General features: G+C 43.3%; 60 protein-coding genes, 1 tRNA gene, 1 other RNA gene and 1 riboswitch (2 of these 63 only partly in view). Of the genes, 23 read left to right on the top strand and 39 right to left on the bottom strand.

What is annotated here, in order from left to right:
• The 4 genes from MKY99_RS10395 to MKY99_RS10380 form a co-directional block, all read right to left on the bottom strand.
• On the bottom strand, positions 1-280 hold the 5' portion of the coding sequence (locus tag MKY99_RS10395; RefSeq protein WP_339270309.1) for an ABC transporter substrate-binding protein. 758 nt of this gene lie to the left of the window's left edge; the window shows 280 of its 1038 coding nt (coding positions 1-280); it begins with the start codon at positions 278-280; its stop codon lies beyond the left edge, outside the window.
• A 312-nt stretch (positions 281-592) separates the two neighbouring features.
• A complete protein-coding gene (locus MKY99_RS10390; RefSeq protein ID WP_339270307.1) occupies positions 593-1267 on the bottom strand; it encodes a DUF6320 domain-containing protein in 675 nt (224 codons plus the stop codon).
• A complete protein-coding gene (locus MKY99_RS10385) occupies positions 1264-2535 on the bottom strand; it encodes an alcohol acetyltransferase (protein WP_076283126.1) in 1272 nt (423 codons plus the stop codon). Before MKY99_RS10385 ends, MKY99_RS10390 begins: the two co-directional genes overlap by 4 nt.
• 26 nt (positions 2536-2561) lie before the next feature.
• Entirely contained in the window at positions 2562-3899 is a 1338-nt protein-coding gene (locus tag MKY99_RS10380) for an MATE family efflux transporter (protein ID WP_339270305.1), read from the bottom strand.
• A gap of 102 nt (positions 3900-4001) precedes the next feature.
• On the opposite strand from MKY99_RS10380, the gene MKY99_RS10375 reads away from it, so the two are divergent.
• Entirely contained in the window at positions 4002-4811 is an 810-nt protein-coding gene (locus MKY99_RS10375; protein WP_339270303.1) for a helix-turn-helix domain-containing protein, read from the top strand.
• Positions 4812-4897: 86 nt separating this feature from the next.
• Here the strand turns inward: MKY99_RS10375 and MKY99_RS10370 are convergent, their stop codons facing one another.
• On the bottom strand, positions 4898-5269 hold the full coding sequence (locus MKY99_RS10370; RefSeq protein WP_339270301.1) for a hypothetical protein: 372 nt from the start codon (positions 5267-5269) through the stop codon (positions 4898-4900).
• Positions 5270-5675: 406 nt separating this feature from the next.
• Here MKY99_RS10370 and MKY99_RS10365 point away from each other — a divergent pair, with 406 nt between their 5' ends.
• Positions 5676-6686 (top strand): S8 family peptidase, encoded by a 1011-nt coding sequence (locus tag MKY99_RS10365; RefSeq protein WP_339270299.1) that lies wholly within the window; start codon positions 5676-5678, stop codon positions 6684-6686.
• Here the strand turns inward: MKY99_RS10365 and MKY99_RS10360 are convergent.
• On the bottom strand, positions 6678-7487 hold the full coding sequence (locus MKY99_RS10360; RefSeq protein ID WP_339270297.1) for a class I SAM-dependent methyltransferase: 810 nt from the start codon (positions 7485-7487) through the stop codon (positions 6678-6680). The genes MKY99_RS10365 and MKY99_RS10360 overlap by 9 nt on opposite strands.
• Before the next feature lie 231 nt (positions 7488-7718).
• Here MKY99_RS10360 and MKY99_RS10355 point away from each other — a divergent pair, with 231 nt between their 5' ends.
• The 4 genes from MKY99_RS10355 to MKY99_RS10340 are packed head-to-tail and all read left to right on the top strand — an operon-like array spanning position 7719 to position 10233.
• The gene (locus MKY99_RS10355; RefSeq protein ID WP_042186911.1) at positions 7719-8090 is read left to right on the top strand and encodes a GntR family transcriptional regulator; all 372 of its coding nucleotides are present in this window, start codon (positions 7719-7721) and stop codon (positions 8088-8090) included.
• The gene (locus MKY99_RS10350) at positions 8087-8980 is read left to right on the top strand and encodes an ABC transporter ATP-binding protein (protein WP_339270295.1); all 894 of its coding nucleotides are present in this window, start codon (positions 8087-8089) and stop codon (positions 8978-8980) included. Before MKY99_RS10355 ends, MKY99_RS10350 begins: the two co-directional genes overlap by 4 nt.
• On the top strand, positions 8977-9660 hold the full coding sequence (locus MKY99_RS10345; protein WP_339270294.1) for a hypothetical protein: 684 nt from the start codon (positions 8977-8979) through the stop codon (positions 9658-9660). Before MKY99_RS10350 ends, MKY99_RS10345 begins: the two co-directional genes overlap by 4 nt.
• Before the next feature lie 42 nt (positions 9661-9702).
• Positions 9703-10233: a hypothetical protein gene (locus MKY99_RS10340; protein ID WP_339270293.1), complete on the top strand. Its 531-nt coding sequence runs from the start codon at positions 9703-9705 to the stop codon at positions 10231-10233.
• A gap of 84 nt (positions 10234-10317) precedes the next feature.
• Here the strand turns inward: MKY99_RS10340 and MKY99_RS10335 are convergent.
• Positions 10318-10401 (bottom strand) — tRNA-Leu (locus MKY99_RS10335).
• 187 nt (positions 10402-10588) lie between these two features.
• Here MKY99_RS10335 and MKY99_RS10330 point away from each other — a divergent pair.
• Positions 10589-11035, top strand: a complete 447-nt coding sequence (locus MKY99_RS10330) for a hypothetical protein (RefSeq protein WP_042186902.1) — start codon at positions 10589-10591, stop codon at positions 11033-11035.
• A 74-nt stretch (positions 11036-11109) separates the two neighbouring features.
• On the opposite strand, the gene MKY99_RS10325 is transcribed toward MKY99_RS10330, so the two are convergent.
• The 3 genes from MKY99_RS10325 to MKY99_RS10315 all read right to left on the bottom strand — a co-directional run bounded on the left by MKY99_RS10325 (position 11110) and on the right by MKY99_RS10315 (position 12570).
• Entirely contained in the window at positions 11110-11328 is a 219-nt protein-coding gene (locus tag MKY99_RS10325; protein WP_042186900.1) for a hypothetical protein, read from the bottom strand.
• A 250-nt stretch (positions 11329-11578) separates the two neighbouring features.
• Entirely contained in the window at positions 11579-11896 is a 318-nt protein-coding gene (locus tag MKY99_RS10320) for a hypothetical protein (RefSeq protein ID WP_036689410.1), read from the bottom strand.
• A 101-nt stretch (positions 11897-11997) separates the two neighbouring features.
• Positions 11998-12570: a xanthine phosphoribosyltransferase gene (locus tag MKY99_RS10315; protein WP_076283133.1), complete on the bottom strand. Its 573-nt coding sequence runs from the start codon at positions 12568-12570 to the stop codon at positions 11998-12000.
• A gap of 174 nt (positions 12571-12744) precedes the next feature.
• Here MKY99_RS10315 and MKY99_RS10310 point away from each other — a divergent pair, with 174 nt between their 5' ends.
• A complete protein-coding gene (locus MKY99_RS10310) occupies positions 12745-13857 on the top strand; it encodes a membrane protein (RefSeq protein ID WP_042186895.1) in 1113 nt (370 codons plus the stop codon).
• Here the strand turns inward: MKY99_RS10310 and MKY99_RS10305 are convergent.
• The 3 genes from MKY99_RS10305 to MKY99_RS10295 are packed head-to-tail and all read right to left on the bottom strand — an operon-like array spanning position 13844 to position 19532.
• Positions 13844-17089 (bottom strand): AAA family ATPase, encoded by a 3246-nt coding sequence (locus MKY99_RS10305; RefSeq protein WP_339270290.1) that lies wholly within the window; start codon positions 17087-17089, stop codon positions 13844-13846. The genes MKY99_RS10310 and MKY99_RS10305 overlap by 14 nt on opposite strands.
• Positions 17079-18389 (bottom strand): DNA repair exonuclease, encoded by a 1311-nt coding sequence (locus MKY99_RS10300; RefSeq protein WP_339270288.1) that lies wholly within the window; start codon positions 18387-18389, stop codon positions 17079-17081. Before MKY99_RS10300 ends, MKY99_RS10305 begins: the two co-directional genes overlap by 11 nt.
• 6 nt (positions 18390-18395) lie before the next feature.
• The gene (locus MKY99_RS10295; RefSeq protein WP_042186889.1) at positions 18396-19532 is read right to left on the bottom strand and encodes a glycosyltransferase family 4 protein; all 1137 of its coding nucleotides are present in this window, start codon (positions 19530-19532) and stop codon (positions 18396-18398) included.
• A 157-nt stretch (positions 19533-19689) separates the two neighbouring features.
• On the opposite strand from MKY99_RS10295, the gene MKY99_RS10290 reads away from it, so the two are divergent.
• Both MKY99_RS10290 and MKY99_RS10285 read left to right on the top strand, forming a co-directional pair.
• Positions 19690-21093 (top strand): RsmB/NOP family class I SAM-dependent RNA methyltransferase, encoded by a 1404-nt coding sequence (locus tag MKY99_RS10290; RefSeq protein ID WP_339270286.1) that lies wholly within the window; start codon positions 19690-19692, stop codon positions 21091-21093.
• 112 nt (positions 21094-21205) lie between these two features.
• On the top strand, positions 21206-21301 hold the full coding sequence (locus MKY99_RS10285; RefSeq protein ID WP_197069771.1) for a sporulation protein YjcZ: 96 nt from the start codon (positions 21206-21208) through the stop codon (positions 21299-21301).
• 144 nt (positions 21302-21445) lie between these two features.
• Here MKY99_RS10285 and MKY99_RS10280 read toward each other — a convergent pair whose 3' ends face one another.
• Together MKY99_RS10280 and MKY99_RS10275 are read right to left on the bottom strand one after the other, a co-directional pair.
• Entirely contained in the window at positions 21446-22087 is a 642-nt protein-coding gene (locus tag MKY99_RS10280; RefSeq protein WP_339270284.1) for a histidine phosphatase family protein, read from the bottom strand.
• A 27-nt stretch (positions 22088-22114) separates the two neighbouring features.
• Positions 22115-23053, bottom strand: coding sequence for a 2-dehydropantoate 2-reductase N-terminal domain-containing protein (locus tag MKY99_RS10275; RefSeq protein ID WP_339270282.1), 939 nt, complete (start codon positions 23051-23053; stop codon positions 22115-22117).
• A gap of 163 nt (positions 23054-23216) precedes the next feature.
• Between MKY99_RS10275 and MKY99_RS10270 the strand changes: the two genes are divergently transcribed.
• Positions 23217-23786: a TetR/AcrR family transcriptional regulator gene (locus tag MKY99_RS10270; RefSeq protein ID WP_339270280.1), complete on the top strand. Its 570-nt coding sequence runs from the start codon at positions 23217-23219 to the stop codon at positions 23784-23786.
• Between the two features lie 5 nt (positions 23787-23791).
• On the opposite strand, the gene MKY99_RS10265 is transcribed toward MKY99_RS10270, so the two are convergent.
• The 5 genes from MKY99_RS10265 to MKY99_RS10245 all read right to left on the bottom strand — a co-directional run bounded on the left by MKY99_RS10265 (position 23792) and on the right by MKY99_RS10245 (position 28769).
• A complete protein-coding gene (locus MKY99_RS10265; protein ID WP_231573419.1) occupies positions 23792-24775 on the bottom strand; it encodes an ATP-binding cassette domain-containing protein in 984 nt (327 codons plus the stop codon).
• A 22-nt stretch (positions 24776-24797) separates the two neighbouring features.
• Complete coding sequence (locus MKY99_RS10260) at positions 24798-25580, bottom strand: ABC-2 family transporter protein (RefSeq protein ID WP_339270278.1); 783 nt, start codon at positions 25578-25580, stop codon at positions 24798-24800.
• Positions 25577-26398, bottom strand: a complete 822-nt coding sequence (locus MKY99_RS10255) for an ABC-2 family transporter protein (RefSeq protein WP_339270276.1) — start codon at positions 26396-26398, stop codon at positions 25577-25579. Before MKY99_RS10255 ends, MKY99_RS10260 begins: the two co-directional genes overlap by 4 nt.
• A 49-nt stretch (positions 26399-26447) precedes the next feature.
• Positions 26448-27620, bottom strand: coding sequence for a serine hydrolase domain-containing protein (locus MKY99_RS10250; protein WP_339270275.1), 1173 nt, complete (start codon positions 27618-27620; stop codon positions 26448-26450).
• A 300-nt stretch (positions 27621-27920) separates the two neighbouring features.
• Positions 27921-28769 (bottom strand): DUF6612 family protein, encoded by an 849-nt coding sequence (locus MKY99_RS10245; protein ID WP_339270273.1) that lies wholly within the window; start codon positions 28767-28769, stop codon positions 27921-27923.
• A 117-nt stretch (positions 28770-28886) separates the two neighbouring features.
• Positions 28887-28978, bottom strand: a riboswitch (cyclic di-GMP riboswitch).
• A gap of 204 nt (positions 28979-29182) precedes the next feature.
• Between MKY99_RS10245 and MKY99_RS10240 the strand changes: the two genes are divergently transcribed.
• Together MKY99_RS10240 and MKY99_RS10235 are read left to right on the top strand one after the other, a co-directional pair.
• Complete coding sequence (locus MKY99_RS10240) at positions 29183-29701, top strand: RNA polymerase sigma factor (protein ID WP_339270271.1); 519 nt, start codon at positions 29183-29185, stop codon at positions 29699-29701.
• Positions 29685-31298, top strand: coding sequence for a DUF4179 domain-containing protein (locus tag MKY99_RS10235; protein WP_339270270.1), 1614 nt, complete (start codon positions 29685-29687; stop codon positions 31296-31298). The genes MKY99_RS10240 and MKY99_RS10235 overlap by 17 nt, the downstream gene beginning before the upstream one ends.
• Before the next feature lie 153 nt (positions 31299-31451).
• On the opposite strand, the gene MKY99_RS10230 is transcribed toward MKY99_RS10235, so the two are convergent.
• The 6 genes from MKY99_RS10230 to MKY99_RS10205 all read right to left on the bottom strand — a co-directional run bounded on the left by MKY99_RS10230 (position 31452) and on the right by MKY99_RS10205 (position 37298).
• Positions 31452-32252 (bottom strand): Cof-type HAD-IIB family hydrolase, encoded by an 801-nt coding sequence (locus tag MKY99_RS10230; RefSeq protein ID WP_042186870.1) that lies wholly within the window; start codon positions 32250-32252, stop codon positions 31452-31454.
• Between the two features lie 270 nt (positions 32253-32522).
• Positions 32523-33287, bottom strand: a complete 765-nt coding sequence (locus MKY99_RS10225) for a pseudouridine synthase (protein ID WP_339270268.1) — start codon at positions 33285-33287, stop codon at positions 32523-32525.
• 2 nt (positions 33288-33289) lie between these two features.
• Positions 33290-34816, bottom strand: a complete 1527-nt coding sequence (locus MKY99_RS10220) for an RsmB/NOP family class I SAM-dependent RNA methyltransferase (RefSeq protein ID WP_339270266.1) — start codon at positions 34814-34816, stop codon at positions 33290-33292.
• A 102-nt stretch (positions 34817-34918) separates the two neighbouring features.
• Positions 34919-35371, bottom strand: coding sequence for a DUF309 domain-containing protein (locus tag MKY99_RS10215; RefSeq protein WP_339270265.1), 453 nt, complete (start codon positions 35369-35371; stop codon positions 34919-34921).
• Positions 35361-36173, bottom strand: coding sequence for a GTP pyrophosphokinase family protein (locus tag MKY99_RS10210; RefSeq protein ID WP_042126350.1), 813 nt, complete (start codon positions 36171-36173; stop codon positions 35361-35363). Before MKY99_RS10210 ends, MKY99_RS10215 begins: the two co-directional genes overlap by 11 nt.
• A gap of 30 nt (positions 36174-36203) precedes the next feature.
• The gene (locus MKY99_RS10205) at positions 36204-37298 is read right to left on the bottom strand and encodes a quinone-dependent dihydroorotate dehydrogenase (protein ID WP_042186861.1); all 1095 of its coding nucleotides are present in this window, start codon (positions 37296-37298) and stop codon (positions 36204-36206) included.
• Positions 37299-37509: 211 nt separating this feature from the next.
• Between MKY99_RS10205 and MKY99_RS10200 the strand changes: the two genes are divergently transcribed.
• On the top strand, positions 37510-37647 hold the full coding sequence (locus MKY99_RS10200) for a hypothetical protein (protein WP_167348489.1): 138 nt from the start codon (positions 37510-37512) through the stop codon (positions 37645-37647).
• Here the strand turns inward: MKY99_RS10200 and MKY99_RS10195 are convergent.
• The 3 genes from MKY99_RS10195 to MKY99_RS10185 form a co-directional block, all read right to left on the bottom strand.
• Complete coding sequence (locus MKY99_RS10195; RefSeq protein WP_339270262.1) at positions 37644-39077, bottom strand: L,D-transpeptidase; 1434 nt, start codon at positions 39075-39077, stop codon at positions 37644-37646. The genes MKY99_RS10200 and MKY99_RS10195 overlap by 4 nt on opposite strands.
• A 134-nt stretch (positions 39078-39211) precedes the next feature.
• Positions 39212-39454 (bottom strand): ferredoxin, encoded by a 243-nt coding sequence (locus MKY99_RS10190; RefSeq protein ID WP_042186857.1) that lies wholly within the window; start codon positions 39452-39454, stop codon positions 39212-39214.
• Positions 39455-39604: 150 nt separating this feature from the next.
• Positions 39605-40897: a DNA polymerase IV gene (locus MKY99_RS10185; protein WP_339271587.1), complete on the bottom strand. Its 1293-nt coding sequence runs from the start codon at positions 40895-40897 to the stop codon at positions 39605-39607.
• A 218-nt stretch (positions 40898-41115) separates the two neighbouring features.
• On the opposite strand from MKY99_RS10185, the gene cimA reads away from it, so the two are divergent.
• The gene (gene cimA / locus MKY99_RS10180) at positions 41116-42735 is read left to right on the top strand and encodes a citramalate synthase (protein WP_042186855.1); all 1620 of its coding nucleotides are present in this window, start codon (positions 41116-41118) and stop codon (positions 42733-42735) included.
• A 96-nt stretch (positions 42736-42831) separates the two neighbouring features.
• Here the strand turns inward: cimA and MKY99_RS10175 are convergent, their stop codons facing one another.
• Positions 42832-43377, bottom strand: a complete 546-nt coding sequence (locus tag MKY99_RS10175; RefSeq protein ID WP_339270261.1) for a TlpA disulfide reductase family protein — start codon at positions 43375-43377, stop codon at positions 42832-42834.
• Between the two features lie 169 nt (positions 43378-43546).
• Here MKY99_RS10175 and MKY99_RS10170 point away from each other — a divergent pair, with 169 nt between their 5' ends.
• Positions 43547-44023, top strand: a complete 477-nt coding sequence (locus MKY99_RS10170; protein WP_339270259.1) for a M67 family metallopeptidase — start codon at positions 43547-43549, stop codon at positions 44021-44023.
• Here MKY99_RS10170 and MKY99_RS10165 read toward each other — a convergent pair.
• The 3 genes from MKY99_RS10165 to MKY99_RS10155 are packed head-to-tail and all read right to left on the bottom strand — an operon-like array spanning position 44005 to position 47258.
• Positions 44005-44754: an exonuclease domain-containing protein gene (locus MKY99_RS10165; protein WP_042186851.1), complete on the bottom strand. Its 750-nt coding sequence runs from the start codon at positions 44752-44754 to the stop codon at positions 44005-44007. The two genes, MKY99_RS10170 and MKY99_RS10165, sit on opposite strands and share 19 nt — an antisense overlap.
• Positions 44751-45824, bottom strand: a complete 1074-nt coding sequence (locus MKY99_RS10160; protein WP_339271586.1) for a DUF294 nucleotidyltransferase-like domain-containing protein — start codon at positions 45822-45824, stop codon at positions 44751-44753. The genes MKY99_RS10165 and MKY99_RS10160 overlap by 4 nt, the downstream gene beginning before the upstream one ends.
• Positions 45825-45863: 39 nt before the next feature.
• Positions 45864-47258: an ammonium transporter gene (locus tag MKY99_RS10155; RefSeq protein ID WP_042186849.1), complete on the bottom strand. Its 1395-nt coding sequence runs from the start codon at positions 47256-47258 to the stop codon at positions 45864-45866.
• Between the two features lie 546 nt (positions 47259-47804).
• On the opposite strand from MKY99_RS10155, the gene MKY99_RS10150 reads away from it, so the two are divergent.
• Entirely contained in the window at positions 47805-48239 is a 435-nt protein-coding gene (locus tag MKY99_RS10150) for a MerR family transcriptional regulator (RefSeq protein WP_042186848.1), read from the top strand.
• A gap of 35 nt (positions 48240-48274) precedes the next feature.
• On the top strand, positions 48275-48946 hold the full coding sequence (locus MKY99_RS10145) for a zinc metallopeptidase (protein ID WP_042186846.1): 672 nt from the start codon (positions 48275-48277) through the stop codon (positions 48944-48946).
• Between the two features lie 35 nt (positions 48947-48981).
• Here the strand turns inward: MKY99_RS10145 and MKY99_RS10140 are convergent, their stop codons facing one another.
• Both MKY99_RS10140 and MKY99_RS10135 read right to left on the bottom strand, forming a co-directional pair.
• Positions 48982-49896 carry a LysR family transcriptional regulator gene (locus tag MKY99_RS10140; RefSeq protein WP_042186843.1) on the bottom strand — a complete coding sequence of 305 codons (915 nt, stop codon included), beginning with the start codon at positions 49894-49896 and terminating at the stop codon, positions 48982-48984.
• Positions 49897-49900: 4 nt separating this feature from the next.
• Positions 49901-50536, bottom strand: coding sequence for a rhomboid family intramembrane serine protease (locus tag MKY99_RS10135; protein WP_339246907.1), 636 nt, complete (start codon positions 50534-50536; stop codon positions 49901-49903).
• 116 nt (positions 50537-50652) lie between these two features.
• Between MKY99_RS10135 and tpx the strand changes: the two genes are divergently transcribed.
• Positions 50653-51171, top strand: coding sequence for a thiol peroxidase (tpx, locus tag MKY99_RS10130; protein WP_339270256.1), 519 nt, complete (start codon positions 50653-50655; stop codon positions 51169-51171).
• Positions 51172-51470: 299 nt separating this feature from the next.
• Here the strand turns inward: tpx and MKY99_RS10125 are convergent, their stop codons facing one another.
• From MKY99_RS10125 to MKY99_RS10115, 3 genes are all read right to left on the bottom strand, one after another.
• Complete coding sequence (locus MKY99_RS10125; protein ID WP_042186839.1) at positions 51471-51860, bottom strand: DUF1499 domain-containing protein; 390 nt, start codon at positions 51858-51860, stop codon at positions 51471-51473.
• Between the two features lie 159 nt (positions 51861-52019).
• A non-coding RNA gene (gene ssrS / locus MKY99_RS10120) (6S RNA) lies at positions 52020-52211 on the bottom strand.
• 104 nt (positions 52212-52315) lie between these two features.
• Positions 52316-53140, bottom strand: a complete 825-nt coding sequence (locus tag MKY99_RS10115) for a DUF624 domain-containing protein (protein ID WP_042186837.1) — start codon at positions 53138-53140, stop codon at positions 52316-52318.
• A gap of 186 nt (positions 53141-53326) precedes the next feature.
• Here MKY99_RS10115 and MKY99_RS10110 point away from each other — a divergent pair, with 186 nt between their 5' ends.
• Complete coding sequence (locus tag MKY99_RS10110; RefSeq protein WP_042186834.1) at positions 53327-53422, top strand: hypothetical protein; 96 nt, start codon at positions 53327-53329, stop codon at positions 53420-53422.
• 119 nt (positions 53423-53541) lie between these two features.
• On the opposite strand, the gene MKY99_RS10105 is transcribed toward MKY99_RS10110, so the two are convergent.
• Positions 53542-55188: a DEAD/DEAH box helicase gene (locus MKY99_RS10105; RefSeq protein ID WP_076283171.1), complete on the bottom strand. Its 1647-nt coding sequence runs from the start codon at positions 55186-55188 to the stop codon at positions 53542-53544.
• 332 nt (positions 55189-55520) lie between these two features.
• On the opposite strand from MKY99_RS10105, the gene MKY99_RS10100 reads away from it, so the two are divergent.
• The 3 genes from MKY99_RS10100 to MKY99_RS10090 all read left to right on the top strand — a co-directional run.
• Positions 55521-56342, top strand: coding sequence for a YitT family protein (locus MKY99_RS10100; protein WP_076283172.1), 822 nt, complete (start codon positions 55521-55523; stop codon positions 56340-56342).
• A gap of 192 nt (positions 56343-56534) precedes the next feature.
• Positions 56535-56723 (top strand): hypothetical protein, encoded by a 189-nt coding sequence (locus MKY99_RS10095; RefSeq protein ID WP_036689649.1) that lies wholly within the window; start codon positions 56535-56537, stop codon positions 56721-56723.
• Between the two features lie 230 nt (positions 56724-56953).
• On the top strand, positions 56954-57114 hold the 5' end (the start) of the coding sequence (locus tag MKY99_RS10090; RefSeq protein WP_339270254.1) for a putative glycoside hydrolase. 1048 nt of this gene lie beyond the right edge of the window; the window shows 161 of its 1209 coding nt (coding positions 1-161); the start codon lies at positions 56954-56956; its stop codon lies off the right edge, out of view.

Below are 57114 nucleotides of genomic sequence, written 5' to 3'. Positions count from 1 at the left end.
ATGTAGTTACAATTCGCTGTGGAACTGTGGCTGGAAACTGGCTTAATGCTTCATTGAACAATGCTTCATCTACACCATCATGCTCCAGACTGTATTCCTTTCCAGCATCCGCTGTTTTCGCTGCTTCTGTTGTATTCGCTGCATTTGCTTCTTTCGTTTCATTAGCAGCTGTATTCGTTACGGCTTCATTCTTGGTTTGATTGTCCGCTGTATTGGTGGACGAACATGCAGTCATTGCAGTAAGCGCTGCAACAACCAGAAGTACTAATAATTTCTTCAAAATCTATCCCTCCGAGTATGTATAATTATACGTTCCAAGTAGTGATAATGATTTTCATTTTCATCTACGATTTCTATGATAATGGTTATCATTGGGAAGTGTCAAGAATTTTATTTTAATTTTAAACTAGCAAAAACACCTTAAACATCCCATTAAAAAGGACAACCTTTCTTGTAGAAAAATAGGAATTCGGTGTCGTATGAACCCTTCACTTTCTTAAATCCACAAAAAAACCACATCCAAAGGACGTGGTCAATATGCATAATAAACCTAAATATTTAATTATAGATTGGAATAAATCTATCTCGATTATTAATAATGGAATCTTCTTCTGATTTCGCTTATAAATTTCCGGTCAGAAAAAATTATCATCCCAATAATGGTTAGGAGTGAGTATACGATAGAGAAAACACTGGTCCAAATGACATGAGATAAATTAAATACAAACAGAAGCATAGGACATAAATTAATAAAGAACATCGCTAAAATATAGCCTATATCATGACGCCATAATGATTTTTGAACAATTGCGAGCATAGTCATAATAAATGTAGCTGCCACTCCAAACAGTGGAATTGCATAGTTGGTAGACCATCCCCTAAAACCAACAAATATATCGATCACCAATAGGAAAATGGACAACATGACATAGTGATATAAAATTTTCCTGCCAATATGTTTATTAGATAAAATGGTATCTTTAACAACGATCCACGCATAGATAAGACCTGTACTTACGATAATTGACCATATTCTTGGATTGATATGATAGGTCAACGCATTAATTGTAATCGAAAGCACGATCGCAGATATAGTCAAAAAGAGGAACAATTTAGCTACCGTAAATGGTTTGGTTTCCTGATAGATCTCTTTATAGGACGGGTATTCTGTCGTGCTCTCTCCCCTGATCTTAAGTGGCTTGGAGCATAGTGGACAACGATAATGTTGATTATCAACCGTCACGTTGCAACGAATACATTTGGTCATTCGCTAATCCCCCAATCGTTTGAGTAGATTTTAACTTCAAGTCCAGCCTCACCCGCTAAGGTCGAAAAGAAATATTGCAATATATCGGACTCCACTATATTTCTGGTAAACGTGATCACCAGCTTATCATTGACTGAGCTGATCCCACAGTTCATAGGGCTTTTATTGGATGGATAGACTAATGCCTCAATTAGCTCTACGTGCTTGTACATTTGCTGTGGCAACATAATATTGCCGATATTGGACAAGGTCAGTGTTCTTTTACTTTCCCCAAGCATATGAAACCCTAAATTCACGAACCAGTTCTTCAAAAATAACGGGACAAACAACGTAGCTTTGTTCCGTTCAAGCGCCACATTATTGTAAATGATATTTTGCAAATTTTCTTTCCCCGTTTTATACTTCAGCATCTCATTCATTCTAAAAATTAATTCATCCAGTGTGGTATCTTCCGTAATTCGCGCACCAAGATTAACTACGCCAAAGAAGTTACGAAGAGTACGTGAAGGGAATGCTTTGCGCAAATTGACAGGCACTGCGATAACCACGGGAGCGTTACTTTTGCTATATTTGATTCTTGTTTGATAAATAGAATAACTCAGTAATGCGGATAAATAAGCAGTGATCGTACTTCCTTTTTGCTTAGCGAGGGCATTTAATTGGGAGGCACTTATGACCCCGTGTACCACGTTATTTCCGAACTGTTCGAAAGCGGTACCTTTAATGTGGTACGCTCGGCTGTTTCTAACCGATTCAACATAACAATCCTTGTAGTATCTGCGAAAAGCATCCTCCATATCATGGATATCCACTCCTGAATCAGCGAGTAAAATCCGGTCCTCAGTGTCAATTTCATGTCCCATATACATTAGATAATAGTACAGCAGTGATTTTAAAAACTCGACAGCCCCATTACCATCCGTAAGCGCATGGAACACTTCAACAGAGACTCTATTTTTGTAGTATAAAACCTTAAATAAATATCCATTGTTTGTAGTTGGATCAATGTTGCGACAAGGATACTGCTGATCCTCAGCGATCACAATTTTATCCGTGCTAGACTCTAAATAATTCCAAAACACACCCCTGCGAAGCTTCACAGTGAACATCGGAAATCTGTCGAATACCGTATCGGCGGCTTGCTGTAACGCATCCACATCTACAGGATTTGTCAGAACCGCTGAGATCCGATAAACAGAAGTGTTTTTTGTGTTTGTAACGGATGGAAATAGTTTTGCTGCGTTATCAAGTTTGTACCACTTTTTCACTTCAAAACTCCTCTTTTATTCTGCTGTTACTGGTTGATACTCCACTTTTGCATTGTCTTCCTCAAACAAACATAGCTTACCACGACACAGATTATCTCTGCCACTACAAAGGAAAGCCATAAGCCGATGTTACCAAACATTAAAGGAAGGATAAAGAAATTCCCCATCAACAAGGCATACCGTAAAATCGCCAAAATCGCGGATGTTCTTGGATTGTTAATGGCTGTGTACAAAGCGTTAATTATAATATTGGCCCCTACAAAGATAAAATTAAAGCTATAAAATGTGATGATTTCACTTGATGTAGTCATGACCTGAAGATTGTCTTTTACAAAAAGAGAAATTAAGGGAGATTTAAAAATAATCAATATCGCTGTACAAACCACACCAACTAATGTCACTATTTTAATCGCCATGGTAATCAATTCCGTTATACGGCTATATTCCTTCGCTCCGTAATTCACACTGCTAATGGCTCCTAACCCTCTCGACATGCCCATGATAACTGCATTAACTACAAGTGAGATATACTGAACTACCGCAAATGAAGATACCCCTATTTCACCAAATTTAGAGATCAAAATCCAGTTGAAGATCATAGAAGAAAAACCCGCACTGAATTGCGTAATCGCTTCTGAAGAACCGTTATAGATCATCCTTCCGATTGCTTTAAAATCCACTTTCCATCTACCCACTTTTAAAAAGCTATCCTTTGAGATAAAATTCGAGAAAAATAATATAAAAACAATCGTTGCACTGATCCCAGATGCCAAAGCAGCACCGGTAATCCCCATATCGAAAACGCAGATAAAAATTAAATCCAAGATGATATTTAAAACTACACTCAGTAAATTACCAACCATATAAAGCTGAGGTTTCCCCATAGATTGCAATGAAATACCAAGTAAAATATTAAAAATTACAGGCACGACAAATACACCAAAAGTCTGTATGTAATCAACAACCATAGGAAAAAGCACTGAATTTGCTCCAACTATTCTAGCCAGTACATGAGGAAAAAAAACTACTATTATGAAAATAACTACGGCTATCATGAGCAATGTGTAAAAAGCATTATTGAAGTAGTGGTTGGCTTTCCCCTTGTTCTGCTCTCCCAGACTAATAGCGGTTAATGTATTTCCTCCAATAGCAATTAAGATCCCTATACAGGAAATAATATTAAAAATCGGTGAAGCCATATTCACTGCAGCTAGCGCATTAGGTCCTACAAAACGCCCCAAAATGATTCCGTTAATAATTCCGTACAGACACATAGAAAGTGAAGCTACGATCCCAGGGATTGCATAACCGCGAAATAGTTTGGAAATTGGATCTTTTAATACATTGAGTTCTGTTGTCTTCATCTTGTCATTCTCCATTCACTGTTTTGAAATTTTAGATAAAAATCAGTACAATGAACACTATAATCTCTTGTGTAACACAAGAGTCAACGGGAGAACGATGCAATGAACAACTATTATTCTATTGGTGAAACAGCAAAACTAGCAGACACAACTATCGAAACCTTGCGGCATTATGACCGAATTCACTTGCTGAAGCCTGCTAAAGTAGATCCCTCCTCCGGTTATCGCTATTATTCAGATAAAGAGCTTATTTATCTTGATGTCATCAACTTCTGCAAAAAAAAGAATATGCCACTTCATAAGATTAAAGATGTTTTTACGAATGATAATCTTGATTATATTATTAATTTTCTTAAAACAAAGGACGATGAAATCGAACAAGAAATCAAGCAGCTGAATAAGACAAAATCACAGCTTAAAGCTTTACAAAAACAATATGAAAATCAAGCTTATTTATCCGATGTGCCTCTATCCCCCACCCATTTTTCAACTAAGGCTTTGGGAGAAAGAGCGATCGTAAAAATCCACTCCCTACAGAAACCCAGCCTCGAAAGTTTCCATCAACTGCAGAATGCGCTAAATCAACAGCTTGAAGATGAGTCAAGAGATGCATTCGCCTTTGATCTTCGTGCAAATATTATGACTACGTTGGAGCCTAGTGAGAATCCATCTGTCTTTTTTGTAGTTTGTGAGAAGTACCCTGAACAGGCCGGCTGTATTTCAATATTACCTAAAGGAATTTATCTCTATGGTTATTGCTCGGAGGAGCAGAGATTGAAAACGATGCAGAATATCGCTGCATATGCTAAAGCCGAATATAATACGGAGATTCCATTTGTCATCCAGACAGTCATTTTCACCGGAATGTTTCAGTGGGTTTATGAGATTCAAGTATGGTTAAAATCTGCATGATCTAAAATAAGACAAATAAAACAGCACGCGGCGATATAGGATCGACACGTGCTGTTTACTACAGAATTAAAGCTGATTTGTCCAAACTAAAATCTAGCGACAAAAAATTCACGGTCTGCTGGGACGTTAAAACTCTTCAAAACTACTCCATTCTCGTCTCTTATTGTCAGCAGGTAAGGTACTGAAGTTAATGTGCTAATCGTAGGAAATCTGACCACACCGAAATCATCGAACTCAGCATTCACAGTTGTGGTACCATTTTTTAATGTAGCGGTCCAGCCCGAAGAATCTTTAGGTGTGCTATTCGTACCTAAACTTGTAGCGAGAACCACAAATCTGTCCAATGTCTGTCTGATTCTCCGTTTCTTCCGGGTTGCAGCTGCTTTCACTCTTTTTGCCGCGAGGGCTTTGGCCGCCATAACGGCTTGCTTATTGACTGGCTTCTTAATCATTGCCATTTTCCTTCACCACTTTCTTTTTAGGATACGATAGTAAATGCAAGAATTGGAATGCTTGACCTCACTTTTACCTACTATTCTAGAAATGTACTTTATTCCTAGATTCATAGATTCGTACCCACTGGATCAGTGGTGCATATAATGCACTTGTGAGGTGATCCATTAATAAATGAGCCGACAATTGTGGCTAGAGCAAAATAGTTCAAGAATCCATACGGCGCTAAGAAAAAGAATTCAACACTCCCAAGTCCGTCGCGGTACATCCGCTAAAATTCCTATCATTATCAAATTCAAACAAAAAATGACCCCAGCACAGCTGAAGTCATTAAAAAAACATTTAGAATCACACGACTTTCCTATCAAACATCATCTCCCCATACTAAATTCTGTATCATCACGAGTTTCGATGAACTGTCTGAAACAGATGTGCAGTTGGCATGGAATCGATAAAATCTATGTTGACGGAATTAAAAAAACATCACTTTATATAGCGACACCATCCATCGGTTCTACATCCGTCCAAAAGAAACAGGGACTTACCGGAAAAGGAATCAACATTGCCATTCTTGACACAGGAGTGTATAGGCACCCTGATCTGATTCAGCCCTGTAACCGTATCGTAGCTTTTAAAGATTTTATCAATCACAGAAAACTTCCCTACGACGATAACGGCCATGGGACTCATATCGCAGGGGACGCGGCAGGCAACGGATGGATGAGTAAAGGAAAATACAAAAGCCCTGCTCCAAAGGCAGGGATCGTTGGTGTTAAAGTACTTGATAAAAATGGTGACGGATATGACTCCACGATCATTAAAGGAATTGAGTGGTGTATTGCGAATCGAAAGCGACTAAAACTACGTATCCTTTCGATGTCATTAGGGGGTACGGTAAATTCACCTTGTTCTGACGACCCGTTGTGCCAAGCCGTAGAAAAAGCAATAAAGGCTGGACTCACTGTTGTGATAGCAGCTGGAAATAGCGGCCCTGGGCGCAGGACGATCGAATCTCCTGGGATTAGTCCTTCTGCAATTACTGTAGGTGCAGTGGATGACCGTCGTACACTCACACAAAAGGACGACCGGATTACCTCGTATTCAAGCCGCGGACCTGCACCGGGAGGGCGAAAGAAACCAGACCTCGTAGCTCCTGGCGAAACCATTATCTCTCTTCGTGCGCCACATTCCAAGCTAGATCGCGAGCTTCCTTACTTGCGGATCGCTAAAAATTACTTTGTGCTGTCCGGTACCAGTGTCTCAACACCTATTGTCTCTGGTGTTATTGCTCAATTGCTGCAGAGAAATCCCTCACTAACTCCTAAGCAAGTGAAATCCATACTAAAAAAGAACACATTCTCTCTGAAACTCCCCCCTAACACAGCGGGCTCTGGTGAGATCAATGCAAGATTCTTATTGTGATTTTGCTTCCTTCTTTAAAGCTGTGATAACAGAAACTGATAACACTTCAGTAAATTTACCCGTAGGCTCAATTTCTAATAAAGAAGATTTCAAATCCGCTTCAAATCGTTCCAAGTGATCTCCAAATAAGCGCTTTGAAGCATAGGATGTGGAATACAAATTGCCAAGAATCGAATCCACCGTCCATGTCACTGAATAACTCGGTAAAATCAATCTTTCCACATCCTTAAAGCTAGATCGCGCAACAATATCCTCATGTCTTTCTTTAGGATGAGTATAGATGCTATCTCCTGCGATTCTTTCGTTACCTAACCAGCGTTTCACTACTTCATTTACCTTAAGCTGCCAAGATAATGGCTCTTGCCCTACATTAAAAGTATCAATAATTACTAGACCGCCATTATTGTCCGAACTGTGGTATAGGATTTCAAGAATAGACGATCTATCCATCCAGTGAAACGCTTTGGCTAGGATAGTAAGACGGAAGGAACCCCAGACGTTCTGCAACTCTTCTGCTCTACCAAGCATCCAACTAACGTTATCAATCCTATGGATTTTTGATAGACGATTAGCCTCTTCCAACATTCCACTTTCCGTATCTACACCTATCATTTCTTCAAACCAATCACTAAATCTTAGTCCCAGCTGACCCGTACCACACCCTAAATCAAGCAGACGGCCTTCTCCGTTAAGCGAAAACTTCTGAATTAAGAACCGAATAAGGGATGAAGGATACTGCGGTCGATATTTTGAATAGTACACTGCCGTACCTTTAAATAAATCCGGACCATATTCATTCATAGTTTCACCCTTCTCTTGTTTTCTAATAGGACAAAATCATAGCAGACATCCAACTAAAATAAAAGGCAGTTCGGTTTGACCGAACTGCCTTTTTATTTATGCTGATACGTCAATTCGCTGGATTTGGGCTCAAAGGATCAAAAAATCCACATAGAAATGATTGACAAATAAGTTCGTTGCATATATGGTTAATTACATAACTAACTAACCAATGAACATGGCGGTGAATACATGGGAAGCTTAATGGATGATACTCGACCAATATTTATGCAGATCGCCGAACGCATAGAAAATGACATCATCGAAGAAACACTCTTGGAGGAATCACAGGTTCCTTCAACAAATCAATTTGCTGTTTTTTACCAGATCAATCCGGCGACGGCTGCGAAAGGTGTGAATTTGCTTGTCGACCAAGGAATTTTATACAAAAAGCGAGGTATCGGCATGTTTGTAGCTTCTGGAGCGCGCACAGTATTGATGGAGAAGAGAAAAGAGCAATTTTATGAGCAATATGTTGTAACTATGATCCGTGAAGCAGAGAAATTAGGAATTACGTTGGATCAATTAACGAAGATGATTCAGAGGGGAGATAATCGGTCATGAATGAAGTCGTTGAGATCAAGGGACTGACCAAGTCGTATGGAAAGGTAACTGTCATCCAAGACATTAGTTTTTCTTTAGAAAAGAACAAAATCTATGGTCTGCTTGGCAGAAATGGTGCAGGAAAAACAACGATCATGCACATGATTACAGCACAGTTATTTGCTACAAGTGGTGATTTGAAGGTGTTCGGGGAACATCCCTATGAGAATAACCGCGTACTCAATCAGATTTGCTTTATTAAGGAAAGCCAAAAATATCCGGATACGTACCGCATTATCGATGTTCTAGAGGTATCCGAGTTATTCTTCCCTAACTTTGATAGGGAGTACGCCCACTCCTTAATCAAGGACTTTAATCTCCCCTTAAAAAGAAGAATAAAGAAGCTGTCCAGAGGAATGCTCTCGGCGGTGGGCATTGTAGTAGGCCTGGCGAGCCGCGCTCCGCTGACTATTTTTGACGAACCTTATTTAGGTCTCGATGCTGTAGCAAGAAGCCTGTTTTACGATCGACTAATTGAGGATTATTCAGAATATCCGCGAACAGTTGTCTTGTCTACACACTTAATTGACGAGGTAAGCCAGCTATTAGAGCATGTCATTGTTATCGACAACGGTAAGCTGATTATCAATGAGGATGCTGAAGCTCTTCGCGGGCGGGCTGCTAAAGTTATCGGTGCGGCTGCGAAGGTCGAAGATTTAATCACCGGTAAAGAGATCATCTCTCGTGAATCCTTTGGCGGATTACTTTCTGCCACTGTTATTGGCTTAAACTCAACAGATCTATCACGTGCTGAGATGCTTGGTCTGGAGATCTCCCCGATATCTTTACAACAGTTAATTGTTCATCTTACAAACAGAAAATCCCAAGAGAAGGGAGTTGCAGTGCAATGAACCAAATGACAGGAATATTAAAAATGCACTACAAGGATAAATGGTTTTGGTTGTTTATGCCTTGGATTATATTATTGTCCAGCTTTTTGGTTAATCTTGTCATAGCTTTTTTCCTGCAAGAACCAATGTATACCGGCGGCCTAGTCTCAATCTTTATTTATATGTTTATCATAGGTATCATCATTTTAGTACAGACTTTCCCCTTTGCCTTGGGCTTAAGCCTACGGAGGATAGATTATTTCTTCGGCACATCCTTGATGGCCGTTATAACAAGTGCCGGCTTCTCACTACTTCTGTTCCTGCTATCTATTATAGAAACCAAATTAACATCTGGATGGGGTGTGCAGCTACATTATTTTCACCTACCATACTTGAATGATGGTACCGTCCTAGAGCAGCTGTGGATCTATTTCATGATCTTGTTGCATATGTTTTATTGGGGATTTGTTATATCCAGCATCTTCCGTAGATTTGGTAGAAGCGGCCTATTCATTTTCGCGGCAGTCATGTTTATTCTGTACAGTGTCGCTGGATTGTTAATGACATATTATCAGTGGTGGGTAGATGTATTTAATTGGTTGGCTAGCCATACCGCATTTGAACTTGCCTTGTGGAGTATGCCCTTGACGGTCTTGTATGCACTCTTATCGTTCTGGATGCTTCGGAAGTCTACAGTATAAGACTCTGCCTGGAATATTGTTAATATTTATAGGGGGTACTGTATGGATTATGTGAGGGATTACGCCATGTATGCTTCTATATTCGGTATGTTTAGTTTTAGTTGGTTTGGTTGGGCACAAGAAAACCCCAGATCCAGCTGGCGAAAATATATTGGCATAGCTTCTGGTGTATCCCTTCTCGTCTGCTTGATTGGTGTCTATTTAAGTATGACGAACTGGGATGCTCCCTCCGTATTAAATGACAAGACCTCTTTTGATAATTATCTAATTTCTGTCTATATTGAATTATTGTTGGCTGGTGCTGGAGCTTCTATATTGATGAAATGTAAGTATAATGATTATGTTGCTCCTTGGATTGCCTTTATAGTAGGGATTCATTTTATTGGCTTAAAAAGTGTGTTTAACGATTTCAGTTTATACCTTTTAGCAGCACTTCTGGTTGCAATCTCTATCGTATCACTGTTCATATCTAAAAAACTTAAGGTCGCAAACAGTGCAATTACAGGCATTGGTGCTGGGACAGTTTTGTTCGCCTTCGCTCTATTAGGGTTAATTCGATATTTATCGATCTAAATACGAGTATGCTAAAGTTACCTTCGATTGATTATATTCACAAAAAAAGAAACTCCCTTGATTTCTCAAGGGAGTTTCTTGTGATGCGGTCGAGAGGACTCGAACCTCCACGATATTGCTACCACACGGACCTGAACCGTGCGCGTCTGCCAATTCCGCCACGACCGCACATCATAATGACTACATATCAAACTTGCGGTCACAAGATAGATCATACCATGCTGAGATTAAAGCGTCAATATATTTTCCAGCTTTTCTTATCGATCATTATTTTATGGATAATTATTGCTTTTAATTCCGAATATAAGGTATAATGAGAACAAAAGTTCGCATAATATAAATGAGGTGATTTATAATGGCGACTACGAAGTTGAAGACATCCATTGTTGATGAAGATGTTACTAAAGAAGAACTGTCCCTTGTCAGAAGCTATTTGCTGCTAACGTTTATTCATAAAGTTTTCGAGCGTGACTGCCGTGTAATCAGCAAAAGTGGTCTATTTAAGACCCCTCAGCTTTATATGGAGCTCTTGTCTGGTGCCACTAAGAAAACCTCACTAATGCTTCAAGAGGTTACGCGTGAATTGAGCTCACATGATCTGAAGATCACAACCGTTCGCCAAGATCAACGAGGAGTCGAGGCCTTGTACTCCTGTAGAGGATATCAAGGTGAGATGAATATATTATGGCCAGGATTCCGTAGAGAGATGATGCTGCGAATGCGTGCGTATCTCGGACTGTCCACAGAGCTCTCCATACTCTCCAGAGAAGAAAGTGACTCCCAGCTAGCTTTAAGTATTTAATTCGTCAGAGGCTTATATGTAAGCAGAACAACTCCCCACCCAATTTGGGTAAGGAGCTGTTTTTGCTGCGGAAACTATATATTATCAGGTTCTTTCCTTGGTTCACTGAAGGGTTGGAATAAATAATTCCGATCCAGCTTTACTACTCGTCTATTCTGACGACGTATCATCACCTGCGAATCATCCCAAGCCAGAACAATCCCTTTTACATCATTACTTTCTATGCCGTCCCGCACCACACGAATTTTCTCGCCAGAAATTCGGTATGCATCCAATTGTTCATCGCTAATCATCATGAATCCCTCCCTCTGTATAGCTTATCCTATTTTCATTAAGCAGAAACGGATACGCCCCCCTTTTAGGGGATAGTTCCGATGCAGTGATACTACGTATCGCTCGCAAAGATCCGTTCTGCGAAAAATATAAGGATAAAGGATAGCTTAAAATATATACTTTCTTATATTTCCAGAAAAAAGACCCAAATGAAAAATCATCTGGGTCTCGTATAAGTAATTGACCAATTGCATGTCTACTAAAGCATTCTTATATCAGCGCTTCATTCTTCTCGAACCAGAAATCAAGAACTTTAGCGGACATCACACGTTGCTCCAGATACTCCACTTGGTTTGTTGTGAATTTCTCCCTCCAAGGGAAGGAAAGTTCCTCACATAAACCTTTGATTGTCAGAAGTTCTGACCAAGCTACATAGCGTTTGTACCAAAAAAACTGAGGATGTTCAATCATATAGGGATACAGATCGTCGAATTCCGTGTGTTTGCAATCCAGCGCACGCTCGAAGTGATCCTTGGCCTCGGTTAATTTATCAATAAAAAATTGCTCAGTCACCGGTTCTTTCCCCATTGTGACGCCTCCTCCCTATGTCTGATTTTATTATAAAGGAAAATCTATAGGGTGAAAAGCAGTTGTTTGAAAAATAGGCCTGTTCTTATCTCAAAAACGGGTTATTCCCCAAATTCAATGGTGCCTCCGCTAAGAGAAGTAATTCTTACGAGTGACTCCAGTCGGATGCCTTGTTCTTTGATTGTCCGGGCTCCAGCCTGAAAGCTTTTTTCCACTACAACGCCAAGACCTACCAGCTCAGCGCCAGAGCGCTCGATGATCTTAATCAATCCACGTGCTGCATCACCATTAGCAATAATATCATCAATAAAGAGGATTTTATCCTCTGGAGAGATGAATTGGCGAGACAACATAATGTCGGTAACAATACCTTTCGTAAAAGAAGGAACTCTTTCACAAAGTGCGTCCGGATCTGCTAACAGTGTTTTTTTGCGACGTGCAAAAACTAACGGCACCTTTAACTCATATGCGGTGGCAAATGCCACGGCAATGCCCGAGGATTCCACGGTCACAATACGTGTAATTCCGCAGTCCGCAAACCTCCCGGCAAACTCCCGTCCCATTTCCATCGTAAGCTGCGGATCTACCTGATGATTCAACAGTGCATCCAGCTTCAGCACTTCATCCGAAACGACGACACCTTCCTCCAAAATCCGCTGTTTCAACACTTCCATGACTTTGAACCTCCAATACCCTTTATAATCGCAGACTTTCCGTACAAATGAATCACGGAAGTCATGTCCTACTGATCCTCATCATAACCTGTACTATACAGAGTGCACAAGGCAATCCTGCATAGCACACATTATGATTATTCTTTTGTTCTTAAAACTATTAGGAGGGGAGCCATGAAATCACATGTCCGAACATTACAGATCGCATTCACTTACATTGGCACCATTGTAGGAGCCGGATTCGCCACCGGACAAGAAATATTAAAATTCTTCACTCGTTACGGACACTGGGCAGTCCTGACCATCCTGCTCTCTACTATACTGTTTATATGGCTGGGTACGAAAATGATGGTCATCGCTCGGCGCATAGAAGCAGAGTCTTATGAAGACTTTAACCGACACCTCTTCGGCGACCAAGTCGGAAGCACCATCAGTTTGTTCACGATGGTCATCTTAATCGGTGTCAACAGTATTATGCTTGCAGGCGCGGGCGCTATTTTTCAAGAGCATCTTGGATTTCATTATCAAACAGGGCTAATACTCACGCTGGTTGGTTCTTATTTTCTGCTTAAACGGGGAATTTCCGGTATTCTGCAAATGAACAGTCTGATCGTCCCATTAATGCTTACGCTGTCACTCATCATTATTTTTAATACCTTTCAAATTCCAGGAGCTCAGCGGTTCTTATTCCTAGAAACGGATCGGACAATCTTTGGCGCTTGGATGTCGCCGCTGCTCTACACCGCCTTTAATCTAGGTATGGCTCAAGCCGTATTAGTTCCCATGGCTCGACATACGGATGAAGAAAAATCTCTTGTCTGGGGCGGTATTATTGGTGGTGCCGGAATTGGCTTTATGTTGATCGCCGCACATTTCGCGATGAGCTCCCAGATGCCTGATATTCTCCAATTTGAAATCCCTATGGGCAACATCGCCATCCGGTTGGGTACTGTAGTACAAACTATATATTTGCTGCTGATCTTTTTGGAGATCTTTAGCACTTTTGTCGCCGACATTTATGGTGTCACCATGCAGCTTAAACAACGAATTCCAGTTAAACCCGCATTGATTACGCCGATTCTGATGTTGGTCTGTTATTTACTGAGCCAATTTGGCTTTAGCTCTCTACTCTCCGTGTTCTACCCGATCTTCGGAGCTTTATCGATGGTCTGGGCTGTCATGCTACTACGTACGCCATGGTCTACTCCACCACGTAGCGATTCTTCATCGGGTTCGAGTGGAAAAGGGAACAGCCTTGTATCCATAAAACCAGTTACACGGAAATAACTGCTGCTGTTGGAATGATTCGTGCTGCCGCTTCCGCCACATGCTTGTGACAGGTCATCATCACAATCTGGCGGGAGACCGACAGTTCACCAAGCAGTGAAAGCGCAGCATGAAGACGAGCCTCGTCAAAATTGACGAATAGATCATCGAACAGCAGTGGCAGCGATACTTGCCGAGACATCGTCTCTGCAAGTGCCAAACGGATGGAAAGGTACAACTGTTCTGCCGTCCCACGGCTGAGCAGACCGCTGTCCAGCAGTCCAGCATCTTTGTGTTCCGCTTTTAGTTCTTTATGACCTAGAGTCATAACTACTCTTTTGTATTCCCCTTCGGTCAGCTTGGAGAAATAGTCAGATGCAAGCAAAAGTACCTGCGGTTGCTTCTCCTGTTCATAAATACGGCGGGTTCTTCCGATTAATTCAGCAGTTAATGCTGCTACCGCATACTTATCAGCCACGATTCGCAGAGCAGCTCTCTGCTCTTCCAATTGCTGAATAACAGAGTCCTCCATACAACGCTCTTTCAAATACTCCCTTTCCTGAAGCAGCTTTCCTCGTTGCTCCAGCAGGGTGTTCCACAGTTCTTCTTCCCGTTCAGCTAGCTCTTCAGCTGCCGTACGTTCCTTCTGGAGTGCTGAAGCATCATGATGATCTAATAATAACTGCAAGGCGTTAACTCGCTCATCCTCCCAGCCTCCAAACATGGCTAGCTCCCACTGGCGAATGGATTTATTCAGCTCACTACGCCGCTGTACAGCAGCCGATCTCCTTAAGAAATCCTCCCCGCCTGTTGCTCCGCCTTCGTCCAACAGGTGGTCACGCTGTTCTCTTAACTCACCTAATACCCTATGGCTCTCCTTAAGCTCTTCCAGAAGCTCTTGTAACCGTGACTGAATGCCTTCCCGGCGAACCAGGTCCTTTTTCAGTTCATCCCAAGCTCTTTTTCGAAGTTCCAGCCAGCTTAGTAAAGTTAGTGCAGATCGTCGCTGTCCATCGTGCGGATCCATATCAAAGCTAGTTGCCGCTACACCAGACTCGTCTAAAGGATCAGTACCTGATTCATGAATGAGAGCAAGCAGCTCCTCCTCGAACACGTTACACTCATCTTCCAGCTCTTTCAGACGTAAAGATAGCTTATTCTCTTGGCGCAGCAGTTCGTTCCCCTGCTCCACCATAGCGAAGATATCCGGCAACCCTTCCGGAGACAACCCTTCGGGCAATCTGCGCCCACGCAGCCATTCTTCATAGTGCTCAGCAGTTTGCGTAAAAGCCGTCTCTGCCAGGCTCATTTCTTCCGCGAGCAGCTTCTCTTGGCCTGCCAGCGTCTCCAGCTCCGTGCGGCAGGCATCCCGCTCGGCGGCATAGCGTTCAATGCGCTGCCGCCAAGCGGACCAAGCCTCCATGAGCCTGCGAAGCTCCCTCATGGAGGCTTCCAGCCCGCCTGCGTCAGGGCTGGACCCCGGGGCGGCCGATCGCCGCCCCGGCATGGCGCTCTCCGGCTCCGCCCCGGAGAGCAGCTGCCCCCGCAGCCGCAGCATCTCGGCTGCGGCTGTGCCCACGTCCCCGCCACTCCCTGGCGGGGACGCTTCCGGCCGGCGCGCTCCGCTGAGGCCGGCCCAAAGGGCCAGATCGGCCGCGCCAAGCAGGCCGATCGCGAGCACTGCACTGACCGGCGGAGCACCGGTCAGCCACAGCGCTGTGGGCAGCAGCACGGTTAGTGCTGCCCCAGCCCACAGCAGGCGCCGGTAGAGCGCGGCCATGCGCTGCGCGCTAGGCCCGTCACTTCCGGCGCCAGGGCCGTGCTGCGGCCCTTCGCTGAGCTGTGCTTCGCGCCAGCGCTCGGCCGCCTGCTGCAGCTCGTCCCACAGCTGCAGCACTTCTCGGGCGCTGCGCGGAGCCAGCTGCGCAAAAGATTCGGCGCCGGTTGCGTGTTCACGCGCCAGCGCCCGTTCTGCTGCCTGCAGCGAAGCTGAGGCAGCGGCCAAGCGGGAACGCAGCGTCTGCCGCGCTGCGCCCTCCGCTTCCATGCGGCGATCATAACTTGCGAACGCCGCCGCAAACCTCCGTGCAGCTTCACGATCCGCCGCTGCACCCGAAAATGCAGTCAGCTCTGCCGCGCTCCAGCTGACATCAATGCCTCGCAGAATTCGCTGCAAATGCTCATTCAGCGCGGTCAATTCACCTTCTAGCCGCTGTCTTTCCGCTCGCAGGTTTTCATAGCTGCTCCGATGGCGATCCAGCCGCTCCAGGGCAGGCCCCTGCGCTGTTAATAATGCATCCGGCGGATTCTGCTCCAGCTCAGCCGTAAGCTCACTTTGCAGACGTTCATAACGAGTTACTGCTCCCTGAGCATTCCGAATTTCACCTTCAAGTGCCTGATAGCGAATCGCTCCATCTTCAGGAAAGGTTGTAATCGCTGGCAGGTCCTGCAGCTCGAGCTGCGCATCACTCCATTTTAACCACAATTCACGAACATCCTGAGCTTTGCGAAGCATCACGAGCTTGTCTCCAGTAAGCTTACGTTGTTGTTCCAGTTGATCTAGCTCAGATTCCGTAACCTTTAATGCTGCTATATTACCGTTATAACGTGGAAGATAAGAGCGGCTCTCCGCCATCTGACGCTCTAGTTTCTCAATAGCCTGAACGATTTTAGCAGCTTCCTGTAGCTTGCCCCGAGGTTTATACAGCTTCTCAGCTTCCTGTACCAATCGGCGTTCCGCACGCATGATCGTTCCACCGCCGCCCATACCCGCGTGAAAGAGAAAGCTGCCCATCTCTTCTGATTGAAGCGCAGCAAGCTCCTGCAGTTCATCGAGAGAGACCGCGAACAATTGATGGAACATGCTCCTAGAGATACCACCAAGCAAAAGACGCTCCATTTCAGCTTGTCCTAGCTCTTGCGTTGTTCCATTCGGATGGTTAACCGCGATGTTCAGTTTCTCATTTCTTCCTGAGCCTTCACCACCAGTTGTATGGCGACGAATGGTCCACAGGGCACCATTACTATCACGTGCCTTCAGTATTCCCCCATGTAATCCGCCTTGCATAGGTTCATACCTCTCCGTAGGGTTACCACGACTTGGAATTCCAAACAGCATGGAGCGAATAAACTGTAACGTCGTGCTTTTTCCTGCTTCATTACGTCCATAGAGTATAGTAACTCCTTCCGATAGTTCAATCTCTCGGTTATGCAAACGTCCGAAGCCATGGATCTGCAAATGTTCAATTCTCATCTTCTGGAGCACCCTCCATTCCACCGAGCATGGTGATTCCCTGTTCTGCTGCACTACGAAGCCAACTTAGCTTCTCCTCTTGACTTGTAACCGAGAGCAGCTGTCGCAGCTCCTGATTCTCCATGAGCGGCTTAAGCGCACTGTTTATTAATTCTTCAAGCGCTTCTGCTGAATGTTCCGTACGCTCTGTAATTCGCAGCATTTCTCCAAGAAAGCTATCCTCCTCTAATAACCGTTCACGGTCAATAGCTAACCCGGATTCTACAGCGAATCCTTCCACCCATACAAGTCCCTTATAATCTTTACGCTCAGCACGTACCGCCTCACGGCGCTGGAGTTCAGACAGCAGATCCTCTACCGCTCCTTTTTCAGCTAATACTTTATGTACGTCCCCGCGTCCGATCAGACGAAATCTGACCACTGACATCAGCTCCGGGAGTTCCTCCCTGATATCGTCAATCACCTGCTCTACACTTTGTATCCATTCTGCTTCATTACTCAATCCCTCAATGGACAGATCCCGTACCTGCCAGCGAACATAATCAAGCTCATGAAAATGGGGCGTAGCACTTCCAGCCTCATCAACATCCACAACATAACAACCTTTTGGTCCGGTTTCCTTAATGCTACGTCCTTGTATATTGCCCGGGTATATAATTGCCGGTTTTTCATGCAATACACTACGTTTATGGATATGTCCAAGTGCCCAATAATCAAAACCCCGTTCGATAAGGTCCCTACGACTGCAAGGAGAATACGTCTCGTGCAGTAAATCACCGTCTACATTCCCATGCAGCATAGCAATATGAAACAGACGGCTGCCAGCCTTTCGAGAAAAGGTTACTGCAGTGTTGTCCGTAACTTTCGCAGTCGGATAGGAGATTCCACTAACAATAGCTACTTCTTGACCATCTTTGCGACGGTAAGCCGTGGCGAGATCTGGCTTCTCTCCTCCAAACACGGTAACATGCCTGGGCATTTCTGTAGTCAGACGCAATCCGTCTAGTGGATCATGGTTGCCATGGATCAGAAACACGTGTATTCCTTGCTGACCCAGTTCCTTGAGTGCTTCCTGAAATCGCAGTTGACCCTGTAAGGAAGCGTCAGAAACATCGTATACATCTCCACTGATAACGATAAAATCAACATTCTCTTGGATGGCAACGCGGACAAGCCGCCCAAGGGCGGCGAAGGTCGACTCACGTAAATAAGAACGAATGGCTGGCGAAATATGCGCCAGCCCAGCAAATCGGCTATCCAGATGTAAGTCAGCAGCATGTAGAAATCGAAATGGAATCATAGCTGCTCACCCCTTTGTTCCTGAGGGATACTGTAAGTATGTCTTTTTAAGTTCATTAGCGACACGAGTCAGCGAATACAAGCTTTTCGCTTTATCCCAAGCCGAACGAGAAAGCTCATAACGATAAGCCGGATCAGATATCACCTTCTCTAAAGCGTCAGCAAGAGCAATCTCATCATCAGGACTGACGAGCAGGCCATTCACACCATCTTCAATCTGCTCCGGTATCCCGCCTACATTCGTCCCAACTAAAGCCAAGCAGCTAAGCGCTGCTTCTGCAAACACCGATCCGAAGGCCTCCGCCCGAGAAGGCAGCACGAAAATATCAAAGAAAGGCATGAATTCTTCTGGATGGAGCGTATATCCATAAAAAATCGTTTCATTATAAATCCCTAATTGTTTAGCCATGTTTTCCAAATCCGCACGGGAAGGTCCATCTCCAATAATATGCAGTACATATTCATGGCCGCGATTTTTAAGCTCAGCACAGGCCTTGAGTAAAGTATCAATTCCTTTGGCTGGAACTAGACGAGTCACAGTCACTAGTTGTGGTACAGCGTTGTCATGCGGGACTGGCTTAAACCTTTTCTCATCAAAACCATTCGGTATTACTCCTATATTAGAAGGATCTAGAATATAAGGCGCCACATACTCTGCAAAAGCTTGCGACACAGTCATTAACCGATCACTAACATGCTCAAGTTCGCGGTATAGCGAAACTAGAAACTGATGTTCCAGCCCACCTTCAGAAATAGCTCCATTCAGAATCAGCTCTCGCTCATAACTGGAATGTAAGGTTTGAATTAACGGAGTATTTGGAAATACTTTTTTCATTGCTAAACCAGCAATTGGATGATGGGAATGGATAAGATCATATGTCTTACTCATTCGTAGTTTAGTCCACCATAGATAATCACGGTAGGTCTGAATATATTTCTGAACGATCTGACTTTCCCCAAACTGGGTCCAATCAAAGGTCTCGAATATGACTTCTTCATGTCCTTTGTTGCGAATCCGCTTAGGTAACCAAAACAAATCCATCTCCCAGCGGCTTGAACGGAACCTTTCCTGAAGATAAGGGATCATGGATGATACACCACCGGGTTGCTCCGGCGGGAAGAAGAGCGCTTGCAGCAAATTCATATGGTACATCCCCTTTACAATTGCCTTACGTACAGTAAGACTTGGCAATTATGATATAGTTGTGTATATGTAGAATTTCAGGTACGATTACGTTCCCCATACCTTGATTTTATCGGTATAAACATGAAACAGCAACTAAGAAAAAGGAGAATGATCTATGAAGGAAGAACAGCTGCCTGCCTCTTACACCGCATATATACAAGAAATGCTGGGGCAAGAGGCAAATGCTTTTCTAGAAAGTTATTCAGCACCACGAACGCAAGGGCTTCGCTTTAATCCATTGAAAAGTATCTCGGATTCAGGTCAAGTCGCAGTAGAACGCACAGTCTCACAGTTTGATCTGAAACCTATCCCATGGTGCCCTGATGGTTATTATTATGAAGAGCCCGCTCGACCAGGCAGGCACTCTTACCATGCTGCTGGACTATATTATATTCAGGAGCCTTCCGCAATGTCCGCAGCTGAACTGCTGGCACCGAAACCCGGTGAAACCGTCCTCGACCTTGCAGCAGCTCCAGGGGGTAAAACTACGCATATTGCTGGTTTAATGCAAGGACAAGGCCTCTTAATTTCTAATGAAATCCATCCAGAGCGCGCAAAAATCCTTGCAGAGAACGTAGAACGTTTAGGCATTAAGAATACCCTCGTAACCTGTGCAACGCCAGAGCAGCTGTCTTCGCGCTTTCCACTTGCCTTTGACCGAATTATGCTAGATGCTCCTTGCTCAGGAGAAGGCATGTTTCGAAAAGATCCAAATGTCGTTCAAGAATGGTCTCCTGACCATGTGGTTATGTGTGCGGCGAGACAATGGGACATCCTGCAGGACGCCTACCTTATGCTTAAGCCTGGGGGTACTCTGGCCTATTCTACTTGCACCTTTAACCGTCAAGAGAATGAGGAGACCATTGCCCGATTGACGGATCGGTACCCCGATATGGAACTACTTACCTGCAAGCGCCTTTGGCCACATTTAGAAAAAGGCGAAGGCCACTTTGTTGCACTCCTACGTAAGCAAAGTGTCACCGAAAACGACGTTAACGATGACGCCAAACGCAGCACCAAAAAGCGTCGAAGCAAAAACAACCCAAAAATTAATTCTTCCGTACGCGATGCGTACCAGTTATTCCAAGACTGGGCTTCGTTAGAGCTTCCTGGTTTCTCATATCAAGGCGTCCCTCTGCTGTTCGGAGAATCCCTATATTTACTGCCTGAATCCTTTAATGGCAACCTCCATACTGGGCTGCTGGATGGTTTGCGTATTCCTCGTGCCGGGCTACATATTGCCCATTTGAAGAAAAATCGGATTGAACCCGCTCACGCCCTAGCGATGGCGATTCAGCACACACAAGTAACACGTAGTTTTGATCTCAGTAGTGGGGGGCTGGAAATACATGCTTGGCTCCGGGGAGAAAGCTTACCAGTGCCGGTTGAATTACATGGATGGACACTTGTAACTTTAGATGGATTGCCGATAAGTTGGGGCAAAGCAAGTGCAGGCCAACTTAAGAATCATCTTCCTAAAGGACTTCGCATCTTAAAAGCCCATATTGACGAGCAATAGGCCATAGACCAGTACATCCAGTCCACTTTGGCATATGATGTCATTATCTCAGAAAGCTGCGACACCCGCCGCGGCACTTGAGAACAAAGACATATGGTAAGGAGGAATTAACATGGGTGAATTTCATGGAGGAGCCTTCACTTCGACTGGAGCGATCTTGGTACTTTTTATCTTGCTCGTAATCATTTCCCGTTCGTTGTTCGTTTAATACCAATCCGGCTAATTAGACGGTGAAATTAAAGCGGCTGTGTCGTCCTTTGTAGGGCGGTGCGGCCGCTTTATTTCTTTCCAGTCTCGGGTTCTTGGCTTGCTCAATCAGCGCATTCAATAAACCCATATTTGTACCTCCCAATCAATTGGCCATACCAGCAGCCTGATCACTTGATATATGTTCCGTAAGATTTTCTGCTGTAACTGCCCACTTATCTGCTTGATACTCTATTTTATGAATACTAGTATATGAAGTCGGGAAATGAGCACTCTTATTCGTCCACTTTAGCCCTTTTAAAACATGGTATATAACATTGATTACACCACCATGAGTGACCACAATTACATTTTCATTTGGATCAGTACTCTCCAGTTCATTACATAGTTTTGAGAAACTTGCATTGATTCGCGTAAAAAAATCCTGTGGGCTCTCTCCTCCTGGAAATCTCTCATCCATTCTTAATTCCGAGAAATAGAGACCCGGGTATCGTTCATTTGCAATTTCATGGGGCATTCCAGCGATTACACCATTGTTCGTTTCTCTCCAATACTGGCTGCTTTCAACAGGCAAATTAAGCTCTCTGGCGATCTCATTTGCTGTATCTAACGCACGTTGCAAATCACTACAAAGAATACGGGCTATGTTAAAGCTAGATTGATTTTCCTTAAGATAATATCCAAGACGTTCGGCTTGTCTATATCCCTCTACTACAAGTCCACGTTGACTCCAACCCCCACGAAAGCCTTCTTCATCTATTCCATGCCTTATAAAATATATAGCCATCGATTGTATACCTCCTGAACAAGATTGTTATACATTTGCATTAAACTTCGAAAACGCTTGTTTTTTAAGTTGATCCCAATGGGGCGTTGCAATGTTTGCTTGTTGCTTCAAAATATCAAATGAATTAAACAAAGCCGCTATTTCGCTGAAAGAACCGTCCACTAATTTCATAAACGGTAATTTATGAATTATTGTCAGACTATAATATACAGCCTGCTTGTGCTTTCGAACAAAGTTAACTTGCCCTGCCGGAGTGACAGTATAACCTAATTGCTCCATGATTTGAAACCCCTCGTCCATTACTGAAATGGCTTGTTTTAATAGCTTCTTATCTTTGGATACCTTTTTCAAATCCCCGTCATGAAGATAACTAAGGGAGTTCAAAGCCACTATTGGCACGATATGACTTTTGAGCCAAGCATCCATATCCTCACGATAAGTTAGCTTATATTTAGCGTTCTCAAACGCTCTTTCCAGTAAGTGTTTTATTGGGATCTCACCGTCAAGACTGCCAAGTACCATTTGCCCTCCTGCATGTATTTTGATAACACGACCGCTCGTTTCACGAATTCCTGCACTCAGCTGAAATCCGAAGAGTATATTTTTCCTCACATTGCTCATTTCCTGTAAATCTTTTTGCATTCCATGTGCATCGCCATTGTTCCCCACAAGAATTATATTCTGACTATGATTATTAGCTAGAATAGGTAACACGGCTGGAAAATCATTATATTTCATTACAACAAAAATAAGATCATAGAGATCATCCGGTTGAAGCTCTGAGATGACTTTTACAGAATCCATAGTGTTTTTACATTGAAAATAATGGCGAAGTACAAGACCGTCTTTCGTCAATTGCTCTGCACGCTTCCCTCTGGCAAGCACTGTGACATCGTTTCCCCCACGCACCAGGACATGTGTAAGATAGCTGCCTAAAACTCCCGCTCCGAAAACTAATATTCTCATATTTAACTCCTCTATCCCTTTTTAGACATTTGTTGAATTTCGATCATCTGTTCGATAAAATCAGATTATCACATCTCCGGTAGGGTTCAATCGTTAGTTTGATCGGTTTTGTTGATTTTTCAACAAAATACAATACATTGTTTAATAAAAAGGGAGTATTACCATGGATAGAAGAATTAAAAAAAACCAAACAGCCATCATGAATGCATTAATTCAACTAATGGCTGAAAAAGATTTTGAAAAAATAACGATTAACGAAATCGCAGAGCGCGCTGATGTAAACCGCGGAACGATTTATTCCCATTATGCGGATAAATATGATCTGATGGATAAATGCCTGGCGGCTCAGCTCCAGCAACTAATCGAAAGCTGCTCCGCAGTGGAGGATGAAACCGAACCCAATCCCTCTAAGGCATCATTACTCCGCACGCTGGAACAATTGGAGGAGAATGCTCTCTTTTATAAGACTTTATTAAGAAACAAAGCTTTGCTCTCCTTTAGAAACCAATTACAAGATATGATAAATAATCAAATCAAAACACAATTCTTAGAAAACAATTTAAACCTAGATAAGTTAAGTAAGGATATATCCGTACAATTTTTGAGTTCGGCAACTGTCGGAGTGATTGAATGGTGGTTTACCCATAGTAATCCTTGTTCTGCAAAAGAAATTACTGATAAGTTATGGTCAATGCTAGATCTGAATCTGCAAATGATCCATTCTCAAGCTTGAAAATATTATCCCATATCCATCTCATAAATGGAGCTGATGATCTTTTCAATTTGGATCTCCTTAATGGATATATCAAGAATCTCTACCTTTTCGCTAAGAATATGAAGAAACTCACCCATTTTACATTGCTCGGTATCGATCTCTAATTCCACTTCGTAATCCGATATTCTTTCCGATATCAGAGTCCCAGGCAGGTCAATATCTCCAATCGTTGTAGCTGCAGAAAGCCTGACCACTTTTTTAGCGCCTAAATGAAGTCGAAGTTCGGAGAACTTATCGTCATAAACTTTTTTACCTTGATGAATAATTAGTACTCTTTGTACCAAACGCTCCACATCTTCCAAGTCATGTGTCGTTAGAATAAATGTGGTGCCTTCCTGATTCATTTGCTTAATGAATTCTCTGATTCTTTGTTTAGCTATAACATCCAGCCCGATCGTCGGCTCATCCAAAAAAACCACTGGCGGAGAATGAAGCATTGCCATAATAAACTCGCATTTCATTCGTTCTCCCAGTGATAGGGTGCGCGTAGGCTTAGTGATAATATCACCAATCTCAAACATACTTACAAATCGATCTAGTCTTGTACGAAAGTCATTCGTAGGAATATCATAAATTTCCTTGTTCATATAAAAGCTATCCAAAGGAGGAATGTCCCATATTAACTGCGATTTCTGTCCGAACAACACTCCGATTTGCTTTACATATTGATTTTTCTGCTTATGAGGGTTGTATCCTAGAACATTTATTTCTCCTGATGTAGGATAGAGAACGCCTGTCAGCATTTTAATAGTCGTAGATTTACCTGCACCGTTTGGCCCCAGAATGCCAATGATCTCTCCTTTTCCAACACTGAACGAAAGATCTTCTACAGAGGTGATAATCGATTTTTCACGGTGAAACAGACTTTTAAATACGCTTTTTGCATCTTGTCCACGGTGATACGTTTCATATTGCTTAGTTAAATTCTTGACGGTAATAATGTCCAATGTAATTCTCCTTCATACAAATTCATCCTCCGGCACTTTTGTAACTACGAAGCATGTACGTATAGAGCCAAATTCCGAAGGCCGCAAATAACACACAAGGGATAATCGCTATAAAAAAATACGCTTCCCATCGTCCAAGCAGTGTAGATGCAGGAAAGTAAGCAATCATGGAAACCGGAAAAAGAAAAGAACTCACGGCTACGACTGCTTTAGGGAAAATCGTCCCTGGATAGCGTCCAAAAGACTTAATGCTCTCAAACATCTCCGGCAAGCGGGAATTCGCCACCCATTTGAAGGAAATCGCTGCAACAATGAGCGCCACGCCAAACATGACAAGCAGCCCTGCTCCAAACAATAACAGGAACAATAACCAAGAGCTGAAGGTCATCCCATCGATTCCGCTAAGTGCGTAAACGAACATGACTACTCCTCCACCTAAAAGCCCGATACTTTCGAACTCAAAAGATCTGGCCAACAGCAGAAAAAGGCTCGAGGTTGGTTTAATTAATACCACTTCCAGCGTTCCTTCCACTACATGGGACATCGTATTCCACATGATTCCGTTAAAAAAAATCCCGGCACAAGCCGTAGACAAAATGAAAACGGATTGAATTAATAGTGCCTCTTTAAAGGTCCATCCTTCAAATGAAGCATTCGAATTATAGATGAACACCGTTACTAGGGGAAACAATACATTCCCTATGAGCATGATAAGGCTATTAAGAATAAAATTAACGCGATAGGTGATCGCAGAAGCAATATTCGCCTTCATACAAGTTTTGTATATTAGATACATACGTTTCATGCGCCCACCCCCGTAAAATGCTTAAGCGATAACGCATACAGCACCCGGCAGACTATTCCGGCAATAATAACGGCTACAAGCTGCAACAACAAAACTTGGGGAATAGGTAAGGTTATATCAGCTAAAGTATAGCTACCTGTATAGACCATTGCAGGCAGAAAGGTCGTATATTGAAACGGTAAGAAAAAGGAAGCCATCTGTAAGGACTTTGGAAAAAAGACTAATGGAATCAGTGATCCTGAGAATATCCCCTCGCAAAGACTGAAAAAGTTACGAATACTGGAGGATTGCACCATCCAAAAGGCCACCATTCCAATACTATAGTGGATGAAAAAATTCATCATGAACGCCATAGCTATCGATAGCATTGCGTATAGTAAATTTGCGGGTAAAACATCAATATGAAAAATAAACAAGAAGATCATAAAGCAGGGTATAAATTCAAATAGAAGCCCAAGTACCCTATGCCCTGCCTTCTGTGACAATGCATAGAACATATGATTCATTGGTCTTAAAGAGAACGTAATGAATTTCCCTGTGCGAATGAGCATTTGTAAATTCCAATCGGCAAAATCCATGGTCAAGTAGTTGATCAACATCGTGGCGCAAAAATAAGAGAGCATCTGAGAGAGCGACATCCCGTTAATAGAGGATTCCCCGCTATAAACAGCGCTCCATATATAATACTGCACTAAAAAATATACCGGGCCTACAAAAATAGAAACCATCGAATGCGTTCTGTACGCACTCCATTCCTTATAAGTAACAAAAGCAACCGCTCTCATCACGCGAAAGCGGTGCTTTATCTTCTCAAACATAAGTCACATCCTGCCTATCTTTGATATCTCACTACAACTAACCTTTTTCTTATTCGAGTCCAGACCAGATCACATTGTTTGTGCCGAAAATAGCTCTACCGTCCCATATATGGTTATGAAAAGGGATATACCAAACGGCAACCAGCTTTTCTACCGGGTCAATGACCAAAGAACAAGATCCCCATCCTTCGTGAAAAAAAGTGCCTTCAGAATAAGATGTACTTTCATTATATCGAAGGTCTGGCCCAAGACCGTATGGTCTATCCGCTCCTCCATCTCCCCATGCGTAGTTTGGAAGTTTTTCAGAATTGAACCGCTTGGTCATTCTCTGAACAGCCATCCGACTTAAGATATGACCACCTTCGTATTCCCCATGGTTAAGCAGCATAATTCCGAACTTTTGTAGATCATTAACGGTTGAATACATTCCCCCACCCGTTCCGGGAGTCTTGATTTCTTCCTCAGGCCTTTGTTCTTCATCCGTAATTTCCCCGTTTTGCAGCTTCTGAAGATATTCCTTGGCTTCTTGCGAACGAATAGCGATCCTACCAGCTTTCTCAGGCGGAATATCAAAGAAAGTATCTGTCATGCCTAACGGTTTTACAATGTTGTCCATTATGTAATCTTCTGCAAAAACATCTGTTATTTTCTCAATAATTGCACCAAGAACCACGTATCCGAACGAGGAATACATCCATTGAGTCCCTACCGGAAAACGTATACCATAGGAAAGTCCAGCTTTAATCCAATTTTCTTTTCCAAGCTCTGATTCATAAATATACCACCATGCACTTTTATAGTAGGTATCACTTATAGTGCCATGATCAGGTGCGATGCCGGAGGTATGAGTCAGTAAATGAGCAATTGTAATCGGCTTAAAAGGATCGGCATCAAATTCCGGAAGAATAGAACTAACTGGTTGTCCCATAAAAATTTTGCCATCATCTGCCAGCTGCCAGATCGCTGTTGCCGTAAACAGCTTGGTAATAGAAGCGATTCGAAAAATTGTATCCGTTGTTAATTCTTGGTCGCTATCTTCTTCGTAACTGAAGCGTCCCCCCGCTCCATTAGCAAATATTTTTCCATAACGACTAAGAGAATAAATATAGCCATCTGCTACTTTCTTATTACAGAGATCCTCATAAAAATGATTAAGCGCCTCTAATCGGTCCTCCCTGTAATTCGCTTCATTCAGCTTGCTTAGCTCTGTGGATGATAACATTATTCGCACTCCCCCTATCATTCATTAAAAAGAATAGTAATTCTCAAAAATGTAAATTTACACCTAACTCATAATACCTTTTCAATATAATAGTTACAATATGATACTTCATACACTATTAAATTAATTCAGATTATTAATCACATAAATAGCATGTACTAAAATCCTAATAATTGGTAGGTCAATTTTATATTTATTTATTCTTTACATATCTCACTTCCTGTTGGCTGCTGTCATGAATGGAGCAAAAAGCGCTGTTCTACTGAACAGCGCTTTTTACTCCATATGAAATCGACCTTATTATTCTAGTTCGGCGGGCTTAACAATGGTTGTACCTTTGTTATTCTTGGAATACTTAGCTTCGATTTTCGTGTTGTATGTATCCTTTTCTCCATCACTTATCAGCACATAACTCAGATCGACTGTCAGCTTTTCCGTCTGCCAGGTCTTAGTATTGACGAATAATTTCCACGTTACGCTTTTGGGTTGAACTGTCTCACCATCCCAGAGGTTCTCCTGGTCATAGAGTTTGATTATTCCCATAGCTGCTGTCGGATCGGTTACCGTGAACTGCAGGACGGTCTGAGCACCGACAGTGCTGACTTTCATAGATTTTTTATAATTTTTTACCGAATCAAGCATGGAAACAGGATCGTATTGACCTTTAGAATAAAAAGAATCCCACTCCATCTTCTCCAGTCCAATCCAATACTGCGCATCAGGATCGATTGGCTCACCGTCATCGTCGTAACCTTCATCTTCAGATTCATCGATCAGTTCACTTCCGTCTACAAGATAGTAAAACTCCTTGTCATTGGCATATAGACTGTACGATGTTTCTAAAAGACTACTATCAACGGTGCCAGCTGCAGCAAAATTCGGCAGTCGATTAATATCCAGCTTCAGTGTGTTAGTGTTGCTGATACGTACCCCACCGCTCTGAATATCCTGTTTTTTGATCACATCTAAGTGAAAATTCTTTATTGCTTTAGAGGCTGCCGTTACTTTGCTAATCATTTGATCCGCGGTTACTGCTGTTGTGGTAGCGGCAGACACGACTTCAGGATTAGACATCCATCCGATCGTTCCGGACAGCAATAAAGCACCTACTGCCAAACTAGTGCCTATTGTTTTGAAAAAACTGTTCATGTACTTCCCCTTTCGGCCCCTTGCGATAATGTAACGCCGTATAGGTCGAAATAATAAAAGAGCTCAAAATTGACTACATATTCTTAGAGCTATCCTTTATGCTTCATAAGACATCCCTATGGCGGCCTGGCGATCATTTCCTTCTGTAGAAAGGCTTTAGACCCATGGCTTTGTGTCATCATCTTTCGATGATTTTACCTTTAACGCGGACATTCAATTAGTTTTAATTAGCTTACGGACGCATGTCCCACCGCTAATTTTATCATGGTTATAATTACCTGTAAACGACTTATCTTCCATTCGAATTCGCTATGATACTCAGAAGAAATACTACAATCAAAATGAAAAATGAACGATTACATACGCTTATAAGTCTTATTAATGAGAACAGCAAAGACAGGGGGTGCAGCAAAATGAGTGACCGGGAAATTTTCGAGCTCTATAAAGAACAAGTATATTATTTTTGTTACTACTTAATGAAAAATCAGGCAGATGCGGAGGATATTTCCCAAGAGGTATTTGTAAAAGTTATCTTAGCGGATAAGTCGAAGGTAAGAAACTTGAAAGCTTGGATTTTACGAATTGCTTCGAATGAGTGCAACAGTGTGATCAAAAGGCGTAAGACGGGGTGGATGAAAGAAGTACGTAATTATTTACTATCCAGGTCTGAGGAATCAAACCCTGTAGAAAAACGTTTGGATCGACAGGAAACTAAAAAAGAATTACAAGGGTTATACAGTCAGCTTTCCGACAAAATCAGAATGGTAATAGTCCTTCGTTTTATAAACGAATTGACTGTACCCGAGATCTCTAAAGTTATGAGCATACCCGAAGGAACTGTAAAATCCAGACTGAACAAGGGACTTAAAATACTAAATAGAATGGGTGGAACCCAACTAAAGGAGCTGAATAGTAATGAGTCTCTATATTGAAAAAGATAAACATATTCCCCGACCGGATTATGATTTGATGTGGACTGCCATAGAACAAGAAGCATATACACGTCAAAGAAATCTGCATTCCTCCCAGAATACTCCTAGGTCTAATAAAAAGGTTATTCCTATCAGTATTGTCTTCTCTTGCCTCTTACTTGTAGCCATTCCTGTATTCGCTAGTATGACGATTAATTGGGATAAAATTGGTGGTCGAAGTGTGAGCAATGCATTAAATAATGGCATCGGTCAACAGTATAATCTTCAAGCTTCCAGTTCAGGAGTAACAATGAATTTGAACGGTGTTGTAACTGACGGAGAAAAAATGAAAATGCTGTTATCACTTGATACTAAATCTGATCTATCCCAATATACTGGATTTGCTACAGAAGAAAACACTATGACTAGTGAATCCGGTGCCAAGGCAAAGGTATACGGTTATTTAGAATACGATCCTGAAAGCCAGAAACTCATTGGAGTATATGAGACACCTGATACATTAAAGGATGATAAAAAGGACTACAGGTTTGAAGCACGGAATCTCATTTTTTACAGTGATCGGAATATTCCCTTACAATCTAATCATCAAGCAGGAGATACAATTGATACGGGAGTTAAGCAATACCCAAGCATTCAAATCGAATCCGTTCGACAAGTTTCCAATCAAACCATTATCCGTTACAAAGTCGCTGCATCACCAGCTGACTTAGGACGGGGAAACCCACATTTGGTAGTTAGTACTGCTGGTCAAGAGAATGAGGCAATTCCAACCATCATGCCTAACGAAGGATCGGATTTATTTATTGAACAGGTTTTCAATATAACTGAATCAGATTGGAAGGAAGCTAGTCTTCATTTTAGTTACATTGAAGAAGCGAAACGTATTTCAGGTACATGGAAGTTCGATTTTAAAGCAGATGGACAAAAAGCAAGTGAGGCGATTTACACTAAGAAACTGTATAACAGTCCTGAATTTCAAGAAAAGACCGGTATAACCTTAGATCAGCTAGTGGTTACCCCTTTGGATATCCAAATTCTAATAGCTGAAAATGATTCGCTTAAAAAAGGAATTGTCCACTATAATACCGCTCAGTTGGTTATAGGTGATAAAACAATCACTGGGGGTTGGAATTTGAAAGGAGATCATTCCGAAAGCTACCAGCATTTATTTCAATTTGAATCTCCGGAATGGTATAACAACTGGTCCGATGTTCCAATGAAACTTATATTAAAGGATGCTGTCATTGAGAAACGTGATACCAGTAAGAATTGGATCACAATAAACAAACCTAAAGAAGAAAAACAGTTCACTTCACTTGATGTCGATGGATTAGACATTGAATTCACGTACTATACTGAAGGCGAAAATTTGATTGTTGAATCATCATCCAAATCTCCTCACTTCAAAAGCGTTAACCAAACTACGTTACGGATTAATGGCAAAGAAGTGGTGCCTGAAATTACACCTAAGGGCATGATATCTACAGGAACTAATATTGATAGCTACAAAGATATTCCTTTCGACGAAAAAATCGAACTGAACCCTGGTATCTATAAATATAGCGCTCCTAGCCGGAACGAGGAAATTAAACTTTAATACAGGAAGTTAATCTATTGTCCCGCCCTTTTTAGTTAATCCTAAGGGCGGGTTATTTTTTGGATAGAATCAATTCTGTTATGTATCTCTTTTATTTCCTTCATAACAAAAAAAGCATAGAACGGACTCAAGTCCGCCTTATGCTTTCCATTATTAGGATAAACAATATTTAACCAGCGCATCACGCACACCATGCTCATTGTTCGAACCCGTAACAGCATTCGCTGCCGCTTTTACCTCTACAGGAGAATTATCCATCGCCACGCCCATCCCCGCATAGGTAAGCATAGAAATATCATTAAAATAATTACCGATTGAGAGGACTTCTTCTTGCGGAATTCCCAACTTCACAGCGAGATTTCTTAATGCGTTTCCCTTAGAAGATTCGGGATGCATCAAATCAACGAAAAATTCACCACTCCGCAAAATATTGTACTCAGGAGCCCAAGTACGCCATTCACGTTCAGCTTCGTCAAGGATTTCTGGCTGTGTAAATACAGTAAACTTAACAACCGGTTCACGGAAATCTTCCCAGGCTGGTAGCGTCGCTGGCACAATACGGAAGTGCTCATACATATAATTAGCTTCTTTAGTCAGATTCTCTACATTATCAACATACATATCAAAAGCAGTATTCACATCATAATGAATATTGTGCTTACGGCAATAGTCAATATAGGGGTCAAGACCACGTGCATCCATACCATATTGATGCAGCACTTCTCGATCTTCCACTCGTACCGTCGCTGCTCCATTGTGACCAAGCACGTAACCAGTCAGCCCCATTTCCTCCATGAAAGGAATCGAGTTCTGTGGACTTCGTCCCGTACACAATACGATTTGACCGCCAAGACGTGTAACCTCAGCAATAGCTTCCTTATTCTCAGAGCTTAAGTGGTGATCATCATTTAATAGCGTACCGTCCACATCTAGTGCAATCAGTTTGTATCTCATACTCCACCATCCTTGTCTTTCTTTTTCTATATATATTGAACTTGAGGCTTTTTGTGTTAAGTGTCAGTCGCAACTACGGTGAATGTTTGGACTTCCAGCCGCTGTTGTTTCCAGATTTCTTAATTTATACCGTTTAATAGCGGATGAAATCCGGAAACAAAGGCGGTCGCTATCGCTCTTACAGTTCCAAAATTCCCCTCCGTCTCTCCCTTCTCTTATCCCAAGTTTCCAAATTCAATTTATATATCAATTTATATATCATTTTCTCTACTATCCTTCTGACCCATCTGCGCCTAAGAGTGCCAGTTCCTCTAACGTCAGTTCCCGACAAGCTCCCAGCGGCAGACTTTCATCCAGCTTCAATTCTCCCATAGATACACGTTTCAGAAAAGTGACTTTTTTGCCTACCGCCTGAAACATACGCTTCACCTGATGAAATTTCCCCTCAGTGATGATAAGTGAAATATGGGAAATCACTTTGCTGCCGCGCTCTCTTCCAAGAATGGTTAAGTGTGCAGGTAAAGTAACGTAGCCATCTTCCAACTCCACCCCTGCTGCAAAAGCCGCTACATCATCCGCGTCTACATCGCCCTCGATGGTTGCCTCGTACGTTTTCGGGACATGCTTACGTGGCGACAGCAATTCATGGGCAAGCTTCCCATCATTAGTGATCAGCAGCAGTCCCACAGTATCCTTATCTAGCCTTCCTACAGGAAACGGTTCAAACTGTGCATATTCGTGCTTTAAAAGATCCAAAACCGTCCGATCCCGCTTGTCCTCCGTAGCTGACAGGACACCCGGGGGTTTGTTCATCATAAGATATATGAATTCACGGTAGGTAACAACCTCTCCCCCTACCTCTATTTTATCGGCATAAGGATCCACATGGAACCCACTATCTTTTACCACGGTCCCGTTCACCAATATTAAGCCTTGTTTAGCTTGTTTACGGATATCACTGCGCGACCCCACTCCAATATGGGACAACACTTTATCTAATCGTTGTTTTTTGGCGGGCTTACCTGATTGGCTCATTGTTACATCCACCTCCAGCCTGCGGGATATTCGTTCTTGAGTATGCCATCCTGCCACTTACCCCAGCCTGCGCTGTAGCCATCAATGCAGACCAAAACGTATCCCTTTTGGGCACTTCCTATTCTAATAGAGAGACGTTCTTGAGAAATCGACAACGTCTCTCCTTTAAGATAGGAAATAGCTTCATGATTCGTACTGGAGAGTGATACACTTCGGCAGCTTTCTTCCGGATGCAAAGCTGTAGCCATTGGATGCCCTGGAATAAATCTTCCGTTACGGATTTGTCCTACATACCATCCCGGGCGGATCGTCTTTAATCCATTTAGTCTTTCCTTAGGAAGTGGAGAAATGTACAGATGATCACCGAACAGAACCGGATATCCTTGCGGTTCCCAACCAAGCTGATCTCGCACAAAATTTCCATACGCAGTCAAAGCTTGCTCGTCACCTGAAACTTGCCGACCACGGTCAGCGCCACCAGTAGATTTGTGAGAGGGTTTCCCTTCTTTCCCCCGTCTTCCTTCTGATTTATTGGATGATTTAACGTGTGCTGCACTTTTTGGAGTAGTAGTTCTTGCTCTTGCAGATTCGTTTAACTTGACCTCTAAGTGATCACGTTCCTCCATTGAGCGCTTAGTTCCCCCATGTTGCAATACAGCCATGAAATGTCCTTCGCCTTTCACCTTATGCGGCCACAGTCTTGCTGTACCTGAGAGTTCTCCGAAGCCAGGAGCGAATGAGCCTGTACCTCCTACTGCTACCACTGAGAACTGTGGATGTTCAGAAATAAACTCCGCTATAATTTCCTCATTTTCTTCTGTAGCAAAGGTACAGGTGGAATAGACAAGTGTACCTCCCGGTGCCAATGCTGTTGCAGCAGAACGTAAAATATCCCGCTGCATGGAAGCATATTTGGCAGGTGTACCTGAATCCCACTGCCTCACCATGTCTTCATCTTTACGGAACATCCCTTCACCAGAGCAGGGAGCATCAATCAAGATCTTGTCAAAAAAAAGCGGGAATGCAGCCGCGATATGATCTGGACTTTCGTTCAGTACAATACCATTACGAACCCCATACAGCTCCAGATTTTTAGCTAGAGCTTTAGTCCGTTCTGGATGAAGATCATTACTAACCAGCAATCCTTTACCTAACAGCTTGGCTGAAATCTGTGTAGATTTCCCCCCAGGGGCGGCACATAAATCAAGTACACGATCACCTGGTTCAATATTAAGCAATTCCACAGGTGCCATCGCACTCGGCTCTTGAATGTAATACAAACCTGCGTGGTAGTGAGGATGTTTACCAGGTCTAGCCCCATTCTCTGTATAAAATCCTGTCGGACACCAAGGAATGGGTTCCAGTCCTAAAGTAGAAAGAGCCTTTAAGCTCTCCACGGAAATCTTCAAGGTGTTAACACGGACGCCTCCGTATGGGGTTTCCTTATAAGAATCCGCAAATTGATTATAATCTGTTCCCAGCATGTCCATCATACGCTCGCTGAAAGAACTGGGCAATTGTGCCGCCATGATGCCGTCCTCCTGATAGTATTGCAAAAATTTAGGTGTTTAAAGATTCAAGGAACACCCCTACGGGTGTCCCTTATACAATACTCATATATAGAGGATCTTTTACTTACGATGAAAGGATGTCGGTCTCTGAGGACCACGTCGTTGAGGGTTATTCGGTGTGATAGCTACAGCTGCATTCTCCACTTGGTCCGCTAGACTCGGATCAACAATCTCTATGGTCAGATCGTAATAAGAAAATGACCGCTCATCATATGATGCTAAGCGCCGAACATAATCTTTCACTTCCTCCACGAGTTTCGCCAGATTAATGCCGAGTGTCGCTGCTGGATATTCTTCCAGTTTGGCAGAAGCACCACTCAGCATAATAGCTGCACCGCGCACATTCTGATTGCGAAAATGGTATAACCCTACCGCTACTTGGAGAAGTGCTTTGTACAAAGGATCTCGTTCCTGGGCAAGCCACAGTTCTTCGAGTACCTCGTGACATTCGAAATAATCCCTGTCACGATTAAAGTACACTAGGTATTCCAAGTACAATGGTTCATAAGCCATCCGGCAAACTATCCTTTTTAGCTGCGGAAAGGAGTCCCCGCACATGATCTAGAAGTTCCTTCATCGCTTCCATATCCTGAACCTGCCATATTTCGTTAAAGCGAGCCTGCGTATCTATAGCCTCATTCACCAAGTGATAGAAATACAATTGATGAATGGCCTTGAGAATCTGAGTGGTCATATTCGAGTTTTCCTCGAATGTCTTCTGTGCTTCCAGAATCTCTTCCCGAATACTGGACATTTCACTGTCGAGGATCGATGCTGCTTCAGCTGCCGTCTTTAGTCGAACACGCATTTCATCGGGTAGACTCTCCCGATATTTATAGTTCAGGGAATGCTCTATGGTAGCCCAGAAATTCATAGCTAGCGTACGAATTTGGATCTCCGCGAGCACAATTTTCTGGCCAAGCGCTGTTTGCACAGGATATTTAATAATCATATGGAAGCTGCGGTAGCCGCTCTCTTTATAATTAGTGATGTAATCCTTCTCATAGAGTACTTCAAGATCCTTACGGGCCCGGATATATTCGGCCACTCTGCGGATATCCTCCACGAATTGGCACATGATCCGAATTCCTGCAATGTCTTCAATCCCCGTCTCCAGATCTTCCATCTTCACATTCAGCCGTTTAGCCTTTTCCAGAATGCTTGACAGCCGCTTTACACGCCCCGTTACGAATTCTATCGGCGTGTATTCCTCTCTTTTCTTCAACTCCGAACGCATTGTTTTGAATTTAACTTTCAATTCTTCCACAGTCTGTTCATATGGAAGCAAAAAAGTTCCCCAGTCCCTGCCGTCCATCGCCTTCGTCCTCCTGTCCTTTCGTCTCCTTCAGTGATGATCAGCGCCCACTGCTTCAGAGATATGACTGAATCCATCCCGCCGTAATAGCTGCCGTAATCCGGCATGCAATTTGCGGTTAACCTCCGGTCCTTCGTAGATGAGAGCTGTATAAATTTCGACCAGACTCGCACCTGCTCTTATCTTGTCATACGCATCCTGACTGGTGAAAATGCCGCCTGATCCTATGATCGGCATCTTCCCTTCCGTCTGGCGATAAATACTGCGAATGATCTCCGTTGAGCGGTCCCGCAGCGGTTTGCCGCTTAAGCCCCCCGTCTCATTAGCCTTTTCATGACTAAGTCCATCACGGTTCAATGTAGTATTCGTAGCAATAATACCATCCATACCAGCTTCTGTCAGTGTCTGAACCATATACTCCAGCTCTTCATCAGTTACGTCTGGTGCTATCTTAACCAACAAGCTTTTGGTAATCCCGGTCGCTTTACGCTGAATCTCCATTTCTTCCTTCACTTGAGCCAGCAGGAACGATAATTCACTGCCATGCTGGAGATTGCGAAGACCAGGTGTATTCGGCGAGCTGATATTGACCACAAAAAAATCACCGTACGGATAAAGCGTACGGATGCACTGACGATAGTCTTCATGAGCCGCTTCATTACTAGTTATCTTATTCCGGCCAATATTAACTGCTATAGGAATTCTCCGATTCTTTAATTTCTTCAGACGCTGTGCCATAGCATCAGCCCCTTCATTATTGAAGCCCATTCGATTAATCAGCGCTTCATCCGAAGGAAGACGGAACAAACGAGGGCTATCATTACCTGGTTGACCCTTAGGGGTAACCGTGCCCACTTCCATAAATCCAAACCCGATCGAAGAGAATCCGACTACCGCATCGGCATTTTTATCTAAACCTGCAGCAAGTCCAACTGGCGTCGGGAAATGCGTGCCAAACAGATCAACCGCTAAATCCGCCGTTTCAGGAACTCCGTACATTAAACGTAGCGCCGCGCTTCCACCTGGCACTGATGACGATTTATCCAATCCACCTATGACGAGATGGTGAGCCTTCTCGGGATCAATCTTGAAAAAAATTGGTTTACCAAAATTACGATACAACACCGTTCTCGCTCCTTAAGGGGTACTTCACTAATCCACGTGTCTACCCGTTTCTGTAGGTTTCTTCTTAATTTTAGCCTTTTCTTGAACAAAAGAAAAGTATTTTACAGTGTGAGTACGTTGAGTACATAACGCAGAGTATAGTAATTTTGTTGTAAACGCATTACAATATAGGTGTAATCAGCGATTAAGAGAGAAAGAAGGTATGCCCAATATGTCTACTAAACGTAAACCACCAACTTTGCAGCAAAAGAAAGAAGAAGTTAACCGTAAAGCGCTAATGTGGATTGGCGTCAGTTTAACTTTACTAATTCTTCTAATCATCGTTCTGTTTATCGTTGCAGGAAACTAATTCAGCCAGTGGTATACTTTGTGGGGGTTGGTCTGATCATGCTTAGCAGTAGAGCTGAAGCGTTTAGCCGGCACAAGCTGCTTTTCAGGCAGAACCCCTTTACTAATCACTACTGTTGTACCTTTAGGAATCAGCGCGAAGAGCTCCTCCACATCTTCTCGGCCCATTCGAATACATCCAAGGGATTCATCCTTACCAACACTGTCAGGCTCATTCGTGCCATGAATAGCATAATTACTGTCCGAAAGCTGAAGCCCCCTGCTACCGAAATCCCCATCATCTCGACCATTTGGATTGACGACTTTATCTGTAATCACGAAATTCCCCTCTGGTGTCTTATCTCCGCCAAGTCCTACCGCATAATTCCGTAGAATAATAGAACCGCTGACTACCGCCAACCGGTGATTTTGTTTATCCACAACGACCCTCAGCGGCTGATCAAAAAAAGGAACGTCTCTCGCAACACTTCCACTCACACTTAATGCTGTCGGTATAGTCCTCACACCATCGTTAGATGAGCTTGAAGGCTCCGCTATGTCTTCTGTTCCCGGTGCCATCTTGTTCTTAGCAACCGCTTTAAGAGGGCTGAATTCCCGCTTCATGACGGTTGTCGTCCCACCTATCCAGTTCTCAGGAAAAGATCCCGTCAAATCCGCTAATGTATCTGGAAGCTTCCCTTTAGCATCTTGATAAGCCCGGATTGCACTCCATAGTGTGGCAAGCTCCTCTTGGTCACCCTGCCATTCTGCTCCATCCTTGGCGAGTTGCCCTTGCTCTGGCGGCTCACATGCACATGCCTTAGGATCGTAAGACTGATATACCATCCGTCCCTTTCCATTCTTTTGAAGTGTGAAATTTAGCGGAAGCTTCTCTTTCCAGAGCAGCCATTTTCCCTCTCGCTCCATCCCTAACACAGCAGCTTCAAAAGGTTCTTTACGCATTAGCATTTTCGCCATTAACTTTCCTTGCGAAGCCTCAGTTCCATTTTCTTGCGCTGTATACATCACTTTTTCCGCCTCAATAACCGGCTCTTGGACGGAGTCTTTTGGATCTGGTAGATCTTTGACTTCTGGAGCTGCCGTGTCTTGAAGGACTTCTTGTTCTTCAGTAACACCAATACCCGGAGCCACTGCTGAAGGTACCATTAACAGTATAAGAAGCATTAGCGCCAGTGATATGTATCTCAATCTTTGTTGGCCGCGCTCACGCTGGCGACTCGCTTGCAGCAATCCATCTTCGTATTCGCGCAGCATTTCAGCAGGTACCTTACTATGCTCGAAAGCCTCATACACTTCACCAGCCTGATTGAAGCAATAATTAGCTTTTCCATGTTGACCGTTCTTATAGTATTCCTTCCCCAGCAAGTACCATGCCATTTTGTTATCTGGGTGCATCTGTACATATGCTTTGAGGTGCTGTGAGTTCTTCATCGGAACCTCCGAGAGTTTATAATTCCTACTTTATTAATATCGGTCAGACACAGCAAAAAAGACATCCCTAGCCGAACAAAATGTTCGCAGAAGATGTCTTTATCTGGTGTCGCACGTTACTCTTTATCGAGTAATTAACCTTCTTTGTTAAAAGGTTCGTCCGCAATTTTAATGGAGTCGGTTGGGCAACCATCACAGGAATCTTGGAGATCATCAAACAAATCGTCCGGAATCGCTGTCACACCGCAGTTTCTGTCATTTTCGTAAATAACTTCTGCCAAACCTTCATCATCGTAATCAAAAATATCAGGAGCCGTTGCGCCACATGCACCACAAGCGATACAAGTGTCTTTTTCGACCCAAGTGTACTTAGCCATTTTTTTCTCTGCCTCCCGTTAAGCAATGCTGCGCTGTTGAACCAGCGTCTTATTTTTCTCATATTAATATAAAAAGAATACAATTTCAATTGATTTTCAATACGTTTGCATTTCTGACGCATTCTATAGTATCAATTTCGACACGTTTTATCAATCTTTATCTGACTCAACAGACAACAGATTATCCTTTTGCAGTGAGGTGCCTCGCTCCTTATGATTACGGAGCCTTGCAGAATGGGTGTCACTTAACATTCCAGCGGTCAAAACTGCATTTTCACCAAACTTATTGCGAAGCATATCCATAGCCTTGGTCAGTGACTCTTTCTTAGGCTGCTGTTCGTAATCGAACAAATCCAGCTGAATTGCAGAATCCTCTTTAGCGATCAAACCTTGCAAGGTCACACCAAGCAGTCGAACGGGCTTCTCACCATTCCAATGTCGAACATAAAGATCACAGACAGACTTGTAGATATCTTCTCCACTCTCTGAAGGCGCCTCAAGCTGTCGCGAACGAGTAATGGTCTTCATATCCGGTGTCCGAATGGTAAGCTGCACACCTGAAGCCACAAGCCCTTGCTTTCGCAAGCGCCGCGCTACCTGATCACTTAGATTCAGCAAAATGGGGCGTACCTCAGCAAGGCCAATAACATCCCGCGGCAGTGTAGTGGTGTGTCCGATCGACTTACTTTGCTCTCGCTCAGGATTTACTATCCCATGATCGATGCCGTTCCCTGCACGCTTTAGCCAGGAGCCCATTACTCCAAAATTTTCAACCAGCATTTTCTCATCAGACGCCGCTAATTGACCAATGCTGTAAATTCCCAACTTACGGAGCTTCTCTGCCGTTTTTCCACCGATACCGAACATTTCATTACATGGCTTATCCCATAAAATCTTAGGTACATCCCGCAGCCGCAGCACCGAAATACCATTTGGCTTTTTTAAATCCGAAGCCATCTTCGCCAGGAGCTTATTTGGAGCAATACCAATGGAGCATGGCAAGCCCAATTCTTCCATTATACGGCGCTGAATAGTTTCCGCAATTTCCATAGGCGTACCGAATTGCCTGGAGCCAGTTATATCTAAGTAACATTCATCTATCGACACTGCTTCCAGTAATGGTGTATAGCTATAAGCAATCTGCATAAACGCATTAGAATATTTGCGGTATAAATGGAAGTCCGGCTTAATAACGATAAGCGATGGACAAATACGTAGCGCCTTCTGAACCTGCATACCCGTCGAGATCCCCAATCTGCGGGCGACATACGAACAAGTAACAATAATCCCTTTCCGTAATTCAACGCTACCCGCAACCGCAGTAGCCTTACCTCTGAATTGGTCAGGATCCTCTGCCTCATGTACCGAGCAATAAAAAGCATTCATATCCACATGCAGGATAACCCTGCCAGTCGTTGGATAGTACTGATCAACATTCTGCACAATATCTACCTTCTTATCCTCAGGGTCTCTATTGTCCAATTTAGAATACCTCTCCGCTGCGGTTAGGTCAACTTAAGAGGCTGTAAAGTTCTTTGTTACATTCCCGCGTAAAAATGCTATAATGTATAAATTCATTTCCCTTGCCAATGCTTCCGATGTGAGTTTTGCACGAAGTGAATCCGGAAGACGAAGCTTACAAAACTTTTAGGAGGACACTCATGTCTAAGTCCATCTCCATCTTCGATACTACATTACGCGACGGCACCCAAGGTGAAGGCATCAGTCTGTCGGCTGACGACAAGCTGAAGATTGCCAAGAAGCTCGATGATCTGGGTGTGCACTATATTGAAGGTGGCATCCCGGGAAGCAACAATAAAGACATTGAATTTTTTAAAAGAGTCAAGGAGCTTCATCTGAACGCCAAAATCACAGCGTTCGGCAGCACACGGCGGAAGAATTCCTTGGCCGAAAACGATGACAATTTAAAACGTATGATTGATGCAGGAGTTCCTGCTGCTACACTCGTCGGAAAGTCTTGGGATTTTCATGTACACACTGCATTACAGACTACGCTTGAGGAGAATCTCGCCATGATTGGCGACTCCATATCCTACTTGAAACGCAAAGGCCTTGAAGTAATTTTTGACGCCGAGCATTTCTTTGATGGATACAAGAACAATCCTGAATATGCAGCAGCCGTTCTGTCCAAAGCCCGGGAAGCCGGAGCAGATTGGCTTGTAATGTGCGATACCAACGGTGGAACATTGCCTTTTGAAATTCATGAGATTGTTACCGCTCTGGCTGGGCAGCTACCTGGAGCAAATCTCGGAATTCACACTCACAATGACTGTGAGCTGGCGGTAGCTAATACACTTAGCGCCATCGGTGCTGGAGCACGGCAAGTTCAAGGTACCATTAATGGTTACGGCGAACGATGCGGCAATGCCAACTTATGTTCCATCATCCCTACCCTTCAGCTCAAAATGGGATACCACTGTATTCCTGGTGATTCTTTACCGCAGCTTACGAACACAGCACGCTATATTAGTGAAGTTGCCAATGTTAATCTGCCGGTAAATCAACCTTATGTCGGAAATGCAGCTTTCGCACACAAAGGTGGAATCCATGTCTCCGCTATCATGCGTGATTCACGGACCTATGAGCACATCGCTCCTGAGCTTGTCGGGAATAAACAACGTGTGCTGGTCTCTGAACTGGCTGGACAGAGCAATGTGCTCTCCAAGGCGCAAGATATGGGTTTGAATTTGGATCCAAGCAGCGAGCAAGCTCGCCGGGTGATCGAGAAGATCAAAACGATGGAGCATCAGGGGTATCAATTCGAAGGTGCCGATGCCTCGCTGGAGCTATTGCTTCGGGAAGCTACTGGCGAGATGAACGAAACCTTTACCTTTGAATCCTTCAAGATGTTAGTCGAAAAAACCGCAGAGCATCCAGTTGTATCTGAAGCCTTCGTTAAACTGAAGGTTGGCAATGAGAACCTTTATACCGCTGCTGAAGGTAACGGTCCGGTCAATGCACTCGACAACGCTCTTCGTAAAGCGCTGCAGACCTACTTCCCGCAATTGAAAGAAATGCATCTATCAGACTATAAAGTCCGTGTTATAGATGAACAGGATCAGACTGCTGCGAAAGTACGGGTATTGATTGAATCCAAGAACTTCACAGACACTTGGAGTACGGTAGGCGTCTCCAGTAACGTCATTGAAGCCAGCTGGGAAGCGCTTGTTGACAGTATGCGCTACGCACTTCTGAATCAACTCTCGCTGGAAAATGAACAGTCTGGAAGTACTGAACCTAGAGGCCTGGTGAATCATTAATTCATACCTTTCATAAGCATTCATATGACGAAGAACCCCCTTCAACAGTTTAACTGTAATGAAGGGGGCCTTTTATAATTCTTTGGTGTAGATCCTTTATGATTCGGTAAGCTTGATAATTTTTTTCTCCAGCTCTTCCGGACTAAGAATGCCCAGAATAATCTCTGAGATCACTCCATTCTTGTCAATAAGCACATTGGTAGGAAATACTGCTCCGTTATATTTGCTGTACACCTCATCTTTCACATCAAACATAACCGGGAACACAAGACCGTATTTCTTAATAAAACGTTCTGCATTGGGTTTATAATCCTGACTACTCACATTAATACCGTAAATATCTAGAACATCCTTATACTTAGTGGCCATGGTGTTAAGCTCCGGAGCTTCCTCCTTGCAGGGATCACACCATGAAGCCCAGAAATTAACGAGGACTGCCTTCTCTCGCGGTCCGTCAACTACATATGTAGCCCCATCCGTTCCTTGGAGTGAAAATGAGGGAGCGCGCAGTCCAGCCTTGGGTCCTATTTTCATTGGCGGCTCATCTTGTTGTCCAAAAACAGCGGTAGCCTTCGGCTCACGATTATGCCACACCGCAAACACAGCTACACATACAATAAGAATCACTATCGTGATATTCAATTTATTTACTGCTTTCATAGGGATCTGTTCCTTTTCGAATGGAATAGTTTTCTACTATTGTACCCTCATTAACTTCAATTTCAAACCATCCATTTTTTAGACAAAAAGAAAAAATAAAAAGAGGGTATCGTCAGCGACGAAACCCTAATGAAGAGAGAGGGGTGAACAAATGGCAGCATTACAGGGAAATGTCCAGCCTATAAGACTGAAATATTCCGTACAGCAAGCACTGGGGAAGCACTTGCTGTCCAGTTACCCGCATGAAGCATGCGGTGTCCTGCTGGGTGCTGCCGCAGCGGGTGGCATGCTCATCGATACTTACGTACCTATGCGCAACGTAGCGCCAGACCCGCTGCACACATTTGCTCCCCACCCTGAAGAGTGGATTCATGTTCTTTACAATGAGCCGACACTCATCGGTTTATTTCATTCCCACCCAAATTCAGAACCTATACCTTCGGTTGCCGATTATAAAGGATTAGCAGCACTTGGATCTGAATTTAAGGTCTACCTTATTGGTTCTCCCAGAACTGAAGATGGCTGCTCTCCATTTCTGAATGGATTTTATATTGAGCGGTATTCAAAAGAACAAGGAAAAGCTTTCCCTGAACTATCTCATGCCCCGCTTCACGTTCTACTTAAATAAGCATATAAATCGCCTAAGGTATCTACTTGGCCCCGCTCCGAAATTTCGCGAAGATAAGCCACCCACAGCCGGGCTGTCATTTTGGCATCCTCTAATGCATTGTGACGTCCATGAATCGGAATTTCATGGACAAATAACAGTTCATCGAGTGTATAGTTATTTCGCTGCGGCTCGAGCCAACGTGCAAGCATCATCGTGTCCAGCACCCGGTGTGTAAGCTGAACTTTAGAAGTTCTCCATAGCGCGGCATTGAGAAAAGCTTTATCATGCGAGCTTGCATGTGCCACTAGCACATTTTGCCCCACAAAGGACATGAAATTATGAAGGCCATCAATTAAGGAAGGGGCGGACCCAGTCATCTCTTCCGTTATCCCTGTTAACCTCGTAATATCTTCTGGAATTGCCGTCTGACAATTCACCAAGGTGTAAAAGCATTCATCTTCCTTAATTTCCTCTCCAACAACCTTAATAGCACCAAACGACATAATTTCATCTCCATGCTGATGAGAAAATCCCGTCGTCTCTAAATCAAATATAACCGTCTCCAGTTCAGACAGCGGAGTACGCAGCACCTCAGGACGACGCTTCTCACGCATGAGAGATCGGATATAGGCCATTTGCTGCGCAGTCTGATGAGCAGTTTCTCCCCCTCTCATCGAAGCGATTGCCGACGGCATTCCACCTTGTCTCAGGTTGTTCCAGAATCCTCCATTCTTGCTTGGCTCCCTCATGTTCGCCACCTTTCCGCTGAGCGGAGCTGACGCTGCAACGCCCGATGAAGGCGTCTAACAAGCAGCAGACTTTCACGCAGCTCAGACAATAGCTGCTTATTCTTCAGTTCACTCTCAGCAATATAATCACTGCTGATTAACAAGCCATTCTGGACACTAAATGGCGTGTTCACTCGCATCCGCATCGCCAATAAGAAAGCCCGCCGAATATCATCTAGATGTTGATATTTGTGAAGTCTTTTAAGCTCTTCAATTCGCTCTAAGGTCGAGCTAGCTCTAATATGATGCAATAACGATAAGCGCCTAACAATGTTCACTACCGGGATATAGACTCCATACTTAATGTCAAATCCACCTGCATAATCCCCAAAGCGCTCTGTTAACACCTGTCCCAGCAGATTTAGAGTCGCTTTATGGCGGACTGTATTGCGAAGAACAGCCACAGACAACTCCTCATTGTCAATAAAACCCTCATAGAAAGCCTCTTGCCACAATGCTGATAACTCCGTACTTCCCGCAACATGACGCATATCTGAAGAAATGATAAGATACCGAATTGGCTCCCATTCCAACTGGGTTCTCCATTCCTTCAGCTGCTCCTTCCATTCCGATAACGTCTTCCTCCACACCCCTTGGGAGCACATTACTTTGCCTGCACATTTCTCATATCCCACTTCTTCAAGCAGATCGGATAACATCATTCCAAAAAATTCAAAGTATCTATTCTTCTCCCCATCCGGTTCACCCTCAACAATCAAACCATTATCCTGATCGCTCCACAGTGTAGCTTCCTGCCTTCCACTACTGCCAAACACAATAAAGGAATAAGCACAGGGAGGCGGGCCATAGCCCGCCTCTTTCATCTGCGCCTCACATATTAGTACTGCAGTCTCTGCAATAAGATCATGCATTGTATTCACACGAAACATCCATTCCTCAATCGGAATTACATTCAACTGTTCCAGTAGAATACTTTGGCAGGCAATTCGCCTCTCCCTAAGTTCCTGTGGCGAACCGGCTAAAACGATGGCCCTAAAGCTTTCTTCATCATACCCGTCTGTTAACTCCATCGAAGCCACACGGTCCGCCTCCCTATCTGAGGATTCATATTATTGTTTAAGGGTTTTGGATTCCGATTCTGCAATTAATTTCATTTGTTCAGGGTATCCGTAAGTACCATGCTCACTGATATCCAGACCCATCAATTCTTCTTCTTCCGTAACACGAAGTCCTGTTGTTACCTTCATTACATATAAGATAATGAATGAAAGCACGGCTACGAAAGCAAATGTTCCTACTACCCCAAGCACTTGAACACCCAGCTGGTGGAAACCTCCACCGTAGAACAATCCTGCTTCCCCTACCAAAGCACCTTTAGTAATAAGATCCGGTGCAGCGAATAGACCCGTGGAAACCGCGCCCCACATTCCCGCAATACCATGTACCGAGAAAGCATAGATTGGATCATCAAGTCCTGCACGTTCCAGCCATTGGGAAGTCATGAATGTGAACGCACCCGCTACTAAACCAATAATGATTGCCGCCCATGGTTCAACGTAAGCACATGCACCAGTGATCGCAACCAATGCAGCTAGAACACCATTCAGCATTGCTGGAATATCAGATTTACCAAAATACAACCAAGAAGCAATTAATGCCGCCAAACCGCCTGCTGCTGCTGCGATATTCGTTGTTAATGCTACGTGACCAAAGAAACCTCCCATTGGGGACAAAGCACTACCTGGATTAAATCCGAACCAACCAAACCAGAGGATAATCACACCGAGTACAGTAAATACTTGGTTATGACCTGGAATAATAACAGGTTTACCTTCTTTATTAAACTTACCAAGTCGTGGCTTAAGCAATATGGTTGCTACTACCGCTGCAGTGGCACCTGTAAGATGGACAACCGTGGAACCTGCATAATCTTGCATTCCCAGCTCAGCCAACCAGCCGCCGCCCCATACCCAGTGTGCTACGACAGGATAAATTACGATTGAGAATAAAATTCCGAATATAATGTACACACTGATCTTTGCACGTTCTGCCATGCCTCCAGATACGATAGCTAAGGAAACTGCTGCAAACGCCATTTGGAACAAGAATTTAACATTTAAAGTAACATCAGAAAATGCAAGTGATTCAAATGAAGATGCTGTTGAATCTCCGCCATACAAGAAGCCTGTAGTACCGAAGAAGCCGTTACCGTTACCGAAGCCAAGTCCAAAGCCAACGGCCCAGAAACATACACTCGCAATGGCTAGTGTCAGTACCGTCTTACCGGCTACGTGACCTGCATTCTTCATTCTAACTGATCCTGCTTCAAGCATCGCGAACCCTGCTTGCATAAAGAAAACTAAGATGAATGCCAGGAAGGTAAACGCGGTATCCAATCCGACCTGCAAATCTGCATTTGTTGGACCGTCCGCCGCAAAAGCACTTACCGGATAAACCATCAGCGTAATCATGGCCAGTAACATCATCAACCATTTCTTTTTCATTTTTACCCCACTCCCCAATGTTATATTTTCTAACAAAGCGTGAAACTCTTAATGTCATTATAATCAGAAGTCAGGTAAATTGACAAGACTATTTTTGGGAATGTTTTTATTTTATTTTCACTAAACTCACAAATTCTCCATAGTACACTTGAACTATCTCAGTATTTCAGGCCCATACAGCTATGAATTCATTGAAATAACTACGTGAAGATCCACTCTAATATTACTTTTTTATCGAATTATCCTTACTGATCCTCCAATAAACATAACATTAAATGTCATGTTTATAGTTAGGATTTATTAATGAGCATAATCGGTTCAAATTTGATATCACATGGAGTTTGAGTGTATTGTATATAAACAACGCATTTCATTTCATGAATTAACCTCTCTTTAATGCATATACTTTATGAAAGTATGACGTTTGACTGTATGGTTTCCAGTTTGTTATCATTACAGATAGCATAATAGAAACCACCAATATAGGAGACGACTATCCTTTATGGACAGTCGAATTCGATTAGTGAGGCGAGGTAGCATGGGGATATGATTCTATATCGAATTGGAGAATTAGCTAAGGCTGCTCACATCAGTGAGCGCACCATTGATTATTACACGAAATTGGGGTTAATCTCCCCAGAGTCAAGAAGCACCAAAAATTACCGACTTTACAGTCATGAAACCTTGGTCGACTTAGAACGTATTAATCAATTAAAGCATGACAAGTATTCATTGGAAGAAATCAAATCCATGATGAGCAAATGGAGCGAGGCTACTCCTGAAACTGACGTATCTGATAAATTAGTCGAGCTTGAGCAACATATGCAACGACTAGAACGTGAAGTAAAGGCACTTGAACCCATTATAAGCGGTCTGAAGCCGGGACAGGCCAGACGCGCGCTCTCTAACTTACTCCCACAAGGAGTGGCCTGCATGGAGGCGATTCGGCTTCTATTGCTTACGCAAGGACCGCCAATGTAAATACCATATTTACAATACAGTGGAGGAATGCAGCTATGGGAATGTATCTATTAGTAATTATCGCTTTTATTTTTTCATTATGGGCCCAGTTCAGAGTTAAAGGGACATTCAGCAAATGGTCCAAGGTCGCCAACTTAAACGGTCTGACAGGATATGAAGCAGCTAGACGCATGCTCGACGCAAATGGACTTCACGATGTTCCGATTGAGCCTGTAAGAGGTACGCTTTCTGACCACTATGATCCAATTCACAGAGTTGTACGCTTATCAGAGCCTGTTTATTATGAGAGTTCTATCGCAGCAGTCTCAGTCGCTTGTCACGAAGTGGGTCACGCCATTCAGCATAAAGTAAGTTATCCTATGTTAACACTACGTCACCGGATGTTCCCAGTAGTTAATTTTGCATCAGGTATAGCACCATTCATGCTTATGGCAGGATTTATTTTCGGTTACTTTAATCTCGTAGGCCTTGGTATCATTTTCTTCTCGGCCGCTGTTGCCTTCCAGCTTGTGACACTCCCAGTTGAGTTCAATGCCAGCAACCGGGCACGTCAAGTCATGGTAGAGCAAGGCTACATTCGTAACGAAGAGGAACGCGGAGTAGCCAAAGTCCTAAACGCAGCTGCATTAACGTACGTTGCCGCCGCGCTAGTCTCCTTACTCGAACTGCTTCGTTTGATTACCGTCTTTTTAGGTAACCGCGACTAATACAAAAATACAACACAAAAAGAAACCCCGGAAGGCTAAGAGCCAACCGGGGTATTATTTTGCCTCGCTTTAAAATAGGATATCAAAAAAGTCCGAAACGAACGCGCAACCAGCGGCAACTTACTATCTGTTCGGTAAATCAAACCAACCGTCCTCGTCACAGCAGGCTCCACAACCCTTACCTGAGCTGGCTGGAGAGGATTCGTCTGATAGAACGCCATCTCCGGCAGAAGGCTTACACCCATCCCTGCCGCCACTAAACCACGTATGGTATCAGTCTCCCCACCTTCGAATGCAATCTGTGGTTGAAATCCCGCCTGCAAGCATGCTTGCCAAACGATCGGCCTCAAAGAATAACCTTGACTGAATAGAACAAACTTTTCATTTTGAAGCTGTTCCAGTCGGATCTCAGATTCTCCTGCCAGCTGATGATTCTGAGGAAGTATTGCAAATAACTCTTCAGTCATAACAATATCTCCAGAGACATGCTCATCATTTTCCGGAAAAGGCGAAATAAACGTTAAATCCACCTCTCCAGATAATACGTCCTTTATCAGCGAAGGGTAAGAGCCCTGCTTAAAGCGAAACTTAACATGGGGATAGTGCTGGCGGAATTCTGCAACGATAGTCGGGATAAGATGCGTTCCAAGACTGTGAGGAAACCCTATACGAATCTCTCCACGTTCCGGATCTAGAAATTCATGCACTTCATTTACCGAATGTTCCAATTCCTTAAGAATACTATCCACCCGCTTGCAAAAGAGCTGTCCAACCGGCGTAAGCTGCAAATTACGCCCTTTTTGCATGAACAAGTCAACCCCAAGCTCTTGCTCCAATTGATGAATCTGACGGCTTACCGCAGACTGCGCTACATGAAGTTCCTCCGCCGCTCTTGTTACATGTTCTTTTTGGGCTACCTTTAGAAAATATTGCAGCTGTCTTAGCTCCACTCCATCATCGCCCCTGTCTTAGGCTTTTTTTAAATATACGAATAATAAGTCCATATAGGAAAAAGCCAGAAACCAAGCCTCCGATATGCGCAACCCAATTCACATTTGGTGTTGCAAACGACATAATGATCCCAATTACGAGCAAACCGTATAACGTCTTTCGCGAGCCTTCGTCCATCATCGCCCGTTGAATAACAGCAATGTATAAAAATGCGCCATAGACGGCGTAGATTGCTCCAGAAGCACCTACCGAGACCGTACCTACCTCTAATACTGAGCGACTGCTGATTGCAATCGTTAGAAAATTCGCAAGAACTCCACCTACCACATAAAGAATTGCATATCGCCACCAGCCAAGCAGGCGCTCCAGAGGCGGTGCAAATACCAGTAGAGCGAAGCTATTAAAGAATAGATGGGAAAACCCATTATGTAAAAAAATAGCCGCCACATAACGCCACAGTTCCTCTTTATACGGGCTAACATCAACTATAGCACCAAAATCAACAAGTGTTTGTATATTGGTGGATCCACCATTGAACGCCATGAGCATAAACATAATCACATTAGCTACAATGAGAAGACATGTTACCGGGTAATACCGGAGATAACTTTTCCAATTTTCATACCGAATAAATATCATTACACCCATCCCTTTACATTTATATCTTGCTCTGTTGGACATCTCCCTGTAAATAAGATTATAATTTATTGTGGCAGTAAGAGCCAATATTACAATTCGAGGAGGAAAACAAGGATATGACGCAAGAAAGAACAGGCGTAGCTACTTTCAAAAGCAGCCCCATCACTCTCGTAGGACCCAAGCTTACAGCTGGTGATCCCGCTCCTGATTTTATTCTTAGTAAGAATCTACTGGAAGAAGTGTCTCTTAGTGATTATGCCGGTAAAATCAAGCTGATCAGTGTTGTACCTTCTCTAGATACTGGTGTATGCGATGCACAGACCCGCCGGTTCAATAGCGAAGCTGCAGAGCTAGGTGACGATGTAGTTATCCTCACGGTAAGTATGGACCTACCATTTGCTCAAGCCCGCTGGTGTGGCGCTGCAGGGATCGATCGCGTAATCACTCTATCCGATCACAAAGCAGCCTCATTCGGACAAGCTTATGGCGTACTAATCAAAGAATTCCGGTTAGATATGCGTTCTATTTTTGTACTAGACAAGAACAACACACTCACCTATGTTGAATATTTGAGTGAAATGACTGAGCACCCTAATTACGAAGATGCTATAGCTGCTGTGAAGAGTTTGCTCTAATTCTCTAGAACAGTAAGTTAGCGGCCATTTTCGACAATACTTACTTATCACTGCAAGCATAAATGCCTTTGTCGTCCTTACAAGGGCGACAAAGTGTTTATGCGAGAAATATAAGACATAAAGTATAGGTGTAGAACTTATACTTTCTTATATTTTGAAAAAAGCGGAAGAAGGTCCATCCTTCTCCCGCTTTTTTTTGTAATAGAAAGATTTATCGATAATATCCAGAGCAGTCAACATTTGCGTAAACGCATTCATACAATCCCTAAGTAAGAAGGTTTAGTAAGAATCTCTGAAAATTAGTCTGCTTTGTATTTTCCTAATTTTTTGTCCAAGGACGCATATAACCGCTGAATGACACGGTAATTAGCACCCAAATCACCTAGCGAACCTCTTGATGCAGAGTACATATCTACGCCACAACGTACAGGTGTGGTATTGAGCACAGAGACAGTAATGTCCAGTGTACGGCCGAATGCCGTTCTCTTCTCCAGAGTGATCTCACCTACTGACTCCACTTCATGAAGCACCTTGAATCCAGGAATCTTCTTAAGCGTTGATGAAACTTCCTCCCAAGCTTTGTCTTTCGTTAGATTGTAATAACGCGTTTTTAATGTCGGATCTTTTGCGCGGTCGCTTGTTCCATCATGACTACGGAATAAACCGACCAAGGTTCTTTTTAACGACAAAATTCTTCCCCCTCTACAAATCCCAAGTTCATTATTCTAAGTGTAACACTCTTGTCTCAGGAACAAAAGGGTATTACTCACTTTCTCCTTGTTCCAGACACACAAAAAAGCGCCCGTTCCCAACTTTCACGGGATACAGGGCGCTTTGGCCTAAACAATAGAAAACCCGCTTATGCCGTCCGGCTACAGTGTCTTCTGAACCTGCTAGAGCAGGTGGGTGATCGCAGAAAACGTTTTTGAATTCCCCAAGTCATATAGACAGGGCTGTTCAGCTGCGCTTCGTGTAGATCTCCCAAGACATTATCATTGGTTCAAAACAACGAGCAACCGTAACGAACATCGCAGGATTTGTTATTATTATATTGCGTTTTAACGAAAAAGTAAACCTGTATGCGCTTTATTTTACACTGGAATTAAATTACTGACGATTTCCGAGTGCTTAATACTCGTCTTTGTTAAATACGTTTTACATCTTTATCCTCAACATCGTCTTCATAATCATCATCGTCATCGTCGTCATCCTCTTGATTGTTCAAAGCAGCTTCTCGCTCTTCTTCCTCTTTCAGTTTCTTCTGCTCCACCTGCAATTGCAGTTTATTATAGGTAGCATAGAAGTTAAAGAAAGCAGCCATCGCAATCAACGTTGGAATACAGATGAAATACAGTGCTGGATATCTAAGACCAATATAAGCTAGCACTGCAGCTGCAATCAAAGTTGAGAACACGCGAATTGGACGTGCTATAGTCAACAATATTGAGTTAGTCATCACTTGTTTAAAGCTCATTTGATAATGAACGACAATAGAAAAGAAGTTAAACATGGACACCGATAAAATAATCATGAGCACTAACATCAAAATACCAACAATTCTGAAGTTAGGCATTTGTGTCATGTAAACCGTTACATCGACGTACATAATAACGAACATCAATGTGTAGATAATTCCACCGAGCATACTTTTTAAATAATTCTCTTTATACCCCTGAAAAAACGTACGAAAAGTTCCTACATCCGTGTTCCCCATAACCCATTTGCGCACAACGGTAAATAAAGCCGCCGAAGCAGGAAATACTGTAAATGGCGCCAGAATCCCCATAGCCCAGTTCAATGTGAGCTGCTCATTTACTCCACCTGAGCTTGTCCCAAGCATCATCAATTTCATCAATCCAAAAAATAAAAACGGGGCGGAACATAGTGCCCATAAGATATTACTAGCTGCGATACGTGTAATCCATTCTGTGATGCGGTATAAACCACCCATTGCTCCTTTAAACTCCAATTCCCTTCCTCCTCTGTCTCTTGCATACTGCTTATCTTAACTATACCTCATTTGACCTACTCTTTTCCATAGCCCAACTTTCTGAATTCTAGGTCATCGTCTATGCATTAAGTCTATAAAGTCCATATATTGGGATTGTGACCATAAGAATTTCCAAAATCACTACATTCTAAAGGAGGTTATTATATGTCCTCACCTGTTGGCTACGGCGGCTGGACTTCCACTGGTACGATCCTCGTATTGTTTATCCTGCTCGTTATCATCACTCGTACTTTCATTTAAATAAGCTGCTAATTCAATAAACACCCTTATATTTCAGCAAAAAGAAGACGAGAACCGCTATTCGGCATCTCGTCTTCTTATATTTTGATAAATCATCCCCCGCGGGTTCTGATCAAGTATTAATTATCGAAATCTTCGCGTTTTGCTGGACGTGTGCTCGTGCTGCTTGGGCGAGTAGATGGTTTGCGGTCTGCACTGCGGTTCGCTCCACCATCACGGCTAGCTGCGCCATCACGGTTGCCTTTATAGCCACCGCCATAACCGCCACTGCCACTACCATAGTTACTACCACCGCTGCTGTAGCCACCACGACTTCCGCCACCGTTGTTGTCACGGTTTCCACGGTATCCGCCAGTGCTGCCACCGGAAGTACCACGGTTGCCACCATAACCACCATTAGGTTTGCGGCCACTGCGAATGTCGTTCTTACCACCACGACGTTTAGCACGGATTGGATCTTCAGGAGTCAATTCAATTGCAGAATCCTTCTTATCACCAGTCAGAAGCTTCATTGCAGCTGACAGCAATTGTACAGAATCATATTGCTCAAGCAACTGAATAGAAATACCTTTGTACTCATTCAATTCACCGTTCTCAACCATTTCAAGCAAGCGCTCTGCTGTTACGCGTTGTTTACCTTCAATAGCCTCAGCCATAGTTGGCAATGGTTTACGAGTAATACGGTGACGAGTAACGCGTTCGATCAAATGCAGGTGATCCATTTCGCGTGGAGTAACGAAAGACCAAGCTGTACCCTCTTTACCAGCGCGACCAGTACGACCGATACGGTGTACATAGCTTTCTGGATCTTGCGGCAAGTCAAAGTTAATTACATGAGTAACGCCAGATACGTCCAAACCACGAGCCGCTACGTCAGTAGCTACCAGCACATCAATGCTGCCATCACGGAATTTACGCATTACAGCATCACGTTGGTTCTGAGACAGGTCACCATGTAATCCATCAGCTGAGTATCCACGTTTTTGCAAAGCTTCTGCAAGCTCATCAACCCGGCGCTTCGTGCGTCCGAACACGATTGCAAGCTCAGGTGATTCCATATCAATCAAACGACTAAGCGCTTCGAACTTTTGACGTTCAGGTACTTCAACATATGCTTGATCAATCAGCGGAGCACTGATTTGTTTCGGAATAACGGAGACGTGTTGCGGGTTGTTCAGGAATTGCTGTGCAAGACGTTGAATGTTTGGAGGCATTGTAGCCGAGAACAACATAGTTTGACGCTCTTCAGGAACGAGCTTGAGGATTGTCTGAATATCTTCCATAAAGCCCATATCCAGCATTTCATCTGCTTCATCCAATACAACAGTTTGAACATCATCCAAACGAATGGTTTTACGGTTGATATGGTCAAGCAAACGTCCAGGTGTACCAATAATAATTTGTGGTTTCTTCTTAAGACCACGGATTTGGCGACCAATATCTTGTCCGCCATAAATTGCCAACGAACGAAGACCTTTAAAACGGCTTAGCTTACCGATTTCTTCTGATACTTGAATGGCCAACTCACGAGTTGGTGCCATGATAAGTGCCAGAATTTTTTCGTCTTCGCGATTAATCTTCGAAATGAGGGGGATACCAAAAGCAGCAGTCTTACCTGTACCAGTCTGTGCTTGACCGATCAGATCCGACCCAGTCAATGCCAATGGAATTGACTGCTCCTGTATCGGTGTTGCCTCCTCAAATCCTAACTCTGTGATTGCTTGTAGCACTTTTGGCTCCAAGCCAAATTCTGCGAATGTTTTCAAATTATTCATGCTCCTTCTATACAGTGGACATTCCACATGCTTGTCTGTATTCTTAAGTAGCGGTAAACACATTTATATGCTGTCCAATCATGCTCTTTTTTCTGCATGATATAGCGCTTTTGGGACGAAAAGCCTCCCTTTCATCAGGTACTTCATTGTACCTGAGCAACTGTAGCTTTACATCCGATGCAATGCAAAAATACCATTGTAACGTCCTACTCAAGAATATCCTGTACATTATATCACAACTCTAAGTAGGAATACCAGTGGGTTCCTTTCTTTTCATTGCATACATGGTTTATTTTTAAATTTATTTATAGAGGTGGATTTGCTTGTTAAGACAGATTTGGAATTGTATTGCAGTTATTTTTGGGGCAGCGTTGATCGCCAGTGGATTTAATCTTTTTCTAATCCCTCATCGCTTACTCAGCGGAGGAGTATCCGGGCTTTCGATGTTAGTGGGTTACTTTACACCACTAAACATAAGCCTCTTGTACTTTCTCTTTAATATTCCATTGCTTGTAGCTGGTTGGTTCCAGCTAGGCCGGAGATTTATTATGCTAAGCATGTTATCCGTTGTGGCAACAACCTGGTTCTTGACGATCATTCCCGAATATTTGGTAGCTACTGATATGCTGCTTTCTTCTGTATTTGGTGGCGTGCTGGTCGGTATTGGCTGTGGCTTCAGCTTCCGTGCAGGTGGTTCATCCGGAGGTTTTGATATCCTGGGATCCATCATCACTAAATTCCGCGATTTCCCAGTTGGAAACGTGGTGGTTAGCTTAAACGGACTCGTTATTCTTGCCGCGGCATATTTTGATAACAACTGGAACTTGGCTCTTGCATCGATGGTATCTATATATGTAACTGGTAAGGTACTGGACATGATTCACATCAGCCATTTAAAGGTAACCGTATATATAGTAACAAATCGTACAGATGAGCTCCTTCAGCACTTAATGGGGCTTCAACGCGGTGTCACAAAGATTAAAACAGAAGGCGCTTATTCTCATGTTGAAAAGGACATGCTAATGACAGTAACAACCCGCTACGAACTTGCTGAACTGCAACGTATTATCCGCACGACAGATCCTCAAGCATTTGTAAATATTGTCGAGACAGTTGGTGTTATGGGCTCCTTCCGAAAAAGATAACAACTGGCAACGAAAAGTATTATTTTGGAAAATGCACCAATCACAGAATTGTGATATATTATAATCACGCAGAACCCTAACAATTTCATAAAGATTGAGATTTACCCCTCTTTTTTCCAAGCACTTCGTTTTCCGATGATTACTGAATTCCATTCAGACCTATCGAAAAAGGAAAGGGTGATTTTTGTGGAAATGGAAACGGTAAAGCTGTCAGCAATCGTCATGAGGTGGTATCCTGATATGATGCCGTTTCTCAAACAGGACGAATTAAATTCCGTAATCGTTCTGCGTGACGGGCTTAGTATTCTGGAACCTGCAGATGCCATGGATATCATCCATTACAGTATCTGTGAACATCAGAATTCTGCGTATCTTCAATGAGTAAGCCGCAAGAGAAGTCTTGATAGTTGCCGCCTTAAGTTCGGCCATGTTGCCGTGTTGAGGCGGCATTTACTTTTTAACAATACGTTTAGAATCTGTGCGTCCCGGTTATATACATCAAGGATGGATTTTCAGACCCGATCTGAGCCAACATTATTACAACACTGTTCTTTTTAGAAGCAACCGTTCCTATATAATTTAGGAAATGTACATAAAGGGAGAGAATACGAATGAACATCACCTGGGCTCTACTGATGATGGCCTTGGGAAGTGTAGGCGTGCAACAGAATCAACATGACGCTGAAGTGGCAATTGCATTGAAGTCCGCCATGAATCCCCCCATCATCGCTGCGCAAAATAATAATTCAAATGGTTCAACTCCAGCTCCAAA

Origin of the sequence: Paenibacillus sp. FSL R5-0470, from assembly GCF_037975205.1 — a bacterium.
GTDB lineage: Bacteria > Bacillota > Bacilli > Paenibacillales > Paenibacillaceae > Paenibacillus_AQ.
This window is presented reverse-complemented; position numbering and strand designations above follow the sequence as displayed.

Bases quoted from the DNA above. Each gene is read 5' to 3' on its own strand.
- MKY99_RS10135 (WP_339246907.1), bottom strand. From the start codon at position 50,536: ATGATATTTATTCGGTATGAAAATTGGAAAAGTTATCTCCGGTATTAC.
- MKY99_RS10110 (WP_042186834.1), top strand. From the start codon at position 53,327: ATGTCCTCACCTGTTGGCTACGGCGGCTGGACTTCCACTGGTACGATC.
- MKY99_RS10345 (WP_339270294.1), top strand. From the start codon at position 8,977: ATGAACCAAATGACAGGAATATTAAAAATGCACTACAAGGATAAATGG.
- MKY99_RS10350 (WP_339270295.1), top strand. From the start codon at position 8,087: ATGAATGAAGTCGTTGAGATCAAGGGACTGACCAAGTCGTATGGAAAG.
- MKY99_RS10165 (WP_042186851.1), bottom strand. From the start codon at position 44,754: ATGAGGGAGCCAAGCAAGAATGGAGGATTCTGGAACAACCTGAGACAA.
- MKY99_RS10320 (WP_036689410.1), bottom strand. From the start codon at position 11,896: ATGGGGAAAGAACCGGTGACTGAGCAATTTTTTATTGATAAATTAACC.
- MKY99_RS10250 (WP_339270275.1), bottom strand. From the start codon at position 27,620: ATGTTATCATCCACAGAGCTAAGCAAGCTGAATGAAGCGAATTACAGG.
- MKY99_RS10295 (WP_042186889.1), bottom strand. From the start codon at position 19,532: ATGAATTTGCTGCAAGCGCTCTTCTTCCCGCCGGAGCAACCCGGTGGT.
- MKY99_RS10290 (WP_339270286.1), top strand. From the start codon at position 19,690: ATGAAGGAAGAACAGCTGCCTGCCTCTTACACCGCATATATACAAGAA.
- MKY99_RS10235 (WP_339270270.1), top strand. From the start codon at position 29,685: ATGAGTCTCTATATTGAAAAAGATAAACATATTCCCCGACCGGATTAT.
- MKY99_RS10300 (WP_339270288.1), bottom strand. From the start codon at position 18,389: ATGATTCCATTTCGATTTCTACATGCTGCTGACTTACATCTGGATAGC.
- MKY99_RS10190 (WP_042186857.1), bottom strand. From the start codon at position 39,454: ATGGCTAAGTACACTTGGGTCGAAAAAGACACTTGTATCGCTTGTGGT.
- MKY99_RS10390 (WP_339270307.1), bottom strand. From the start codon at position 1,267: ATGACCAAATGTATTCGTTGCAACGTGACGGTTGATAATCAACATTAT.
- MKY99_RS10380 (WP_339270305.1), bottom strand. From the start codon at position 3,899: ATGAAGACAACAGAACTCAATGTATTAAAAGATCCAATTTCCAAACTA.
- MKY99_RS10095 (WP_036689649.1), top strand. From the start codon at position 56,535: ATGGAAACGGTAAAGCTGTCAGCAATCGTCATGAGGTGGTATCCTGAT.
- MKY99_RS10230 (WP_042186870.1), bottom strand. From the start codon at position 32,252: ATGAGATACAAACTGATTGCACTAGATGTGGACGGTACGCTATTAAAT.
- MKY99_RS10155 (WP_042186849.1), bottom strand. From the start codon at position 47,258: ATGAAAAAGAAATGGTTGATGATGTTACTGGCCATGATTACGCTGATG.
- MKY99_RS10355 (WP_042186911.1), top strand. From the start codon at position 7,719: ATGGGAAGCTTAATGGATGATACTCGACCAATATTTATGCAGATCGCC.
- cimA (WP_042186855.1), top strand. From the start codon at position 41,116: ATGTCTAAGTCCATCTCCATCTTCGATACTACATTACGCGACGGCACC.
- MKY99_RS10340 (WP_339270293.1), top strand. From the start codon at position 9,703: ATGGATTATGTGAGGGATTACGCCATGTATGCTTCTATATTCGGTATG.
- MKY99_RS10215 (WP_339270265.1), bottom strand. From the start codon at position 35,371: ATGGCTTATGAACCATTGTACTTGGAATACCTAGTGTACTTTAATCGT.
- MKY99_RS10310 (WP_042186895.1), top strand. From the start codon at position 12,745: ATGAAATCACATGTCCGAACATTACAGATCGCATTCACTTACATTGGC.
- MKY99_RS10225 (WP_339270268.1), bottom strand. From the start codon at position 33,287: ATGAGCCAATCAGGTAAGCCCGCCAAAAAACAACGATTAGATAAAGTG.
- MKY99_RS10360 (WP_339270297.1), bottom strand. From the start codon at position 7,487: ATGAATGAATATGGTCCGGATTTATTTAAAGGTACGGCAGTGTACTAT.
- MKY99_RS10240 (WP_339270271.1), top strand. From the start codon at position 29,183: ATGAGTGACCGGGAAATTTTCGAGCTCTATAAAGAACAAGTATATTAT.
- MKY99_RS10275 (WP_339270282.1), bottom strand. From the start codon at position 23,053: ATGAGAATATTAGTTTTCGGAGCGGGAGTTTTAGGCAGCTATCTTACA.
- MKY99_RS10370 (WP_339270301.1), bottom strand. From the start codon at position 5,269: ATGGCAATGATTAAGAAGCCAGTCAATAAGCAAGCCGTTATGGCGGCC.
- MKY99_RS10245 (WP_339270273.1), bottom strand. From the start codon at position 28,769: ATGAACAGTTTTTTCAAAACAATAGGCACTAGTTTGGCAGTAGGTGCT.
- MKY99_RS10365 (WP_339270299.1), top strand. From the start codon at position 5,676: ATGAACTGTCTGAAACAGATGTGCAGTTGGCATGGAATCGATAAAATC.
- MKY99_RS10150 (WP_042186848.1), top strand. From the start codon at position 47,805: ATGATTCTATATCGAATTGGAGAATTAGCTAAGGCTGCTCACATCAGT.
- MKY99_RS10285 (WP_197069771.1), top strand. From the start codon at position 21,206: ATGGGTGAATTTCATGGAGGAGCCTTCACTTCGACTGGAGCGATCTTG.
- MKY99_RS10195 (WP_339270262.1), bottom strand. From the start codon at position 39,077: ATGAAGAACTCACAGCACCTCAAAGCATATGTACAGATGCACCCAGAT.
- MKY99_RS10330 (WP_042186902.1), top strand. From the start codon at position 10,589: ATGGCGACTACGAAGTTGAAGACATCCATTGTTGATGAAGATGTTACT.
- MKY99_RS10305 (WP_339270290.1), bottom strand. From the start codon at position 17,089: ATGAGAATTGAACATTTGCAGATCCATGGCTTCGGACGTTTGCATAAC.
- MKY99_RS10170 (WP_339270259.1), top strand. From the start codon at position 43,547: ATGGCAGCATTACAGGGAAATGTCCAGCCTATAAGACTGAAATATTCC.
- MKY99_RS10270 (WP_339270280.1), top strand. From the start codon at position 23,217: ATGGATAGAAGAATTAAAAAAAACCAAACAGCCATCATGAATGCATTA.
- MKY99_RS10200 (WP_167348489.1), top strand. From the start codon at position 37,510: ATGTCTACTAAACGTAAACCACCAACTTTGCAGCAAAAGAAAGAAGAA.
- MKY99_RS10210 (WP_042126350.1), bottom strand. From the start codon at position 36,173: ATGGACGGCAGGGACTGGGGAACTTTTTTGCTTCCATATGAACAGACT.
- tpx (WP_339270256.1), top strand. From the start codon at position 50,653: ATGACGCAAGAAAGAACAGGCGTAGCTACTTTCAAAAGCAGCCCCATC.
- MKY99_RS10260 (WP_339270278.1), bottom strand. From the start codon at position 25,580: ATGAAACGTATGTATCTAATATACAAAACTTGTATGAAGGCGAATATT.
- MKY99_RS10220 (WP_339270266.1), bottom strand. From the start codon at position 34,816: ATGGCGGCACAATTGCCCAGTTCTTTCAGCGAGCGTATGATGGACATG.
- MKY99_RS10325 (WP_042186900.1), bottom strand. From the start codon at position 11,328: ATGATTAGCGATGAACAATTGGATGCATACCGAATTTCTGGCGAGAAA.
- MKY99_RS10145 (WP_042186846.1), top strand. From the start codon at position 48,275: ATGGGAATGTATCTATTAGTAATTATCGCTTTTATTTTTTCATTATGG.
- MKY99_RS10315 (WP_076283133.1), bottom strand. From the start codon at position 12,570: ATGGAAGTGTTGAAACAGCGGATTTTGGAGGAAGGTGTCGTCGTTTCG.
- MKY99_RS10280 (WP_339270284.1), bottom strand. From the start codon at position 22,087: ATGGCTATATATTTTATAAGGCATGGAATAGATGAAGAAGGCTTTCGT.
- MKY99_RS10375 (WP_339270303.1), top strand. From the start codon at position 4,002: ATGAACAACTATTATTCTATTGGTGAAACAGCAAAACTAGCAGACACA.
- MKY99_RS10255 (WP_339270276.1), bottom strand. From the start codon at position 26,398: ATGTTTGAGAAGATAAAGCACCGCTTTCGCGTGATGAGAGCGGTTGCT.
- MKY99_RS10160 (WP_339271586.1), bottom strand. From the start codon at position 45,824: ATGGAGTTAACAGACGGGTATGATGAAGAAAGCTTTAGGGCCATCGTT.